At 67.8% G+C, this 57,510-nt stretch carries 50 protein-coding genes and 1 pseudogene; 19 read left to right on the top strand and 32 right to left on the bottom strand.

The window, feature by feature from the left end:
• Positions 1–311 precede the first annotated feature (311 nt).
• A complete protein-coding gene (locus NRB20_RS24535) occupies positions 312–1,085 on the bottom strand; it encodes a TetR/AcrR family transcriptional regulator (protein ID WP_153412972.1) in 774 nt (257 codons plus the stop codon).
• A gap of 112 nt (positions 1,086–1,197) precedes the next feature.
• On the opposite strand from NRB20_RS24535, the gene NRB20_RS24530 reads away from it, so the two are divergent.
• The 3 genes from NRB20_RS24530 to NRB20_RS24520 all read left to right on the top strand — a co-directional run bounded on the left by NRB20_RS24530 (position 1,198) and on the right by NRB20_RS24520 (position 3,915).
• Positions 1,198–2,163: an ATP-binding cassette domain-containing protein gene (locus tag NRB20_RS24530; RefSeq protein ID WP_153412970.1), complete on the top strand. Its 966-nt coding sequence runs from the start codon at positions 1,198–1,200 to the stop codon at positions 2,161–2,163.
• Positions 2,160–2,945 carry an ABC transporter permease gene (locus NRB20_RS24525; RefSeq protein WP_153412968.1) on the top strand — a complete coding sequence of 262 codons (786 nt, stop codon included), beginning with the start codon at positions 2,160–2,162 and terminating at the stop codon, positions 2,943–2,945. The genes NRB20_RS24530 and NRB20_RS24525 overlap by 4 nt, the downstream gene beginning before the upstream one ends.
• A 208-nt stretch (positions 2,946–3,153) precedes the next feature.
• A complete protein-coding gene (locus tag NRB20_RS24520) occupies positions 3,154–3,915 on the top strand; it encodes an MspA family porin (protein WP_194289993.1) in 762 nt (253 codons plus the stop codon).
• Positions 3,916–4,071: 156 nt separating this feature from the next.
• Here NRB20_RS24520 and NRB20_RS24515 read toward each other — a convergent pair whose 3' ends face one another.
• The 11 genes from NRB20_RS24515 to NRB20_RS24465 form a co-directional block, all read right to left on the bottom strand.
• The gene (locus NRB20_RS24515; RefSeq protein WP_319945369.1) at positions 4,072–5,115 is read right to left on the bottom strand and encodes an NUDIX hydrolase; all 1,044 of its coding nucleotides are present in this window, start codon (positions 5,113–5,115) and stop codon (positions 4,072–4,074) included.
• A complete protein-coding gene (locus NRB20_RS24510; RefSeq protein WP_153412963.1) occupies positions 5,115–6,239 on the bottom strand; it encodes a glycosyltransferase family 4 protein in 1,125 nt (374 codons plus the stop codon). Before NRB20_RS24510 ends, NRB20_RS24515 begins: the two co-directional genes overlap by 1 nt.
• Positions 6,236–7,240, bottom strand: a complete 1,005-nt coding sequence (locus tag NRB20_RS24505) for a phosphatidylinositol mannoside acyltransferase (RefSeq protein ID WP_153412961.1) — start codon at positions 7,238–7,240, stop codon at positions 6,236–6,238. Before NRB20_RS24505 ends, NRB20_RS24510 begins: the two co-directional genes overlap by 4 nt.
• A gap of 8 nt (positions 7,241–7,248) precedes the next feature.
• Positions 7,249–7,941 carry a phosphatidylinositol phosphate synthase gene (gene pgsA / locus NRB20_RS24500; protein WP_319945334.1) on the bottom strand — a complete coding sequence of 231 codons (693 nt, stop codon included), beginning with the start codon at positions 7,939–7,941 and terminating at the stop codon, positions 7,249–7,251.
• 1 nt (position 7,942) lies between these two features.
• The gene (locus NRB20_RS24495; RefSeq protein ID WP_153412959.1) at positions 7,943–8,521 is read right to left on the bottom strand and encodes an HIT family protein; all 579 of its coding nucleotides are present in this window, start codon (positions 8,519–8,521) and stop codon (positions 7,943–7,945) included.
• Positions 8,522–8,532: 11 nt separating this feature from the next.
• Positions 8,533–10,590 carry a threonine--tRNA ligase gene (thrS, locus tag NRB20_RS24490; protein ID WP_319945333.1) on the bottom strand — a complete coding sequence of 686 codons (2,058 nt, stop codon included), beginning with the start codon at positions 10,588–10,590 and terminating at the stop codon, positions 8,533–8,535.
• 162 nt (positions 10,591–10,752) lie between these two features.
• A complete protein-coding gene (locus NRB20_RS24485; protein ID WP_153412957.1) occupies positions 10,753–11,481 on the bottom strand; it encodes a (2Fe-2S)-binding protein in 729 nt (242 codons plus the stop codon).
• Between the two features lie 398 nt (positions 11,482–11,879).
• Complete coding sequence (locus tag NRB20_RS24480; RefSeq protein WP_153412955.1) at positions 11,880–14,114, bottom strand: SulP family inorganic anion transporter; 2,235 nt, start codon at positions 14,112–14,114, stop codon at positions 11,880–11,882.
• 214 nt (positions 14,115–14,328) lie between these two features.
• Entirely contained in the window at positions 14,329–16,554 is a 2,226-nt protein-coding gene (locus NRB20_RS24475) for a SulP family inorganic anion transporter (protein WP_153412953.1), read from the bottom strand.
• 384 nt (positions 16,555–16,938) lie between these two features.
• Positions 16,939–18,666, bottom strand: a complete 1,728-nt coding sequence (locus tag NRB20_RS24470) for a DUF3556 domain-containing protein (protein ID WP_153412951.1) — start codon at positions 18,664–18,666, stop codon at positions 16,939–16,941.
• An 80-nt stretch (positions 18,667–18,746) separates the two neighbouring features.
• Positions 18,747–19,775, bottom strand: coding sequence for a LysR family transcriptional regulator (locus tag NRB20_RS24465; RefSeq protein WP_194289992.1), 1,029 nt, complete (start codon positions 19,773–19,775; stop codon positions 18,747–18,749).
• A 277-nt stretch (positions 19,776–20,052) separates the two neighbouring features.
• Between NRB20_RS24465 and NRB20_RS24460 the strand changes: the two genes are divergently transcribed.
• On the top strand, positions 20,053–21,186 hold the full coding sequence (locus NRB20_RS24460; protein WP_153412948.1) for a Rieske 2Fe-2S domain-containing protein: 1,134 nt from the start codon (positions 20,053–20,055) through the stop codon (positions 21,184–21,186).
• Positions 21,187–21,221: 35 nt separating this feature from the next.
• A complete protein-coding gene (locus tag NRB20_RS24455; protein WP_153413168.1) occupies positions 21,222–21,461 on the top strand; it encodes a ferredoxin in 240 nt (79 codons plus the stop codon).
• Between the two features lie 6 nt (positions 21,462–21,467).
• Here the strand turns inward: NRB20_RS24455 and NRB20_RS24450 are convergent, their stop codons facing one another.
• Positions 21,468–21,974, bottom strand: a complete 507-nt coding sequence (locus NRB20_RS24450; RefSeq protein WP_153412946.1) for a DUF6508 domain-containing protein — start codon at positions 21,972–21,974, stop codon at positions 21,468–21,470.
• Between the two features lie 199 nt (positions 21,975–22,173).
• Positions 22,174–23,319, bottom strand: a complete 1,146-nt coding sequence (locus NRB20_RS24445) for an FAD-dependent monooxygenase (RefSeq protein ID WP_406603872.1) — start codon at positions 23,317–23,319, stop codon at positions 22,174–22,176.
• A gap of 31 nt (positions 23,320–23,350) precedes the next feature.
• Here NRB20_RS24445 and NRB20_RS24440 point away from each other — a divergent pair, with 31 nt between their 5' ends.
• On the top strand, positions 23,351–24,262 hold the full coding sequence (locus NRB20_RS24440; RefSeq protein WP_227833820.1) for a LysR family transcriptional regulator: 912 nt from the start codon (positions 23,351–23,353) through the stop codon (positions 24,260–24,262).
• Between the two features lie 258 nt (positions 24,263–24,520).
• Here the strand turns inward: NRB20_RS24440 and proS are convergent, their stop codons facing one another.
• Positions 24,521–25,960, bottom strand: coding sequence for a proline--tRNA ligase (gene proS, locus NRB20_RS24435; RefSeq protein ID WP_153412942.1), 1,440 nt, complete (start codon positions 25,958–25,960; stop codon positions 24,521–24,523).
• Between the two features lie 163 nt (positions 25,961–26,123).
• Between proS and hpnE the strand changes: the two genes are divergently transcribed.
• Positions 26,124–27,470 (top strand): hydroxysqualene dehydroxylase HpnE, encoded by a 1,347-nt coding sequence (gene hpnE / locus NRB20_RS24430; RefSeq protein WP_153412940.1) that lies wholly within the window; start codon positions 26,124–26,126, stop codon positions 27,468–27,470.
• An 83-nt stretch (positions 27,471–27,553) separates the two neighbouring features.
• On the opposite strand, the gene NRB20_RS24425 is transcribed toward hpnE, so the two are convergent.
• From NRB20_RS24425 to NRB20_RS24415, 3 genes are read right to left on the bottom strand one after another with little or no spacing between them, the layout of a single operon-like run.
• Positions 27,554–29,752: a molybdopterin oxidoreductase family protein gene (locus NRB20_RS24425; RefSeq protein WP_153412938.1), complete on the bottom strand. Its 2,199-nt coding sequence runs from the start codon at positions 29,750–29,752 to the stop codon at positions 27,554–27,556.
• A 2-nt stretch (positions 29,753–29,754) separates the two neighbouring features.
• Positions 29,755–31,341 carry a flavin-containing monooxygenase gene (locus NRB20_RS24420; protein WP_319945332.1) on the bottom strand — a complete coding sequence of 529 codons (1,587 nt, stop codon included), beginning with the start codon at positions 31,339–31,341 and terminating at the stop codon, positions 29,755–29,757.
• Positions 31,338–32,237: a PucR family transcriptional regulator gene (locus NRB20_RS24415; RefSeq protein WP_194289991.1), complete on the bottom strand. Its 900-nt coding sequence runs from the start codon at positions 32,235–32,237 to the stop codon at positions 31,338–31,340. The genes NRB20_RS24420 and NRB20_RS24415 overlap by 4 nt, the downstream gene beginning before the upstream one ends.
• 193 nt (positions 32,238–32,430) lie before the next feature.
• On the opposite strand from NRB20_RS24415, the gene NRB20_RS24410 reads away from it, so the two are divergent.
• The 3 genes from NRB20_RS24410 (at position 32,431) to NRB20_RS24400 (ending at position 35,964) form a co-directional block, all read left to right on the top strand.
• Complete coding sequence (locus tag NRB20_RS24410; protein WP_153412935.1) at positions 32,431–33,045, top strand: TetR/AcrR family transcriptional regulator; 615 nt, start codon at positions 32,431–32,433, stop codon at positions 33,043–33,045.
• A complete protein-coding gene (locus NRB20_RS24405) occupies positions 33,042–34,259 on the top strand; it encodes an oxygenase MpaB family protein (protein ID WP_153412933.1) in 1,218 nt (405 codons plus the stop codon). Before NRB20_RS24410 ends, NRB20_RS24405 begins: the two co-directional genes overlap by 4 nt.
• 529 nt (positions 34,260–34,788) lie before the next feature.
• On the top strand, positions 34,789–35,964 hold the full coding sequence (locus NRB20_RS24400; protein ID WP_194289990.1) for a PucR family transcriptional regulator: 1,176 nt from the start codon (positions 34,789–34,791) through the stop codon (positions 35,962–35,964).
• A gap of 665 nt (positions 35,965–36,629) precedes the next feature.
• On the opposite strand, the gene NRB20_RS24395 is transcribed toward NRB20_RS24400, so the two are convergent.
• The 4 genes and pseudogenes from NRB20_RS24395 to tatB form a co-directional block, all read right to left on the bottom strand.
• Positions 36,630–37,643 carry an alpha/beta hydrolase gene (locus NRB20_RS24395; RefSeq protein ID WP_194289989.1) on the bottom strand — a complete coding sequence of 338 codons (1,014 nt, stop codon included), beginning with the start codon at positions 37,641–37,643 and terminating at the stop codon, positions 36,630–36,632.
• A gap of 116 nt (positions 37,644–37,759) precedes the next feature.
• Positions 37,760–38,074: a Sec-independent protein translocase subunit TatA gene (gene tatA / locus NRB20_RS24390; protein WP_153412930.1), complete on the bottom strand. Its 315-nt coding sequence runs from the start codon at positions 38,072–38,074 to the stop codon at positions 37,760–37,762.
• An 89-nt stretch (positions 38,075–38,163) separates the two neighbouring features.
• A complete protein-coding gene (locus NRB20_RS24385) occupies positions 38,164–38,517 on the bottom strand; it encodes a hypothetical protein (protein ID WP_153412928.1) in 354 nt (117 codons plus the stop codon).
• A 417-nt stretch (positions 38,518–38,934) separates the two neighbouring features.
• Positions 38,935–39,297 (bottom strand): annotated as a pseudogene (gene tatB, locus NRB20_RS24380) (Sec-independent protein translocase protein TatB); the annotation flags it as partial.
• 263 nt (positions 39,298–39,560) lie between these two features.
• On the opposite strand from tatB, the gene NRB20_RS24375 reads away from it, so the two are divergent.
• The 4 genes from NRB20_RS24375 to NRB20_RS24360 all read left to right on the top strand — a co-directional run bounded on the left by NRB20_RS24375 (position 39,561) and on the right by NRB20_RS24360 (position 43,077).
• On the top strand, positions 39,561–39,782 hold the full coding sequence (locus NRB20_RS24375; protein ID WP_153412925.1) for a hypothetical protein: 222 nt from the start codon (positions 39,561–39,563) through the stop codon (positions 39,780–39,782).
• Positions 39,783–39,878: 96 nt separating this feature from the next.
• Positions 39,879–40,181 (top strand): hypothetical protein, encoded by a 303-nt coding sequence (locus NRB20_RS24370; RefSeq protein WP_153412923.1) that lies wholly within the window; start codon positions 39,879–39,881, stop codon positions 40,179–40,181.
• A 251-nt stretch (positions 40,182–40,432) separates the two neighbouring features.
• Positions 40,433–42,313, top strand: coding sequence for a hydroxysqualene dehydroxylase (locus NRB20_RS24365; RefSeq protein ID WP_153412921.1), 1,881 nt, complete (start codon positions 40,433–40,435; stop codon positions 42,311–42,313).
• Between the two features lie 113 nt (positions 42,314–42,426).
• Positions 42,427–43,077, top strand: a complete 651-nt coding sequence (locus NRB20_RS24360; protein ID WP_153412919.1) for a TetR/AcrR family transcriptional regulator — start codon at positions 42,427–42,429, stop codon at positions 43,075–43,077.
• An 11-nt stretch (positions 43,078–43,088) separates the two neighbouring features.
• On the opposite strand, the gene NRB20_RS24355 is transcribed toward NRB20_RS24360, so the two are convergent.
• Positions 43,089–43,706, bottom strand: a complete 618-nt coding sequence (locus tag NRB20_RS24355) for a TetR/AcrR family transcriptional regulator (protein ID WP_153412917.1) — start codon at positions 43,704–43,706, stop codon at positions 43,089–43,091.
• 187 nt (positions 43,707–43,893) lie between these two features.
• Between NRB20_RS24355 and NRB20_RS24350 the strand changes: the two genes are divergently transcribed.
• Positions 43,894–44,562: an NAD(P)-binding oxidoreductase gene (locus tag NRB20_RS24350; RefSeq protein WP_153412915.1), complete on the top strand. Its 669-nt coding sequence runs from the start codon at positions 43,894–43,896 to the stop codon at positions 44,560–44,562.
• Positions 44,563–44,638: 76 nt separating this feature from the next.
• A complete protein-coding gene (locus NRB20_RS24345) occupies positions 44,639–45,421 on the top strand; it encodes a tyrosine-protein phosphatase (RefSeq protein ID WP_153412913.1) in 783 nt (260 codons plus the stop codon).
• A 786-nt stretch (positions 45,422–46,207) separates the two neighbouring features.
• Here the strand turns inward: NRB20_RS24345 and NRB20_RS24340 are convergent.
• Both NRB20_RS24340 and NRB20_RS24335 read right to left on the bottom strand, forming a co-directional pair.
• Positions 46,208–46,606 carry a nuclear transport factor 2 family protein gene (locus NRB20_RS24340; protein WP_227833819.1) on the bottom strand — a complete coding sequence of 133 codons (399 nt, stop codon included), beginning with the start codon at positions 46,604–46,606 and terminating at the stop codon, positions 46,208–46,210.
• Positions 46,603–47,166, bottom strand: a complete 564-nt coding sequence (locus NRB20_RS24335; RefSeq protein WP_153412911.1) for a peroxiredoxin-like family protein — start codon at positions 47,164–47,166, stop codon at positions 46,603–46,605. Before NRB20_RS24335 ends, NRB20_RS24340 begins: the two co-directional genes overlap by 4 nt.
• A 71-nt stretch (positions 47,167–47,237) precedes the next feature.
• On the opposite strand from NRB20_RS24335, the gene NRB20_RS24330 reads away from it, so the two are divergent.
• Positions 47,238–47,888, top strand: coding sequence for a TetR/AcrR family transcriptional regulator (locus tag NRB20_RS24330; RefSeq protein ID WP_319945331.1), 651 nt, complete (start codon positions 47,238–47,240; stop codon positions 47,886–47,888).
• Positions 47,889–47,959: 71 nt separating this feature from the next.
• Here NRB20_RS24330 and NRB20_RS24325 read toward each other — a convergent pair whose 3' ends face one another.
• The 5 genes from NRB20_RS24325 to NRB20_RS24305 form a co-directional block, all read right to left on the bottom strand.
• Positions 47,960–49,102, bottom strand: coding sequence for a thiolase family protein (locus tag NRB20_RS24325; RefSeq protein WP_153412910.1), 1,143 nt, complete (start codon positions 49,100–49,102; stop codon positions 47,960–47,962).
• 11 nt (positions 49,103–49,113) lie between these two features.
• Complete coding sequence (locus tag NRB20_RS24320; RefSeq protein ID WP_153412908.1) at positions 49,114–49,530, bottom strand: Zn-ribbon domain-containing OB-fold protein; 417 nt, start codon at positions 49,528–49,530, stop codon at positions 49,114–49,116.
• 86 nt (positions 49,531–49,616) lie between these two features.
• Complete coding sequence (gene meaB, locus NRB20_RS24315) at positions 49,617–50,531, bottom strand: methylmalonyl Co-A mutase-associated GTPase MeaB (protein WP_153412906.1); 915 nt, start codon at positions 50,529–50,531, stop codon at positions 49,617–49,619.
• Positions 50,532–50,545: 14 nt separating this feature from the next.
• Positions 50,546–51,691, bottom strand: a complete 1,146-nt coding sequence (locus NRB20_RS24310; protein ID WP_153412904.1) for a thiolase family protein — start codon at positions 51,689–51,691, stop codon at positions 50,546–50,548.
• Positions 51,684–53,138 carry a class I adenylate-forming enzyme family protein gene (locus NRB20_RS24305; protein WP_153412902.1) on the bottom strand — a complete coding sequence of 485 codons (1,455 nt, stop codon included), beginning with the start codon at positions 53,136–53,138 and terminating at the stop codon, positions 51,684–51,686. Before NRB20_RS24305 ends, NRB20_RS24310 begins: the two co-directional genes overlap by 8 nt.
• 53 nt (positions 53,139–53,191) lie before the next feature.
• Between NRB20_RS24305 and NRB20_RS24300 the strand changes: the two genes are divergently transcribed.
• Both NRB20_RS24300 and NRB20_RS24295 read left to right on the top strand, forming a co-directional pair.
• Positions 53,192–53,956 carry an SDR family NAD(P)-dependent oxidoreductase gene (locus tag NRB20_RS24300; RefSeq protein WP_153412900.1) on the top strand — a complete coding sequence of 255 codons (765 nt, stop codon included), beginning with the start codon at positions 53,192–53,194 and terminating at the stop codon, positions 53,954–53,956.
• Positions 53,953–54,753: an SDR family NAD(P)-dependent oxidoreductase gene (locus NRB20_RS24295; RefSeq protein WP_319945330.1), complete on the top strand. Its 801-nt coding sequence runs from the start codon at positions 53,953–53,955 to the stop codon at positions 54,751–54,753. The genes NRB20_RS24300 and NRB20_RS24295 overlap by 4 nt, the downstream gene beginning before the upstream one ends.
• 163 nt (positions 54,754–54,916) lie before the next feature.
• Here the strand turns inward: NRB20_RS24295 and NRB20_RS24290 are convergent, their stop codons facing one another.
• Both NRB20_RS24290 and NRB20_RS24285 read right to left on the bottom strand, forming a co-directional pair.
• On the bottom strand, positions 54,917–56,353 hold the full coding sequence (locus NRB20_RS24290; RefSeq protein ID WP_153412898.1) for an acyl-CoA synthetase: 1,437 nt from the start codon (positions 56,351–56,353) through the stop codon (positions 54,917–54,919).
• Between the two features lie 82 nt (positions 56,354–56,435).
• The gene (locus tag NRB20_RS24285) at positions 56,436–57,293 is read right to left on the bottom strand and encodes a p-hydroxycinnamoyl CoA hydratase/lyase (RefSeq protein ID WP_153412896.1); all 858 of its coding nucleotides are present in this window, start codon (positions 57,291–57,293) and stop codon (positions 56,436–56,438) included.
• Positions 57,294–57,510 lie beyond the last annotated feature (217 nt).

The raw sequence follows: 57,510 nt of genomic DNA, 5'->3' as shown, positions 1-57,510 counted from the left end.
GCCACTTCATAGCCAGTCGAAGAGCACTGGACTGCACACCCCGAACCCGGGACGGGGAATTCGGCTATCGCGCCGCTATGCGATCACCCCGCGGGTGAGATCACGAACAGCGTCGCCCAGTAGGTCGCCGCCTCTTCGCCGAGGTACGGCAGCAGGAAGTCGTGCAGCAGATAGGACATGGTCACAAGTGTTCACCTCCACACATCCGGTTCACCGTAAGCACGGGTGGTGAACCGCGCCTCGACCATATCGGAAGATGGGATATCTCACGAGGATTCACCGGATGCGGCCGTGCACGAGACGAATGACGTTCACGGACTTGCCATTCCATCATCGGCACCGTCCGCGGCGGCGGTGAACCTGCGCAGGAACTGGTCGTACCCGTCCAGCAGGCGCGCGAGCGCGAAGCCGAAATCCGCTTCCGCCCAATCCACTTCGTCGGAATCGAAGGACTGGTTGCGCAGCGCCGCCGTCAAGGCGGGATAACGGTCGGGATCCAGCACCCGCGCCATGACCTCGGTGTAGTCGCTGTCCCCCGTGGCCGCCTCGGACATGTCCCGCACGTAGCGCATCCGGCCCATCACGTACAGCGACAGATTCAGCAGCAATTGCAGTCTGATCGGTTCGGGAAACGGGGTGTCGGCGAGCGTGCGCAGCCCCGCCTCGAGCCAGGCGGTCTGATTCGGCCCCATCGGCGGGGTGGACAGCGGGATGTCGATCCACCACGGATGCCGCCGGATCGAGCGGAACTGGCCCCACGCCCATTCCTCGAGTCCCGCACGCCAGGGCAGTCCGGGCGCGATAGCGGGCGGTTCGCTCAGCACCCGGTCGAACAGCAGCGCGACCAGAGTGTCCTTGGTGTCCACGTAGCGGTACAGCGACATCGTGGTGAAGCCGAGTTCCTTGGCGATGCGGCTCATCGAGATCGCGCCGAAGCCGTCGGCATCGCCGATCACCACCGCCGCCTCGACGATCTGCTCGAGACTCAGCCCGCGTCGCGGCCCCCTGCCGCCGGGACCGCGCAGACCCCACAGCAGTTCGACCGACGCGGGCAGCGGACCGGTCCGCGGGCCGGGCGTCTCCATCAAGATCTCCGATCGATTGTCATCCTCCCGACCATCTTGCCCTCCCGAAAAAACTGTGTACGCTCTACACATAGTTTATTCCATAAACAGTTTCCAGAACGGGGGGTCCACGATGACCCGAATCCAGTCCGCGATCAGCGTCACCGGACTGACCAAATCCTTCGGCGACCACGTCGTGCTGAACGGCATCGACCTGGAAGTCGCCGCGGGAACGACCTTTTCGCTACTCGGCCCGAACGGGGCCGGGAAGACCACCATGGTCCGCATCCTCGCCACCCTGAGCACCGCGGACGGCGGCGCGGTCCGCGTCGGCGGCCACGACCCGGCCCGCGAACCCGACGCGGTGCGCGCGATCATCGGCGTCACCGGCCAGTACTCCGCCGTCGACGAGGTGCTCAGCGGCGAACAGAATCTGCGATTGGTCGCGCGCCTGCTGCACCTGGGTCGCGCCGAGACCACCGCTCGCACGACCCGGCTGCTCGAACAGTTCGACCTGACCGAGGCCGCCCGCACCCGCGCCGGGGCCTACTCCGGCGGCATGCGCAGGCGGCTGGATCTGGCGATGAGCCTGATGGGCGCGCCCCGGATCCTGTTTCTGGACGAACCCACCACCGGCCTGGATCCGCGCAGCCGCCGCGAGCTGTGGGCGATCATCCGCGGCCTGGTCGCCGACGGCGTCACCATCTTCCTGACCACCCAGTATCTGGAGGAGGCCGATCAGCTCGCGGACCGCATCGCGGTGCTGGACGGCGGCGCGATCGTCGCCGAGGGCACCGCGGCCGAACTGAAACAGCTCGCGCCCGGCGGACATATCCGGCTCGGATTCGCCGACCACCACGGACTCACCGCCGCCACCCGGGCCCTGCCCGGAGCCGAAGCCGATCTCGACGAACTGGCCCTGCAGATTCCCTCGAACGGCAGCGTCGAGGACCTCAAACGCCTGCTCGATCGATTCGACGACCACGCCGTCACCATCGACCGGCTCACCATCCACACCCCCGATCTGGACGACGTGTTCTTCGCCCTGACCGGTCACCCCTCCGTCCGTCCCACCGCAGCAGAGGTCGCCGAACGATGACCACCACCACGGCTCCGCGCAATCCCGTTCGCGCGGCACAGGATTCGGCGACCATGCTGGGCCGCAACCTGCGTCGCACCCTGCACAGCCCCGACACCATGATCATGACGATCGCGGTGCCGGTGCTGATCCTGCTGATGTTCGTCTACGTCTTCGGCGGGGCGATGAAGGTCTCCGGCAACTACGTCGACTACGTGGTGCCCGGAATTCTGCTGATGTGCGCGGGTTTCGGGTCCGCGACCACGGCGGTGAGCGTCTGCACCGATCTGCACAACGGCATCGTGGACCGGTTCCGCACCATGGCCGTGGGCCGCGCGGCGCTGCTGACCGGCCACGTCGCCGAGAGCGTGCTGCGCAATGTCGTCACCACCGCGATCGTGATCCTGGTGGCCGTGGCGCTGGGATTCCGGCCGACGACCGATCCGGTGCGCTGGCTCGGCGTGCTGGGCGTGGTGGTGGTGTTCGTGCTGGCACTGTCCTGGATCGCCGCCGCGCTGGGGGTGCTCGCGCCGAATCCCGAGGCCGCCAACGGATTCACCTTCGCGTTCATGTTCCTGCCGTATGTGAGCAGCGCGTTCGTCCCGCCGGAGACGATGCCCGCCTGGTTGCGCGGATTCGCCCGGTATCAGCCGGTCACACCGGTGAACGAGACGGTGCGCGGATTGCTGATGGGCACGCCGGTCGGGAACAACGCCCTGCTCGCGATCGCCTGGTGCGCGGGGATCGGATTGACCGGATACGCGTGCGCGACCGTGCTGTTCCGGCGACGCACCACGGACTGATCACGGCCGCAACACGATTCACCCCGGACGCGCCCGTGTCCGGGGCTCGTGGTCGTACGACCGGCTCACGACGGTGAATCCGCAGGTCGCGACACGGCCGAGGGTACCGGCGCAGCGGAAATTCGCACCTATGATGGCCGCTGACTGCCGCACGTCCCGCTCTCCGGAAACCGCGTTCCGCACGTCCGCTTCGAGAACAGGATTCGCCATGCGATGCTCGTTCACCCTCATCGCGCCCGTCGCCGCGGCGAGCGTGCTGGCACTCGGGCTGTGGGCGGCTGGCCCCTGGCTCGCGCACGCACAGCACATCAGTACCGCCGACACCGACGGCTCGGGTGTGCACCTGCACGCCTCGGTCGATCGCATCGCGGCGGCGCCGCCGGGCGATCGGACGCCGAACGTGATGATGACGTTCTCGCACGCCACCCAGGTCAGCGGCGACTACTCGGTCACGGTCACCGGCGCGCCGATCACCTCCGGCAGCGCGATCGCGGGCTTCCTGCTGGGCTGCGGGATCAGCGCGGCCGGGGGCGTCTCGGTGGGTATCTCACCGAATCAGGGCCTGGACGCGAGCGTGTCGCCGAGTCTGACGCTCAACACCCCGAGCGCCACGCCCACCCCCACTTCGACCAATCCACCCGCCCCGGGGAATCCGCCCACCCCGGTCACGCCGCCGGGCGCTGGCACCGCCCCCTCGGCGGATCTCGGACCCAGCGTCGGCGGATCGCTCGGCATGAGCCAATCCCTCGGCACGACAATCGAACCCGGCCAGGTCACCACGGCGACCACCGCGACCGCCAACCTGGACAGCAAGACCCGTTTCCCCTACCACCTGACCTTCAACAACGCCGCGCTGAACATCTCCCAGTGCGCCTCACCCGTCGCCGCGATCCCGTTCGTGACCACCACCGTCGCCACCGCCCAGGGCAGCGTGCAGACCACCGCCTACGGCAACCAGTTCACCTTCTGACCTCCCGATCCGATGTCGTCCAGCCCCGTTGCGGCGATCAGCGGATCCTTGTCACCGCGCAGGCACACCGGGATCACCGAGTCCGGTTGCAGCTCATCGCGTTCGGCCGCGTGCTCGGCACGCCGTGAGCAGTTGCCGATCCGGGCGCCGGGCGGCCTAGCGGATCGAGCGGACCTCGGGGTCGGTGAGCGCGGCGGACGCGGTAATCGCTTCGGGCAGTAGCTGATCCAGGTGGTACGGGTAGACCGTTTCGCCCTCGCGGTCCAGTTCGGCGATGTCCTCGGGGGTGCACCATTTGTTCGCGGTAACGCAGTGGCGTTCCCAGGCCGTGGGATCGGCGGCCGAGGGGGTGAAGGTCTTGGTCCGGGCGACGAAGAACAACTCCTCGGAGCGGATCAGCTCGCCATCGAACGGGAACACCGCCACCCGCCGCCACAGCGGGCCGCGCAGCAGCGAGGAGTCCAGCGCGAATCCGGTTTCCTCCCAGAGTTCGCGGACCGCCGCGGTGCGCAGGGTCTCCCCCGGCTCGATGCCGCCGCCGACGGTGAACCAGAACGGCATGTCCGGGGTCTGCGGGTCGTGGCCGCGCAGCAGCAGCACCCGGTCCTGTTCGTCGAGCAGGATCACCCGTGCGGAGGTGCGCACGGTGTCCACGTCCAGGCCGGTGGTGGCGGCGGGCGTGACGCGTTCGGCGATCTCGAAGTAGGTGGGCAGCGGCGCGGTACCGCCCAGGTGCAGCAGCCGCACCGGACGCCTGGTGCGCAGGGCCAGGGTGTCGCGGACGGCGTCGTTGTGGAAACGTCGCGCGATCAGCACTCGTGCCTCGGCGTCGGCCAGTTCGGCGACCAGTTGCGGGCGCAGCTGCGTGATGTCCAGCGCCGAGAGTGCCGCCGCGAGTTGGTTCTCGGCGGTCTCGCGGCTGCGCCAGTCCGCGCGTTCGGCCCGATCCGCCAGTGCGACAAGGCGTTTCGATCGTTCGGCGACGGCCGGATCGGCGGCGGGTCCGGTCATCGAGATGGCCACCGTACGGGCCACCACCGCGCGCCGCGACAACGCCGCCTCCAGCGCGTCACGGGCCTGATCGCCGCGCACGTGCAGCCGGTCCAGCCGATTGGCCGTGGAGTACGCCCACACGCCCGCCGCGACGATCAACGCCGCGATCAGCGCGAGGACGAGGATCGTGGTGGCGGAGAAGGTGATCATCCGGCGGTCCTGACCCGGGTGTCACCGACCGTGACCGTCTCGTACACCCGCAGAATCTGTTCGGCCACGACCGGCCAATCATATTCCCCCACGACCTGATTCGCCGCCCGGATCAACTCCTGCCGGCGGGCGCGATCGGCGAGGAGTTCGTTCAGCGCCTCGGCCAGTGCCGCCGAATCCCCCACCGGCACCAGCATTCCCGCCGCACCGTCCCGCAGCACCCGCCGGAACGCGTCCAATTCGCTTGCCACCACGGCGGTTCCGGCGGCCATCGCCTCCACCAGCACGATGCCGAAACTCTCGCCGCCGAGATTGGGCGCGCAGTACACCTCGGCACTGCGCATCGCCGAAGCCTTGTCCTCGTCCGAGACCTGCCCGAGGAAGCGCAGATGCGCGGCGTGCGCCCCGGCCTCGCGCCGCAATCGCTCCTCGTCACCGCGCCCGACGATCAGGATCTGCACCCCCGGATGCCGCCGCACCAGCGCGGGCAACGCGCCCAGCAGCACCGCCATCCCCTTGCGTGGTTCGTCGTAGCGGCCCAGGAACAGCACGGTCCTGCCCGCACGCGGATAGCCGCCCAGCAGCGGCGCGTGCGCGAACGCGGGCACGTCCACCCCGTTCGGGATCTCCACCGCGTCCCCGCCCAGCGCCTCCACCTGCCAGCGCCGGGCCAGTTCCGAGACCGCGATCCGGCCGCTGATCTTCTCGTGGTACGGCCGCAGCACCCCCTGAAAGGTGCTCAGCACCAGGGACTTCGTGGTCGAGGTGTGGAAGGTCGCGACGATCGGCCCCTCGGCGACCTTCAGCGCGAGCATCGACAGGCTCGGCGCGTTGGGCTCGTGGATGTGCAGCACGTCGAAGTCACCCTCGGCGATCCAGCGCCGCAACCGGCTGTAGGCCGTGGGTCCGAAGGACAATCGCGCCACCGAGCCGTTGTACGGGATCGCGACCGCTTTACCGGCCGAGACCACGAAGTCCGGCAGCGGCGTGTCGTCGGCGGCCGGGGCGAGCACGCTGACCCGGTGCCCGCGTTCGATCAGCACCTGCGCCAACTCCACGACATGGGACTGCACGCCGCCCGGCACGTCGAACGAGTACGGGCAGACCATGCCGATCCTCATGACGCGCCGTCGCCGGGTACCGCGCGAATCTCGCTGTGCGACAACGGATTCACGGTGCGTCCGGCCTGCGCGGCGGCGATGCGGGCCAGCCGGGCCTCGGACAGGTCGGCCTCCCACAGCGGCTGGAGCATGTGCCAGTCGGCGGGATGTGCGGCGATATTGGCCGCGAACCGATCCGCCAGCGCCTGGGTGGTCGCCGCGACACCGACCGAAGTGTCCAGTGCCGCTTCGGTTTTCATACCCCAGGACTCGTGCCCGGCGGCGTCGGTGGTGAACCAGCAGTGCACCGGGATCAGCGCGGCTCCCGTCTCGATGGCGAGTTTGGCCGCGCCCGCGGGCAGCCAGGTGCGCTCGCCGAACATGGTCACCGGAACACCCTTGCCCGTCAGGTCGCGCTCCCCCATCAGGCACACCACCCCGTTGTGCCGCAGGCGATCCGCGAGCTGCGCGAACGGCGGCTGCTCACCGCCGGTGAGCGGGAACACCTCGAATCCCAGGCTCTCCCGATACTCCACGAAACGTTCGAACAGCGACTCCGGTTCGAGCCGCTCGGCCACCGTGGCGAAGGTGCCGTTGTTCTGCACCAGCCACACCCCGGCCATATCCCAGTTGCCCGAATGCGGCAGCGCGAGCACCACACCGCGTCCCAACGCCAGCGCCGCGTGCAGGTTCTCCACCTGCTCCACGTGCAGCGCCCCGATGGCCGCGTGATCCATGCTCGGCAGCCGGAACGCCTCGCGCCAGTACCGGGCGTACGAACGCATACTCGCGCGGATCAACTCGTCGGGAACCGCGGCGGGTGCCACACCGAGCACCCGGGCCAGGTTGCGCCGCAACTGATTCGGATTCCCGGTGCGATGCGCGGCCCGGTTCGCGCGGTTGCCCGCCCAGTCGCCGCCGCGATCGAACCACCGCCGCGCCGTCCCCTCGGGCAGCGCCCGGACCAGCCGCCATCCGGCCGCATACGCCTTGTCGGTGAGCGCGGACTTCAGATCCGTCATGCGGCCCCCTATTTCGTCGGGCCGGGATCGGCCCCGCCGGGCTGGGCGCCACCGGATCCCTTGGACACCAGCAGATCCCGCGCACCCGCGGAATTGCGCACCGCCAGCGCCCGCTGGAACACCGTCACCACGCTCAGCACCGCCAGTATGTACATCGCGACATACACCGCGTAGACCAGCCAGCCGATGCCGAAATACTGTCCGATACCGGTGAATCCGGCGCCGACCAGCACGATCACCAGCCGGTCCGGACGCTCGATGAGACCACCGTCGGCGGTCAGGCCGCTGGCCTCCGCGCGCGCCTTCACATACGAGATGACCTGCGAGGTCACCAGCACCACCAGCGCCGCGCCGAACAGCTGCCTACTGTGCTGGTTGTACACCGCCCACCAGGCCAGCGCGCCGAAGATCGCCCCGTCGGCCACCCGGTCACACGAGGCGTCCAGTACCGCACCGTATTTCGTGCCGCCGCCGCGCGCGCGCGCCATCGCGCCGTCCAGCATGTCGAACATGACGAACAGCCAGATCACCATCGTTCCCCAGAACAGGTGATCGGTCGGGAAGAGCGTCACCGCGGCGATGATCGAGGCCGCGGTGCCGATCACCGTCATGGCATCGGGCGTGAGCCCGGTACTCACCAGCGCTTTGCCCAGCGGCGCGGTCGCTTTGGCGAATGTCTCACGTCCGAAGAAGCTCAGCACGCTACGAGTCTTCCTTCCATGCGCCCGCCAGCAGGGCCCGGGTCTCCCGCAACAACTGCGGCATCACCTTCACCCCGCCGACGACGGTGATGAAATTGGCGTCCCCACCCCAGCGGGGCACGATGTGCTGATGCAGGTGGTCCGCGAGCGACCCGCCCGCGACACCACCCAGATTCAGCCCGACATTGAACCCTTCGGGCCGGGACACCTTCTTCATCACCCGGATCGCCTGCTGTGTGAAGGCCATCAGCTCGGTGCTCTCCTCGAGGGTGAGCGCCTCGAGGTCGGCCACCCGCCGATACGGCACGACCATCATGTGCCCGGGATTGTAGGGATACAGGTTCAACACCGCGTAAACCCATTCCCCACGGGCGATGACCAGACCGTCCTCATCGGACATCTTGGGGATCTCGATGAACGGATGTCCGGGCGCCTTCGGCTCGCCCGGTTCGGTCTCCCGCGCCCGGGCCTTGCGGTCGTCGACGGCACCGGTGATGTAGGACATCCGGTACGGCGTCCACAACCTCTGCAGCCGGTCCGGGTCACCCGCGCCGGTATCCACGATCTGTTCCGCGTCCATGGTCGAATCCGTCACGCCCGGCCGGTGCGGATCTCGAAGCCGTCCGCGGTGGGTGAGGTGTTCTCCCGGCGTTCGATCCAGTCCACGACGGTGGCGACCGCGTCGGCCACCGGGACGCCGTTGACCTGGGTGCCGTCGCGGAAGCGGAAGCTCACCGCGTCGGCCTCCACGTCGCGGGCGCCGGCCAGCAGCATGAACGGGACCTTCTGGGCGGTGTGGTTGAAGATCTTCTTCTGCATGCGGTCGTCGCTCTGGTCGACCTGAGCCCGTACGCCGCTCGAACGCAGTTGTGCGACAACCTTTTCCAGATGCGGCACGAAAGCATCCGCGACCGGTATGCCGACCACCTGCACCGGGGCCAACCAGACCGGGAAGGCGCCGGCGTAGTGCTCGGTCAGCACGCCGAAGAAGCGTTCGATCGAGCCGAACAGCGCGCGGTGGATCATCACCGGACGCTTCTTGGTGCCGTCGGACGCGGTGTACTCGAGTTCGAACAGTTCCGGCTCGAAGAAGTCGAGCTGGATGGTCGACAACTGCCAGGTGCGCCCGAGCGCATCCTTGGCCTGCACCGAGATCTTCGGACCGTAGAACGCGGCCCCACCCGGATCCGGCACCAGATCCAGTCCGGAGGACTCGGCGACCTTGCGCAGCGTCTCGGTGGCTTCCTCCCACACGTCGTCCGAACCCACATACTTCTTCGGGTCCTTGGTCGACAGTTCGAGGTAGAAGTCGTCGAGACCGTAGTCCTTGAGCAGATCGAGCACGAAGTGCAGGATCGTGGTCAATTCCTCCTGCACCTGTTCCTGGGTGCAGTAGATGTGCGAATCGTCCTGGGCGAAACCGCGGGCGCGGGTCAGGCCGTGCACGACACCGGACTTCTCGTACCGATAGACCGAACCGAATTCGAACAGCCGCAGCGGCAACTCCCGGTACGACCGGCCACGCGACCGGTAGATCAGGTTGTGCATCGGGCAGTTCATCGGCTTGACGTAGTAGTCCTGGCCCGGCTTACGAACGGTGCCGTCCTCGTTGTACTCCGCGTCCAGGTGCATGGGGGGGAACATGCCGTCGGCGTACCACTCGAGGTGCTTGGAGGTCTCGAACAGATGCGCCTTGGTCAGGTGCGGAGTGGTGACGAACTCGTAACCACCCTCGACGTGCCGCTGCCGCGAGTAGTCCTCCATCTCCTTGCGGATGATGCCGCCCTTGGGGTGGAACACCGGCAGGCCCGAACCCAGTTCGTCCGGGAAGGAGAACAGATCCAGTTCGAGGCCCAGTTTGCGGTGGTCGCGTCGCTCGGCTTCCTCGAGCATGGTCATGTACGCGTCCAGCGCCTCCTGCGACTCCCAGGCGGTGCCGTACACACGCTGCAAACCCTCGCGCGACTGATCACCCCGCCAATACGCCGCCGAACTCCGGGTCAGCTTGAACGCGGGAATGAACTTGGTGGTCGGAATGTGCGGCCCCCGGCACAGATCCCCCCACACCTTCTCGCCGCTGCGCGGATCCAGGTTGTCGTAGATGGTCAGCTCCTTGCCGCCGACCTCCATGACCTCCGGATCGTCGATCCCGGACTTGTCGCTGATCAGTTCCAGCTTGAACGGCTCGCCCGCGAGTTCGACGCGCGCGTCCTCGACCTCCACCACGCGCCGCGAAAAGCGTTGCGCGCCTTTGACGATCTTCTTCATCCGGGATTCCAGCTTGGCCAGATCCTCGGGGGTGAAGGGACGATCGACCTGGAAGTCGTAGTAGAAGCCGTCCTTGATCGGCGGGCCGATGCCGAGCTTGGCGTCGGGGAACTCCTGCTGCACGGCCTGGGCCAGCACGTGGGCGGCCGAATGCCGGATGACGCTGCGGCCGTCCTCGGTGTCGGCGGCGACGGGCTCGACCTCGACGTCCTCGTCGGGGGTCCAGGACAGATCCTTGAGGTTGCCCTCCGGGTCGCGCACGACCACGACGGTGTCGGGGCCCTTCGTCGGCAGACCCGCCTCACGCACCGCGGCGCCCGCCGTCGTCCCGGCCGGCACCCGAACGAGGGCGGCTGGGGTTATGCGGGCTGAGATGGTCACGGCTGCGCTCTCCTTGTGATGTCGGTTGCGGGGAATTCCCCGAGTGGACCTGGGTCCAGCCGGTACGCGGATGCGGCCCGGCGCGACCATGCTATCGGGAGCCCGCCGCACCCGCGCCGATGGACCGGCGTCGAGCGCCGGATCGCGTGGACGGACTCGGCCTCAGCCTCCGGCGGTCAAGGCGCTCAGTAGTTCCTGTCGCTCGGCGGCGGGCCGCTTCGGGCAACTGGTGCACATCTGGCAGTTGGGCACCTCGAACACCAGGCAGCAGGAGATCCGCCGGACGAACGTGCGTGCGCCGATATCGGCGAAGCGCGGCACCGGCAGTCGTCCCGCGACCTGCCGCGCCAGCCGGGCCCCGGCCTCGGCGTCGCCCGCGTCGATGGCCCGGTTGCCGATGGCGTCGGCGACGATCGCCCACAGCGAGGCCACGCTCGCGCCGGAGACCTCGGCGACGACGGGGATGATCCGCGCGAGTGTCTCGCGCAGATGCACTGCCGAGCTGTCGGCGTTGTCGGAATCGATTCCAGCACAACAGCTTTCAGTGCAATGCCGTGCACCGGCATCATCCGGTTGCTCGACATCGTGCACGTGGGGCCTACCGTCACCGACCGCCGCGGCGTCGGCGAACACCCGCTCCACGCCGCCGTCCGGACGGATCTCGCACCGCAGATGTTCCAGCACCGTGTCCGGTCCGGGCCGCCCGGCCACGGCCGCCACCACGACGGGATCGATCACCGAGGACGCGGCCATGCACCACCACAGCGTCCCGGAGACCCGCGTATCGCCGGTCCCCCAGGAGATCCCCATATCCGAGATCCGCTCCGCCAGCCATTCCGGGCGCGTCAGCACGACGCCGGGCACCACTGTCCCCACCGAAACCGCAACCATGTCCGTTCGACTCCGATCCACCGAATTGTTTGCACTACCAGCCTGGCACGCCCGCGAGCCGAGGTCGATGAGAATCCGCCGGGGCCGGGCCACGGGTCCGGGATGCGCGCACAGACGAGCGCAGGACCTCGCCCAGCCTAGGCCCCGCGACACGCCCTCTCCCGCAGGCACGCTCACCCGCGCGCCGCACGCACACCGGACGTGACGCCGCCCGATACCGGTATCGATCCGCCCGCCATTACCGATCACACGACGCCGCCCCGACAGCCGCGAGGTGGTCTGGCGGAGGTCGGGGCGAACGTCACCCGGTGAACTCTGCAGCGAACTCCGGGGGCATGGAACGGGTGGGGCGTGCCGCGAATCCTGCTGCGACACAACCCGACCCGATATACCGGAACTCAGTCCTGGCCGACGATCGCGGCGCGATCGGTATCGGCGATCTCGGAGATTCCGGTGGTGGTCACCGACAGGACCCGGGCGGTGGCGATGTCGAAGTACAGGCCCGACACCACCAGGCCGCGCTCGCGCACCGCGCGACGCACGAGCGGGTGCGCGGCGAGGGTTTCCAGCTGCACCGCGACGTTCACCATGCTGAGCTGGGCGGTCTCGTCGTATCCGGCCTCGGCCGCGGCGACCGCGACCGGATGTCCGGCACGGTAGCGATCCAGGCTCGGATGCGCGTGCGCCAGCCAGTCGCCCAGGCCGGTGCCGGGCGTCGTCTCGGACTCCGCCAGCAGCGCCTGCATCGCGCCGCAGCTGGAATGCCCGCACACCACCACGGTCCGCACGCCGAGTTTGTCCACCGCGAATTCCAGGGCGGCCTCGGTGGAGTTGTCCGCGCGGTTCGGCGGGATCAGATTGCCGACATTGCGGACGGTGAACAGATCGCCCGGACCGCTGTGTGTGATCACGTTCGGCACGATGCGGGAATCGGAGCAGGTCAGGAACAGCGAGTCGGGATCCTGCCCGTCGCGCAGCTCGTCCAGGTGTGGCCGCACCACGTGGGCGTGGGCGCGGTGGTAGGCCGCCACCCCCGCGGTGATGGCGTGCGCACCGCGGTCACGCCACGGCGAGAGCACCTCCTCCAGCGGTCCGCGCGCCTTGCCCCGGCGCGGCGGCCCGTCCAGCACGTGCGCCATCCGCGCGGTGCCCATTTCGGCGAATTCGACCGTGCCGCCGTTGTTCTCGTGCTGACGGGCCCAGTCCTGCAGGGCTTCGCACGCGGCGTGATCCAGGAAGTCCACGCTCATTTCGACGATGACCTCCGACCCCTCGGGCACCTTCGCCAGCGTCGAGGTCAGTTTGGGCAGCGCCAGGAAGGTGCAGGTGCCGTCGATGCCGACCAGCCAGCGGCCGGAGTCGCCGAGCGGCGCGGCGTGCACGCTCACTCGCACCACGCGCCACAGCAGCAGCGCGAAGGCCAGCACGAGTCCGATCAGCACACCCTCGAGCAGGTTCTCGAACACCACCGCCAGCACCGTCACCACGTACACGGCCAGATCGCCGGTGCGCCGCGCGAGCCGGATGTGCCCGACCTTCACCAGCTGCACACCGACCACGATGAGCAGTCCGGCCAGCACCGATTTCGGAATCTGCTCGACCACGCTGACCAGCAGTACCGCGAACACCAGCACCCAGACGCCGTGCAGGATCGCCGAGGCCCGGGTGCGGGCGCCGGCCTGCACGTTGGTGGCGCTGCGCACGATGACGCCGGTGACCGGCAGGCCGCCCAGCAGACCCGAGAGGAAGTTGGCGCTGCCCTGACCGATCATCTCGCGGTCGAAGTCGGTGCGCGGGCCGGTGTGCATCTTGTCCACGGCCACCGCCGAGAGCAGGCTCTCGACGCTCGCGATCAGCGCGAAGGTCAGCACCATCATCGCTATCGCACCCCAGCTGCCGTGCGGCAGCTGCGGCAGCCCGATCGCGTCGAACAGCGAGCCGTTGATCGCCAGTCGCGCGGGATTCCCCGGAAGCACAAGGGACAGTACGGTTCCCGCGACGACGGCGACCAGCGGTCCAGGGATGATCCGGACCCGCTGCGGCACCCAGCGCCAGGCCACCATGATCGCGATCACGATCGCGCCGACGACGAAATCGTCGCCGTGCAGGTGCAGCAGCTGACCGGGTAGTTCACGCAGATTCTCGCCCGCGGTGCTGTGCGAGGCGCCGCCGAGCAGCACGTGCACCTGCTGCAACGCGATGGTGATACCGATACCGGCCAGCATCGCGTGCACCACCACCGGCGCGATGGCCAGCGCGGCGCGCGCGATTCGGCTGAGGCCGAACACTATCTGTAGCAGACCGGCCGCCAGCGTGATGAAACACGTGGTCTTCCAGCCGAATTGGCTGATACTCCCGGCCACCACCACGGTCAGGCCCGCGGCCGGGCCGCTGACCTGCAATCGGGAGCCGCCGAGCGTACCGGCGACCAGGCCGCCGATCACGGCGGCGATCAGCCCGGCCGCGATGGGCGCACCGGAGGCCACCGCGATGCCGAGCGAAAGAGGCAGGGCGACAAGGAAAACCACGATGGACGCGGGTAGATCGTGACGAAGCAGGGTATTGCGGCGCTCAGAGCGCGAGGGTCCGGGCGGTGCGGACGATCGTGGGGACGTGTCGAGGGTGGTGGACATCATTCTCCTTCATCAGGGGCATGTTCTTCACCAGGGGCAAGTTCTCCGGGCATACCGACGGACTCCTGCGACAGCGTTGTCGGCAGATCGCCGGAAGCTCGGGCCAGACTATTCGTAAAGTCTTAGTAAAGGCTGAGAAAAATAATTCCAGCATGTTAACTCCGTGCCAGAACCGGTGAACTCGTCCCGAACGGACGCACGGCTCATCCGAGATCTAGCGCGCCACAACCGATTCCCGCGAACCGGCGGTGACACCACTTGCGACATCAGCGAATTCGGCAATACCGTCGGTGGTGATCTCGAGCACCCGGGCGGTGGCGATGTCGAAGAACAGTCCGGACAGCACCAGGCCGCGCTCGGCGACCGCCCGCGCGACACGGTCATGTCGCGCAAGGGTTTCCAGTTGTACCGCGACGTTCACCATGCCCAGCCGATCGATCTCCCCGAAGCCCGCCGCGGCGGCGGATTCCGCGACCGGATGTCCGCGCCGGAACCGCTCCAGCGTGCCGCGCCCGTGCGCCAGCCAGTCGTCCAGCCCGGAGCCCGTGGTCCGTTCGTGGTACAGCGCATCCATTGCGCCACAACCGGAATGGCCGCACACCACCACCGACCGGACTCCGAGAACATCCAGTGCGTACACGATAGCGGCCTCCACCGAGCTGTCCCCGGCGCTGGGAACGAGGTTGCCGATATTGCGCACCGTGAAAAGATCACCGGGACCGCTGCTGGTGAAGACGTTGGGCACCAGGCGCGAATCCGAACAGGTGACGAACAGCGCGTCCGGGTTCTGCCGATCGCGCAGCGCGCCCAGGTGCGGCCGCATCACGTGCGCGTGACCGCGATGGTAGGCGGTGATTCCGGCGGCGATCGGATCGCGCGGCGCACCCGGACGCCACGGGCCCAGCATCTCGTCCAGCATGCGACGGGCCTGTCCGCGCGCGGGCGGACCGGCGGCCAGATCCTCGATCCGGGCAGCACCGACCTCCACGAATTCGACTGTCCCGCCCGAGTTCTCGTGTTCGGCGGCCCAGCCGTGCAGGGCCTCGGCGGCGGCGTGGTCGAGGAAGTCGACGGTCATCTCCACGGTGACCGGCGCCCGCTCCGGCACCCGATCGAGTGCGGCGATCAGCCGCGGCAGCGCGAGGAAGGTGCACGCGCCGTCGACGGTGACCAGCCACCGCGCGGATCCGGCCACGGGTTCGGCCGTCACGATCACCCGGGACACCCGCCACAGCAGCAGCCCGAACGCCAGCGCGAGCCCGATCAGCATGCCCGGCACCAGATTCCAGAACACGACCACCAGCACGGTGACCGCGTAGACGATCAGATCGCCACTGCGCCGGGCCAATCGGATGTGCGCCGGTCGCACCAGGCCCAGACCGATGACGATGAGCAGCCCGGCCAGCGCCGCCATCGGAATCTGTTGCACCACATCGACGAACGCCACCGCGAACAGCAGCACCCACACGCCGCTGAGCATCGCCGAGGCCCGCGTGCGCGCCCCCGCCCGCACATTGGTGCTGCCGCGCACCATCACCGCCGCGACCGGCAATCCGCCCAGCAGACCCGAAGTGACGGTGGCCAATCCCTGACCGATCAACTCACGGTCGGGATCGCATCGCAGACCGGGGCGCAACCGGGTCGCCGCGACCGTGGACAGTACCGTTTCCGAACCCGCGATCACCGCGATGGTGAGCATCGTCAGCAGTACCGAACCCCAACCGCCCGACGGCAGCGCGGGCAGCGTGATCTTCTCGAACAGCATGCCGTGCAAGGAGATTCGGGTGACCTCCGCCGGAACAAGCCGCGCGACGAGCGTCGCCGCGACCACGGCCGCCAGCGGCGCGGGTACCCTGCGCAGCGCGGCGGGCGCGAACCGCCACCCCAGCAGGACCACGATCATCGCCAGCCCCACCGCGAGGTCACCACCGCGCACCGCGTGCAGCGCCTGCGGTAGTCGAATCAGGCTCTCCCACGAGGATCCCGGCGCCTGCCCGCCCAGCAGTACGTGCACCTGCTGCACCGCCAACGCGATACCCACACCGGCGAGCATGGCGTGCACGACGACCGGCGCGATGGCCAGCGCACCCCGCCCGATCCGGCCGAGCCCGAACAGAACCAGCAGCACACCCGCTCCGGCGGTGATGAAACAGGTTACCGCCCAGCCGAATTGGTGAACACTCCCGGCCACCGCAACGGTCACCCCGGCGGTCGGCCCGCCCACCTGTAATGCCGAACCGCCGAACGCCCCGGCGACCAGACCGCCGATCACCGCACCGAGCAGACCGGCCGCCACGGGCGCACCCGTGGCGACCGCGAGTCCGATCGAAAGTGGTAGTGCGACAAGGAAAACCACGATCGACGCGGGTAGATCGTGGCGGAGCAGGTCCGAGAGGCCGGGGAACGGAATCCGTCGGGCCGGATCGGTGTCGGTGGACATATTTCTCCTTCGCCGAACCGGGACAACCGGATCGGTTCATCGGCCGAACATGTACTGGCATCGAGGGCAGGGCGGAGCGAGTAGCCGGGGCATGAGCGAATCACCGGTCGGCCGCGAGAAGCCCCGAACACAGGGCCGTCACAATCGTAAAGAATCCGCAAAGATTGCGGAATAGTCAAATAAGGTGACAGGCCGGTCCGCTATCGAATCGTGATCTAGCTCACCGTACCGCATCCACGCCGGTCGAGAATCCGCGTGAACATCTGCGCCGCAACATCTTCGAGTGAACGCTCACATGTCGCACCGGCCCGGCGGCACGCACGCAGGACCGCCACCGCACCGGATATCAGCGCGCCGAACGGGGCCTCACCGCCCGGATCGCCACTACCCCGCCGACGCCCCGCCGGTCACCTGTACCGGCACATCATCGGCCCACGGCTGCCGGGTGACCATATCCGCGACCCGCACGAACCCGGACTCGAACTCCCCGGTCGCCGCGTCCACCAGCCGATAACGCTGGGTCTGGTGCTGGATCGGCTGACCGTCGAGCAACACCACCCGCACCTCGCCGGGTTCGAATCCGCAGCGCTCCTGCAACGCCGCGATCAGCTGTTCGTTGTGCATATGCCCGTCGCCGAAGTTCCAGCCGATCGCGGTGCTACAGATGCGTTCGCCGTCGGTGATGACGTAGTCGTCCTCGTTGCCGTCGGCCATCGCCCGGTGCGCGAGGGTGAACAGCGCCCGGCCGTGGGTGTTCATGGCGCGGAAGGCATAGCCGAGGTACAGCGGGATCTGCGCGCGGTCCTCACCGTAGAACTTCTCCAGTTGGGCCTGGGGCATGCTCGCGATCGCGACGATGTTCGCGCCGATCTTGGCCGAGGCCGAGGGCTTCACACACCACAGCGTGGTGTCCCAGTTGCCCGCGTAGTACCGCATGCCCGGCAGGAAGGAGATGTAGCGCGGGAACAGATTTCCCGCCACGACGACGCCCGCGATCACGAGGAAGAACAGGACCACCGGCACGGGATGCCGAAGATCGCCGAGTCCGCGATCGGCGTGCGCCACGAAGAGCGACAGCACGCCGAAGATCATGAAGACGTTCCATTCCAGCGGCACGCCCATCGGTATCGCGGTCAGGATGCCCAGGTGGAACAGCACCATGACGGCGGCCGCGATCGCGGTCGGCACACCGCCGTGCACGAAGAACAGCACCAGCGGAACACACAGTTCGACCGCGGTGGCGCAGTGCGCGACGATCCGCGAGGCCCGCCCGGGACGCAGGTCGTCCGGGAACTTCTCGAAGAACATCCGCTTGAGTGACCGGTGCCGCAGCAGCGGATTGTTGGACATCATCGTCGAGATGACGAACGGGAAGTGCAGGTTCAGCTTCGAGACCGCCGCACCCATCCAGATGACCAGGAAGACGAGTTTCGCCGCGACGAGCCCGTCCGCGCCGAACAGGAAGGCCAGGGTCAGCGCGCCGTAGACCTCGCCGCGCGCGGCCAGGAAGATCGCCTTGTCGCGCAGGCCGAGCACCGCCAGCAGCACCAGGATCAGCCCGATCTCCCACACCGGCAGCAGCCCGACCGCGGCGTGCGGCGCGGGGATCGGCCCGGTGCCGTCGGAGAACAGCGCCACCACGGTGGCCACCAGCAGCGCCGCGTACAACGCGATGTCCAGCGGGGTGCGCGTGGTTCCGGCGGTGAGCGGGATCCGCGGCCACGGCGGCAGCCGAATCGTCCTGGGCCGCAACCAGTACAGGATCGAACCCAGCGGCGGGAAGTAGCGATTGTTCAACGGCCCGAATCCGCAGCCGAGGCCGATCACCTCGAACAGCATCGTGTAGAGCACGACCTTCTGGAACACGATCGGCTCCGACCACCAGCGCCCGACGTCCAGGAATCCGTCGATTCCCTTGGTGGACAACACGATCAACCAGCCGATCAGGATGTACAGCAGGACCTTGCCGACATACGCCAGGTGCAGCACGACCGGCGTCCCGAATCCGACCTCGGCCCAGTGCCGCGCCATCGGCCGGATCCGCTCGGCGCGCGTGCCCCTACTCCACTCCGCCATGTCGACCACCGGCAGGTCCGGTTCCAGGAACCCCATCGCACACTCCCATCCGCACTCACCCGGACCGTCGAGCCTCGATCCGGGCCCCGCCACGGTGGCATGCCCGCGATGTGCTGTCAATCATGTCCGGACATGTGTCTCGATAAGTGCGTGGGCAGGAACAGCGGCCGGTCCGCGTCGGGTACCCAGCAGTCCGCGCCGATATCGCCGTTGTAGTTCTCCCGGACGTGCGCGATCAGCGGCGGCAGCCCCGGATGCGCGTCGGCGCCCGCCCACAGCAGCGCGTGCGGATAGGCCGGGGTGGGATCGAAGATCGGCAGGCGGCGGACGTGCGGATGCCAGGGGAAGCGATAGCCGTCCCCGGCGAAACTCGCCAGCGTGTCCGAGGCCGCGAGCCGATCCAGCACGGCCTCGAGTCCGAACGGTCCCCGCCCCTTCTCCCGATCGTCCTCCCGTTCGGCCGGACCGCCCGGCACCCGGCCGGTGAGGATCTCGATGCCGCTGAACGCACTCCATTCCCGGTAGTAGTCGCCCCATTCGGACGGCACCCCGGCACCGGGCACCCACACCGGATAGGGCGCGATCTGTGCCGGTGTGACCGCCGAGCGCGCGGCCAGCGGATGGTTGCGGCCGACCAGCAGATGCAACGGTTCCAGATGTGCCGCAATCGATCCCGTGCCGGGCGGCAACGGATGCGGTCCGCCGTGCGCCCGCGCGAAGGTCGCGTCCACACGACCGCAACGCAGCGCCTCGCGACCGGACCGGAACGCGGTGCACAGCACGACCTCCACGTCCGCGTCGGGATTGTGGTCCTGGTAGTACCGCATCGACACCGCCGCGACCTGCCGCTCCCCCTGCACCGCCACCCGCAGCGGCCGCAGTTGCGCCCGCGCCGCGAGCACGGTGTCCCGCGCGACCGCGAGCAGTGCGCGCGCGTGCGGCAGCACCTTCACGCCCGCGGTGGTCAGCGCGGTGCCCGAGGCGAGCCGGTCGAACAGGCTCATCCCGAGCTGACTCTCCAGTTTCGCCACCCGCTTGGACACGCCCTGCTGCGTGATCCCCAGGACCTGCGCCGCATGACCGAACTGCCCCTCGTCCACCACGGTTACGAACGCTCGCACCGCCGCGAGATCGAGATCCGTCACCACACCTCCCGTTACACCGGCCGGTTGTGCAGCATAGCGAGCGCGGCACCGCCTCCGCACCCATGGGAACAACCAGCGGTTGTCGAATTCGCCGCGCCCGCACGGCCTCTCGCACCTCGCCGCACCGCGCGCGCCGGACCCGCGCACATCGCGTCCGGTCAGTGAAACTCTCTGCCCGGCAAGGCAGTTGGCGGTGTTATAACCGAGGTACCGCGGATCGGCCCGGGACGCAGGGCCGCACAGCCCACCTCCGCAGGCACGCACCCCAGGAGTCGCGATGACAACCACGAACGACGAGATCCGGCATATCGAAGCCCAGGCCGCACCCACCAGATTCGCCCGCGGCTGGCACTGCCTGGGCCTGGTCCGGGACTTCTCCGACGGCGAACCCCACGCGATCCACGCGTTCGGCACCCGGCTCGTGGTGTTCCGCGGCGCGGACGGCACGCTCAACGTGCTGGACGCCTACTGCCGGCACATGGGCGGGGATCTGTCCGACGGCGAGATCAAGGGCAACGAGATCGCCTGCCCGTTCCACGACTGGCGCTGGGGCGGGGACGGTCGCTGCAAGCAGATCCCGTATGCCCGGCGGGTGCCGCCACTGGCGCGGACCCGGGCCTGGACCACGCTCGAACAGGACGGACTGCTGTTCGTCTGGAACGATCCGGAAGGCGGCAAACCGCCCGCCGAGGTCACCATTCCGCGGATCGAGGGCGCGGGCGACGACGAGTGGACCGACTGGCACTGGTACACCACGGTCGTCGACACCAACTGCCGCGAGATCATCGACAACATCGTGGACATGGCGCATTTCTTCTACATCCACGGTTCGCTGCCGGTCTACTTCCGCAACGTCTTCGAGGGGCATGTCGCCACCCAGTACTTCAACGGCGGGGCCCGCGAGGACCTGCCCGCGCCCGAGGGCAAACCCAAACCGCTGGGTACCACCTCGGTCGCCGCGTACTACGGGCCCTCGTTCATGATCGACGATCTGGTGTACCACTTCGAGGGCGGCGACTTCCAGACCGTGCTGCTCAACTGCCACTATCCGATCGACGCGAATTCCTTCGTGCTGCAATACGGCATCATCGTGCGCAAATCACAGACGCTGCCCGCCGACGAGGCGATGGCCACCGCGATCGCGCTGGGCGATTCGGTGAAGGCCGGATTCGAACAGGACGTCGCGATCTGGAAACGCAAGGCGCGCATCGACAATCCGCTGCTGTGCGAGGAGGACGGGCCGGTCTATCAGCTGCGCCGCTGGTATCAGCAGTTCTACGTCGACGTGGCCGAGGTGACCCCGGAGATGGTGGACCGCTTCGAATTCGAACTCGACACCACCCGCCCGGTCGAGGCGTGGCAGCGGCAGGTGCGGGAGAACATCGCCCGGCAGGCCGAGGCCGCTTCGTGACCGGACCCGCCGACGAGCGGCTGCGCACCGCACCGATGCTGCCGGTGCGGTGCGAGCAGTGCGGTGCGGGGGTGCTGGCGCGCAAGAGCAGCTGGGCGCAGACCAGCGTGCAGTGGAATGCCGCCGCGACGGCCGCGTGTGTGGAGCGGCACGCCGCGGCGGAACTGTCCCGGGCACCACTGCCGTACTGCACGTCGATGCGTGAATCCATCAGGGCCGCAGCGGAATCCGGCGTACTGCCGGTGCTGGATCCGGATGCGGGCGGGCCCCGCTGAGGCTCGTCAGGAACGTCGGCGCAGCCGCCACCAGCGCCGGTCGGCGGCGCGGACGGCCCGATCGGGCACCAGGACGGGTTCCTCGGGACGATCGGGCTGTTCGCTGTGCCAGGTCCGCAGGCGTTCCAGGGCGACGGCGAGGGTGCCGTCCTCGAGCAGGTGGGCGATGGTGCCGGTGACCGAGCGTTCGGAATTGATCATCGCGCTGAGCACCCGCGCCGATTCCGCGACGGGCGCGTCGGCCAGGCCGTGGCCGGTCTCGTAGCGGATCAGGCCGTCCCACTGCCGCCAGGGGAATTCCACGACCACGCCCGCGCCCTCCAGCGCGGCCAATAAGACGTTCATCTCGTCGCTGTAGCGGATGTAGGGCTGCTGACCGGAATTGAAGATCCACTCCGAATGCGGGCCTTCGGAGGCCAGCACCTTGTCCGCCGCCGACCACAGGGTGCCCCAGCAGTCGGAAGACGTCGCACGCAGCCGAGATTCGATCACCGCGTCATCGAGAACATCCACTACGCCACCGTACCGCGCACCCGCACAGGCGATTTCCGGCCACTGTGAGCACTCCCGTGGCTAATTCGGATATCGCGAGGCCCGGGGACGGAACCGCGGCGATCGGCGCTGGTCAGCTACGGATCGTCGCATCGAACCGCTTGTGCGGGACCGCATTTGGGAAAATAACGGACGGACCGTACGGTCTCGAGTTTCGGGATCAATTCTCGTCGTACGGGGCCGTGGTCAGCATCCAGTGGCTGAACGCCGCGTATCGCCGGGCGAATTGTCCGGCGTCGGCGGCGAATTCGATCTCCGCCGAGAATTCCCGGACGCGGGCGAATCGTTCCCGGCGGCGGCGCTCGTATTCGCGCAGGGCGGTCGGGAGATCCGCGGTGGCGGACAGGCATGCCCGCAGTACGCCGACATCCTCGACGCCGAGGGTGCCGCCGGCGGAGATGTGCGGTGAAAGGCCGTGTGCCGCATCGCCGATCAGCGCCACATGTGCGGAGGTCCAGTGCGGAAGTTCCGGGACGAGCAGGATCGGGTTCTCCAGGATCGCGTCCTCCGGGGTGGCCTCGATCATCCGCAGCAACTCGTCGTGCCAGCCGTTCTCGGCGAGGTTGTGCGCTCGCGCGAGGGCCCGGTCACGCGGTGTGCCGGGTAGTTCGCCGACGTCGAACTGGTTCACCATCCACATCGTTCGGTCGCCGGGCAGGCGGGAGTAGCCACCGCGGGTGCGGTCGCGGCCGACGGTCAGGACGGTGCCCTCGGGACGTTCGGCACCGGCGGGAATCACTGCGCGCCACGCGTAGTGACCGGCGTCGGGTCGCGCGGCGCTGTCGGGCACGAGTGCGGCCCGGACCTTCGAGTGCACGCCGTCCGCGCCGACGAGCAGATCCGCGTCGAGGTGCCGCCCGGACTCGAGCAGTACGCGTACCCCGTCGCCGGTCTCGGTGAATCCGGTGACCCGGTCGCCGAGCCGAATGCGTTGCGGGCCAACCGCATCGGCCAGCAGGACATTCAGTTCCGGTCGTGCGACGAACAGGAACCGGTGCGCGTCGTCGCCGTAGCCGGCCGGACGCACCGGACGACCGGCCGCGTCGAAGAACCACGCGTCGATCTCGTGACCGGCCGATCGCACGTCCGCGCCGATGCCGAGCCGATCGAATTCGCGAAGTGCGTTCTCCCACAGCCCGATTCCCGCACCCGCCGCGCGGATCTCCGATGCCTGTTCCACGACGGTCACCTCGTGGCCCGCCTGACCGAGCGCGGCCGCGGCCGTCAACCCGACCAGTCCACCGCCTGCGACGACTACTCGCATGATCTGCTTCCCTTGTCGAAATCCATTGGTGCCGAAATCAATTCAACGACCGCCACGATATGATTGCAAATGCATGCTTCTGATCTTTACCATGCACCACATGCATGTGGATCTGAACCTGCTCACCGCCCTGGACGTCCTGCTGGCCGAGCGGAGCGTGGGCGCGGCCGCGGATCGCATGCATCTGTCCCAACCGGCCATGAGCCGCACCCTCGCCCGCCTGCGCCGGGTGACCGGCGATCCGATCCTGGTCCGCTCGGGCCGCACCATGCTCCCGACGCCCTACGCCGAGCAGATCCGCGACGAGTTGCGCGCCCTGGTCGAGCAGGCGCACGCGATCCTCACGCCGCCAACGGATTTCGACGCCGCGACGGTGCGGCGCATCTTCACCGTGCAGTGCAACGACGTGCTGGCCAACGCGATGGTCGCGGATCTGCTGACCCGCATCCGCCGCGACGCTCCCGGCGTCCGGCTGCGGATCCTCGGCGAATCCGAGACCGCGTCGAACGAACTCCGCGAGGGCCGCATCGACGTCCGCCTCACCGCCGACGAACCGCACGAACCGGATCTACGCTCCCGGGTCGTCGCCGCCGACCATCTCGTCCTGGTCCGCACCAGCCCCGAAACACCCCGCACCCCAGCGGAATTCGCGGCGTTGGAGCACGTCGCGGTATCCCGCCGCGGCCGTCTGCGCGACCCGATCGACGACATCCTCGAAGAACACGGACTATCCAGGCGCGTAGTACTTTCGGTCCCCACCCTCGACATCGCCCTGCGCGCGGTGGCCACCGGCGACCTCGCCGCGGTCGCCCCGGCGTCCTTCGCTCACCACACCATCCACCCCGGCCTCACCGTCCACCCGCTCCCCTTCCCCCTCCCGCCGATCCGCGCCATCATGTCGTGGCACGCCCGTGTGGACACCGACCCGGCCCACGCCTGGCTCCGCGATCTCATCGCCGCGTCGGCCGCGACGATCGACACGTAGACGATCGACACGTAGTAGAGACTCCGACCCGGCCCAGAGGCGCAGGGCCGGGCACGTCGTGCGGCAACAATTCCCGGCACGCAGTAGAGACTCCTGCCCGAACCAGAGGCGCAGGGCCGGGCACGTCGTGCGGCAACAATTCCCGGCACGCAGTAGAGACTCCTGCCCAGCCCAGGGACGCGGGGCCGGGCACGTTGTGCGGCAACAATTCCCGGATCGATGAAGGCCCGGCCCCAGAGTGCGGGGCCGGGGCGGGGATCAGTAGGCGCGGCCGAAGATGACGCGCTTGCCGTAGGCGGACGGGGCGTCGCAGCGTACGCAGGTGCCGGTGGCGGGGTCGCCGTCAGCCGGGATGCAGCGCGGGGTGGCGGCGGTGGCGGATTTGATCTGTTCCTCGCACTCCCGGGTGCCGCAGTGCAGGGCCACGGCCCAGCCGGTGGATACCGCTTCGGCGAATTCGTCCCAGGTGTCCACGGTTCGGGTGTGCTCGTCGCGGAACGCGGTGGCGCGGGCCAGGAGGTAGGACTGGAATTCCTCCAGGATGGCGGGAATCTCCTTGGGCAGGGAGTCCAGGGCGACGGACTGTTTACCTTCTCCGCCAAGACGTTTCACCATCATCGCGGTGCCGTTCGCCAGGTCGCGGGGGCCGAGTTCCAGGCGGATCGGGACGCCGCGCATCTCCCATTCGTTGTACTTGAATCCAGGGGTGAGTTGCGGGCGGGCGTCGACGTGGACGCGCACACCGGCCGCGCGCAACGCACCGGCCAGCCGATCGGCGGCCGCGAGCACCTCGGTGTCCGCACCCCGGACGATCGGCACGATCACCACCTGGTGCGGCGCGAGGCGCGGCGGGAACACCAGGCCCTTGTCGTCGCCGTGGGTCATCACGATGCCGCCGATCATGCGGGTGCTCATACCCCAGGATGTGGTGTGGCACAACTCTTCCCGGCCCTGCTCGCCGGTGTAGCGGATGCCGAAGGCGGTGGCGAAGTTGGTGCCCATGTAGTGCGAGGTTCCGGCCTGCAGGGCGCGGCCGTCGCGCATCATGCCCTCGATGGTGTGGGTCGCGACCGCACCGGCGAACCGCTCGCCCGGGGTCTTCTCCCCCGGCACCACCGGTATCGCGGCCAGATCCCGGGCGACCTCGTGATAGATGTCCAGCGCGAGCATGGTCTCGCGCAACGCGTCGTCCCGATCCAGATGTGCGGTGTGGCCCTCCTGCCACAGGAATTCGGTGGTGCGCAGGAACATTCGCGGCCGCATCTCCCAGCGCACCACATTGGACCACTGGTTCAGCAGCAGCGGCAGATCCCGGTGCGAGCCGATCCACTTGGCCATCATCTCGCCGATGATGGTCTCCGAGGTCGGCCGCACCACCAGCGGCTCGTCGAGTTCCTTACCGCCCGCGTGGGTGACGATCGCCAGTTCCGGGGAGAAACCCTCGACGTGTTCGGCCTCGCGACTGAGGTAACTCTGCGGAATCAGCAGGGGGAAATAGGCGTTCTCGTGTCCGGTCTCCTTGATCCGCCGGTCGAGTTCGCTCTGGAGCTGCTCCCACAATCTGTAGCCATACGGTCGGATGATCATGGTGCCCTTGGCCGGACCTCGATCCACGAGCCCCGCCTTGAAGACCACCTCGTTGTACCAGGCGGCGAAATCCTCACTCTGCGCTGTCACACCACGTTCATCCCGTGCCATGGTCGCTCAGGATACCTGTGCGGATTCACCATCCCGCGCCGATCCGGTTGGTCACGACCGACATCCGCGCTTGCGGCAATGAAACATGAAACCTATCTTTGACTCATACTCGGACAGGGGTCGCCGTGATCGCTGCCCGCTCTCTCGCACCCGGAGGTCGCAGATGGACAACACCCGCCGATTCGTGGTCGTCGGTGGCGGGCTGGCCGGGCTGGCCTCCGCGGTATGGCTCGCCGAAGCCGGACACCGGGTGACGCTGCTCGAACGCCGGGCCCGGCTGGGCGGGCGCACCCAGGCGATGCGGGTGCCGGAGGTCGATGATCTGGCCGACAACGGCCAGCACGTGCTGGCCACCGGCTACGACAACCTGTTCCGCTATCTGCGCAGCGTGGGCACCGAACATCTGGTGGAGTTCCCGCACGGCGGCGCGCTGCGCTGGCCCGACGGCCGCTCGGTTCTCATGCACACCAAGGGAATTCGCGCCCTGCCCACCCTGTTCGGCGCGCATCCGGACGCGAGCCCGATCGAACGGCTGCGCGCCTTGCGGGCCACCCTGCGGCTGGGGCGCGAGGCATTGTTCCAGCCCGCGGATCTGGCCGACATCACCACCGAACGCTGGTTCCAGCGCATCGGCATGCCTGCCAAAGCCCGTGAGGCACTGTGGGATTGGCTGGCGCTCGGGATCGCGGCCGAGCGGGTGGACCGCGAATCGGCCAAGGTGTTCGCCGATGTGCTGGCCACCGGCATCCGGAAGGGCATCAAGGGCCGTCACGCGGTCGGAATCGGTTATCCGACAGTCGATCTGGATACATTGTTCATCACCGGGGCCGAGCGCGCGTTCGAGCGGTACGGCGTCGAGGTGCGGTTCCGGGCCGTGGCCGACCGCGTCGTCATCGAGAACGGCCGGGCCACGGGTGTGCGGCTGGCCGACGGCAGTGTGGTCGATGCCGACGGCGTCATCGTCGCGGTGCCCAACTCGCGCATCCACGGACTGCTCGACGGACTGCCCGAACACGCCGAATTGTATGCCGCGGCAGACAAATTGGGTTATACGCCGATCGTGAGCACGAACCTCTACCTGGATCGGCCGCTGGGCACCAAGGCCGCGATGGAGGCGATCATCGGCGGCACGGGCGTCATCGACGAGGTCTTCGACCGCCAGCGCATGCACCGCCGCGTCCCCGACGGGGCCTGGCTGTACTGCCTGACCACCAGTGGGGCCTACGAGCAGATCCACAAGAGCAACGAGGAGATCATCACCGAGCAGATCGCGTTGCTGCGCAAGCACTATCCCGCCGCCGCGGCCGCCGAGGTGGTGCACGCGCACGTGGTCAAGATGCCCCGGGCGACCTTCTCCCAGGCCGTCGGCACCGACAATCTGCGCCCCGACCAGCGCACCTCGGTTCCCAACCTGGTCATCGCCGGTGACTGGACCCGCACCGACTGGTCCGCCACCATGGAGAGCGCGGCCCAGAGCGCCGCGAAAGCCGTTGCGGCACTGATGAAATAGTCCCCGCACGCGAACGCATCGGGTTCCGAAGCCGCGGTTCACACCCCGACTTCGGAACCCGCGCGGCCTCTCGGGCTCGAATGTCAGGCGGTCGGCAGCGGAATGTTCTCGGCCGCAGCGGATATGTCCGCCCGCATCCCGGCCGCACTCGTGATATTGACCCACGTGTTGTTCACCGCCGCCGTCCCGGAGATCGGATCGACCAGCGCCGGATCGTGCAGCAGATTCACATTCGAACCCGGCAGCGACGCGGCCAACCGCCACCCGACGCCAGGTTCGCGATGGCCCCAACCATGCGGCACCGCAACGGTTCCCGGCCGGATCTCGTCGCCGACCTCGAGCGTGACGACGATCGAACCGGTGCGCGAGGTGACGGTCACCTGTTCGCCGTCCACGAGACCGCGGTCGGCGGCGTCGGCGGGATGCATCAGCGCGGTGCAGCGGTCGCGGCCCTTCACCATCGCCGGGACGTTGTGCAGCCAGGAGTTGTTGCTGCGCAGGTGACGTCGGCCGATCAGGCGCAGATCGTAACCGTCCGCCCCGGCCTCGCGATCATGCTCGAGCAGGGTGCGCGCGGCGGCCAGGAAATCCGGCGGCGCGAGGTGCACCCGCCGATCCCGGGTCGCGATGATCGAATCCAGCCGCGGCCGCAGTGGTCCGAGATCCGCGCCGCCCGGCATGGCCCGCACCTTCGCGACCGTGAGCCCCTTGCGTCCACGTCGCAGCACACCGTAGGGACCCGCGGCGATGGCGGCCCCGGCGAGGCGAATCGGGTTGAGCTGGGCGAAGATTCGGTCCGCTACCGGCGCGGTGAACCGCCGCACCGGTAGCGGCAGCACCTCGGTGATCAACCGCGCCATGATCTCCCAGTCCTCCTTACCCCCGGCCGGGGGTTCGAAGACCGCGGCGTCGTAGCGCAGGTTGTTGCGCACGCTGAACACCGGGAACAGCAGATTCACATCGGTGCGTTCGAGCGGCGAGACCGGCGGCAGGATGATGTCCGCGTGCCGCGTCGTCTCGGTCACGTACATGTCAACGGCCACATAGAATTCCAGCGAATCCAGCGCCTCCCCCAGCTTCCCGCGCTGCGGTGTGGAAAGCACCGGATTCCCGGCATAGGTGACCATCGCGCGGATCTGCCCCTCGCCCTCGGCGAGGATCTCCTCGGCCATCGCCGCGACCGGCAGCTCGGTGCGGAACGACTTGTACCGCCCCGAACGATCGGTCCACGCACCGTGCTTGACCCGCAGATATTTCGCGTAGGGCGCGGCGTCGGCGGGCGGGGTCGCGAACATCTGCCCACCGGGCCGATCCAGATTCCCGGTGACCGCGTTGATCGTATTCACCAGCCAGTGCGTGAGCGTGCCGGTGACCTGCTGACACACCCCGATCCGCGCGTAGATCAGGGCGGACGTGGCGGCGGCGTGCTCACGCGCCAATCGGCGAATGGTCTCCGCGTCGACACCGGCACGAGGCGCGGCGACCTCCGGATCGCATTGCGCCGCAAGCGCACTCAGCTCCTCCCAGCCGGTGCACCGCGCCCGCACCGCGACGGCGTCGCACAATCCCTCCGAGATCAGCACGTGCAACATCCCCAGCAGCAGATACACATCCCCGCCCGGAATCACCGCCACATGCTCATCGGCCAGCCGCGCGGTCTCGGTCCGCCGCGGATCGATCACCACGACCTTCCCGCCCCGCTGCCGCACATTCTTGATGCGCTGGCGGGCATTGGGCATGGTGGTGACCGATCCGTTGGACACCGCCGGATTCGCACCCAGGATCAGCAGCCGATCGGTGCGGTCGATATCGGCGACCGGCATCAGCACATTGGAGCCGAACATCTGCCAGGCCGCGAACTCCTGCGGGAACTGATCGATCGACGACGCGGAATAGAAGTTCCGGGTCGCCAGCGCGACCCGCAGCAGAATCCCGTACAGCCCCGAAGTGCTGTGTGCCGCAGGGTTTCCCAAATACATCCCGATCGCGCTCGCGCCGTGTTCGGCACGGATCGCACGCAGCCGCCGCCCGATCTCGGCGAACGCCTCGTCCCACCCGATCGGCTCGAAACGATCGCCGACCCGCCGCACCGGGGTGCGCAGCCGATCCGGATCGTGATGCAGCCCGCCCATGGCCGTGGCCTTGGGACAGATGTATCCGTGGGAGAGCACGTCGTCCGGATTGCCCTCGATCCGGGCGACGCGATCGCCCTCGACGGCGACCAGGATCCCGCAGTGCGCCTCACAGAGGGTGCACTGCCGTGCGACGGTGCGAGTATCCATGTCTATTCCTCTCGAGTTGGACCCGCCCCGAGCCTACCGGCCACATCGCGCGCCGTATACGGTCCGGCCGCGGGTTCGGCGCGGCTTTCCACCGGTTCGGGGAGCTCCGGGGTGGTGCGGTAGTCGTTCAGATCCAGTCGCCGGGTGCGCTCGCGGTATTCGCGCATCGACCCGGGCCAGTTGTTGGTGTTGACCGGACCGGTCGCGGTCTGGGCCACGTACCAGCTGTGGCAGCCGCCGGTGTTCCACACCGTGGTCGAGAGCCGATCCTGCGCCCGCTCGTCGAAACGTGCCAGCGACTCCGCGCGCACCTCGAGATACCGGATGCGCGAAAGTTGTTCCACCGCATGCACGATATGGTTCATCTGGCTCTCCAGCATGTGCACGATCGAGCCCGAACCGACATTGGTGTTGGGCCCGTACATCAGGAAGAAGTTCGGGAAGCCCGGCACCGACAACCCCAGGAACGCCCGCGGCCGCTGCTGCCACACCGCGTCCAGATCCCGATCGTGCAGACCGGTGATCCGCATCGGCGAGACGAAGTCGTGGGAGCGGAAACCCGTTGCGAGAACGACGGTGTCGGCGTGATGCGCCCGCCCGTCGGCATCGACCACCGCGCGCGGGCCGATGTGATCGATGGGCCGGGTGACGACCCGGACGTTCGGCCGGTTGAGCGTCTCATAGTACTCGTTGGAGGTCAGGATGCGGTTGCAGCCGACCTCGTAACCGGGCGTCAACGCCGCCCGCAACGCCGGATCGGACACCCGCCGCAGATTCCACCGGCACCACGCCCGCACCGGCGCGGACAGGATGCGCCGCCCGTGCGGGGAGACCAGCATCGGATTCAGGATCATCTCGAACCACAGGAAGATCCCGGCCCGGGAGATCTTCTGTAGCAACGGAATCCGTCGATTGACGAACTTGCGCAACTTCGGATACTCCCGATCCGGCTTGGGACTGATCCAGTACGGCTGCCGCTGGAAGATCGTCACCGACCGCGCCCGCTCGGCGATGTGCGGCACGAATTGCAGTGCGCTGGCGCCGTTTCCGATCACCGCCACATCGCGCCCGGCCAGCTCGTGTTCGTGATCCCAACGCGCCGAATGGAATACCCGTCCGGTGAACTCGTCCAGCCCCGCGATCGCCGGATACGACGGCCGGCTCAGCTGCCCGCAGGCCGCGACGAACAGATCCGCGGTGAACTCCGTCCCGTCCGCGGCGGTCAGCACCCAGTGCACCGCGACCGGATCGAACCGGGCCGCGACGATCTCGGTCCGGAACCGGATGTGCGGCATCAGCGCGTTGTCCTCGGCGCAGTTCTCCAGGTACCGCAGGATCTCGGGCTGTTCGGCGAAACGTCGCGACCAGTCCGGATTCGGTTGGAACGAATAGGAATACAGGTGCGAGGGCGCGTCGCAGGCCGCGCCCGGATAGCTGTTGTCGCGCCAGACCCCGCCGACCCCGTCCGCCTTCTCGAAGATCGTGAAATCGGTGTAGCCCGCGCGCTGGAGCCGGATCGCCAGCCCCAGTCCGCTGAAACCGCTGCCGACGATGGCGACCGACGGCCGGGACTTACTGCTTGTCCTCACATCCGCTCCTGAGTGGCTGATCGGTTACGGATGCGCGGGGCGGCCAGTTCCGCGCAGTGGTAGCCGTAGACGATGAGCGCGGACTGTAGATACCACAGCCCGCTGGGCCAGTTCGGATCCAGACCGGTCAGCTCCCGGATCCGGCGCAACCGGTAATCGACTGTGTTGCAATGGATCTTGAGCAGTCGCGCGGTGGTCTGGCGCTGGAATCCGTTGTCGATGTGCAGGCGCAGCGTCTCGAGCAGATCCGGATGCGCCGCGATCCGCTCGATCACGGTCTGGAGATATTCGGTCGCCGGGCCGGGCCGGGTGAGCTGGTATTCGAGGGACAGCTCCCGGAACCGGTACAGCCGCGGCGGGTAGTGCAGCCGGTGGATGATCTCCAGCAGCTCGTGCGCGACCACGGTGGCCCGCGGAATTCCGGGCGCCTCGGCGGGCACCGCGACCGCGACGACCGGCGCGTGCGCCGCGCGCGAGAGCTGCGGCGCGAGTTCCGGGGGCAGATCGCCGTGCTCGCCCACCGGCACCAGCACCGTGCCGCCGTGCACGCCCAGCAGCGGTAATGCCTGTTCACCGCACACCGCGTACACCGCGTCCTGCACCCGGGCCAGCCGCGCGGCGCCGCTCTCGGACTCGGCCTGCACCGGAATCCGGCGTAGCGATTCCCCGGCGATACCCAGGGCGACGACGGTGTACGACTCGGCGACGGGGATTCCGGCGGCGCGGGCGACCGCGCCGACGCTCTCCCCGCTCATCAAGGCCGCACTCATCGTCGCCACGGCGCCGACTCGGTCGCCGGCCGCGGCCCGCAGCCGCTGCAGATGGGTCATCACCGCCACCATGGATTGTGGGACGCCGTCCTGATCCGGATCGTCCCGAGATAGCTTCTGCCGCATGCGGTTCGGTCCACCGCGCGCCTCTCCGACGGCTTCGGCATGGGATGTGTTGCGTAGCACTGACGGCCCCCGTCCTCTGGTTGCCCTGTGTCGGATGCCGACCAGATTAACGCCGATGCAACAAAGCATCAATAGTTGATTCAACGTCGGGTCATTTTTTGACACAATGTAACAATCTCAGTATCGTTGGTGCATGCCGAAGTGTCGCGACGAGGTCGACCAGCGCATCCTGGACGCGGCCCTGGCCAGAATCCTGCAGGTGGGCATCCGACGGAGCAGTCTCGACGACATCGCCCGCCGGTCCGGCATCAATCGCGTCACCATCTACCGGCGCTTCTCCGGCAAGGACAAGCTGATCGAGGCCGTGCTCGAACGCGAGACCGAACGCATGCTCACCGAGGTCGGCTCGATCCTCACCGACGCCGAGGACATCGACGAACGCATCGAACAGACCGTGCTGTACGTGCTGCGCCAGACCCGCATGCACCGGCTGGTCCGGCAGTTGCTGGACGTCGCGCCCGAAGAGGCGCTGACCTTCTACACGGTGCACGGCGGCGAGATGGTCGCCCTGGGCATCGGCTATATCGCCGATCTGCTCGACCGCGCCCAGCACGCCCGCCTGATCGCCCGCTACGACAGTGAGCCGATCGCGGAAATGATTGCCCGACTGGCACATTCGCTCATGCTGACCCCGAAGGGCGGGGTCGACTTCACCGTCGACGAGGCCACCCATCATTTCGTCCGCACCACCATCGTGCCGATGGTCAAGTACGGGATAGCCACGAGTTCGAAGGAGATCACCCGATGAATCAGACCGTTCCCCTCCGGCACCCCGCCGGACCCCGTCCCGTCCCCGGTCTGCGACCGTTCGCCCTGATGCTGGGCCTGGCCAAACCCTCCCCCGCGCGCTGGAGCGAACTCGGCGCGGGCCTGACCGTCGGCGATCAGCGGATGGACGAACTCGTCGACTGGATGTACCGGGAGGGCATGGACCGCACCCGGCCGCAGTTCGAGCAGGCGCTGCGCGAGGGTATCGACGCGGTGCCCGACGCGCCGGAACCGTTGCGCGCGTTCTTCGTTCACATCGAGACCCCGCCGCCGTGGCTGGATCGGGACAAGGTCGCGCGCGGCGAACTGGTCTTCCGCCTGGGCAGCGCGGACGGGCTCTACATCGCCCGCGACGTGTCGTTCCTCGGCGGCTATCTGGCCTCGGGCTTCAACAAGACGCTGCTGCGCACCGGCGCGCTGGAAAAGGGGCCGTCCAAGCGATTCGCCGAAACCCTCCAGTGGGCACTGGACGTCACCAGCGAGGGCGGGATGTCCCCGCTGGGCCCGGGTTACCGCTCCACGATCCACGTGCGGTTCATCCACGCCCTGGTGCGCCGCCACGTCGCGGCCATGCCCGACTGGCAGGGCGAGGAGTGGGGGCTGCCGATCAATCAGACCGATATGGCCGCCACGCTCGTGGGCGCGTTGATCGCGCCCTTCGTCGGCGCGATGGCGATGGGATTGCTGGCACCGCCGCGCGACCTCGAGGCCGCGGCCCATCTGACCCGCTACGTGGGCTGGCTGATCGGCGTGGATGATCAATTGCTGCCCAACAGCTTTCGCGACTCGGTCCGCGTTCTCTACCACTGCCTCACCGCCATCACCAATCCCGACGAGACCTCGCCGCAGCTCGCGGTGCCGATGGCCGACGATCCGCTGGGCTGGCACTATCCCAATCTGCCGGGACTGCGCGGGCGCATCGCCCGGCTCCAGCATCTGTCGGTCTCGAGCCTGTTCCTGGGCCCCTCGGCCATGCGGAAACTGGGGCTGCCCGGATATGTGCTGCCCTGGTATCCGCTGCTGCGCATTCCGATCAACCTGTTCCGCTCGATCACCGCGCGGATCGTGCCGGGCGGTGTGGCGCGCGCGGCCGTGCGCGGACGCCGCGCCCAGGAGAGATTCCTGCGCACCCTGATCGGTTCGGACGCCGCGGTCATCGGCGATTCGGCGCACCACATCGGGCACGCCGCCTGAGGCGGAACTCGCCCGGCGGCCCCGACCGTGGGCCTGCTGCTGAAATGGTGGGGTACCGCCGGGCGAGAGTGTGGCACCGGCCGCGCAGTGCGGTGCCACACGGATAAGTTACGTCGGGCCGACCGGGCCGCGGAATGCCGTGGCGGCAACGCTGGAATTGTTACGACGATTACCGGCCCCGGCTCGGAAAGCTCGACACCCTCACTTGCACAACGAGATTCGCACTCCCCCTCGACGCTGCCGGGCATCCGTCACGATCGCGGCGCATGGTACGCACCGCCGAGATCTCGGGAGGGACGATCGAGCCCTATTGGGGCATCGTGACAACACGAACTGTGACCGGATCCAAATATTCGGTGCCGCGCTCAGCACGAATCACTCGATTCTCTCGTGGCCGAAATAGCCGATGCATCAGGTATTGATGCATTGTTTCATTCGGGGCTATTCTGTCCTTCACTCCGAGAGAACATCCGGGACTACCGACCGGCCCCGGCCCTCGCGGCCGAGCCGAGCGTCGAATGGAGTACACATGTTCGTCACCGCTGACGTCCGCTATCCGCTCCCATCCATCGGTGATCAGCGCGCACCGCGCCGTGATCACCTCGTCCCCGCCGAACAGGCGGAGATCCTCCGGATCTGCCGGACGGTACTCACCGATCTGCTCCGCGCGCCGGACGAGCCCGAACGGGTCGCCGGCATCCTCGACCGCCTGCGCGAAGCGGTCGGAGCCGCTGCGGCACAAGGACTTTCCACCGAGCACTGCGCGGCGGCGATGCAGCGGGCGGCCCGCGAGAGCTTCGAGCAGCTCTCCCGGACGGCCGTCTCCGACGACGACCGGCTCGTCACGGCGACCAAGCGGTTCATCGAGATTCGCGAACTGGTCACCTCGACGATCGCCGAGACCGGCGTCACCGCGCTGCGCCCGGCCGCGATGGCGCCCGCGGTGCCCTTCCACGTCATCGCGGCCACCCTCGGGAATCTGCCCGTCGACTCGCCCCAGCAGGCCGAGGAGACCTACGCAGTCCTCGCGATAACCATTGCCGCACAGCAGGATTCCGGCCTCCCCGGCGATCGGGCGCATATGCGACACCGCGCCATGTGGGGCATCCGCACGGCCCTGGCCAACGGGTGCGAACTGCCGATGCTCTCGACGCTCGGGGACTGCGGCGGAACCATCCTGATCCCGTCCCGCGCGGCCGACGACGCCGCGCTGGAGGAGTTGATCGCGCAGTTGTCCGTCGCGGCGCACGTGCCGGTGACCGCGACGGTGTCCTTCGCGCCACGCACCGCCCTGGCCGACTTCGCCGACCACGCGCACGATCTGCTGGATCTCGTTGGGCGACTGGACTATCCGGCCGGTCTCTACCGCTTCGCGGACGTGGCGCTGGAGTACCAGATCACCCGTCCCGGCCCCGCACGCGACCGGCTGGCGACCATTCTGGACCCACTGGACGATCATCCGCACCTGCTCCAGACGCTGCTCACTCACTTGCAGACCAATCTGAACCGCCGCGATACCGCCAGACTGATGAACCTGCACCGCAATACGATCGATTACCGGCTGCGCCGCATCGAGGAATTCACCGGATACGATCCGCTCACCCAGCCCGGACTGTGGAATCTCCAGGCGGCGTTGATCGTTCGCGCCTACTGCCGGGGCGCGACGTCACCGGTTCCGGCGATCACCGCGTCCGCAGGAGCCTGAGGCTCCGCAACGAGCATCCGAGAAGCCCACGGCAACAACGGCTGCGGGCTCGCAGATTGCCACGACGTAGTCTCGATGCGACCCTCGAATCACGCGGCCCGCGAATCCGATGGATCGAGCGCACATCACCTCCGGCGCACATCACCTCGGGCGGGCACCACCTTGGCGCACATCACCTCCGGCGCACATCACCTCGGGCGGGCACCACCTTGGCGCACATCACCTCCGGCGCACATCACCTCGGGCGGGCACCACCTTGGCGCACATCACCTCCGGCGCGCACCACCTCCGGCGGGCACCACCTTGGCGCACATCACCTCCAGCGCGCACCACCTCCGGCGCGCACCACCTCCGGCGCGCACCACCTCCGGCGCGCACCACCTCCGGCGCGCACCACCTCCGGCGCGCACCACCTCCGGCGCGCACCACCTCCGGCGCGCACCACCTCCGGCGCGCACCACCTCCGGCGCGCACCACCTCCGGCGCGCACCACCTCCGGCGCGCACCACCTCCGGCGTACATCACCTCCGGCGTACATCACCTTGGGGGCGCATCACCTTGGACGTACATCGGCTGGGGCGCACATCGGCTGGGGCACAAGCCATCTCGAGCATCAGCAACCGGATTCGAAGGCCGCCCGCGACTACGGACGACCTCCACGTCCACTACCCTTTCAGACCCATCCCCTGGGCGAGCAGCGGCCACGAATTATGCAGTGCCTCTTCCCAATACGGCCAATAGTGCGTGCCGGTCGGGGTGAATTGGAATGTCGCCGGGATACGCAATGTATCGAGCCGGGTCTGGAGATTGTGGGTGCACTGATCGGCTGCGGCCTCGATGATCATGCCTAGGCCGAGGTTGACGTCACCGGCGGGCCCGCCGCGGGCCTGTTTCTGATAGTTCTGAATGTCAACCGGCGTGGGCAGCCCGTTCCCACTGGAGATGTAGAGCAGCGTGCCGCGCAGCTTCTCCGCGTTGACGAGCGGATCGTTCTGCACCCATTCCGGGCTGTCAGCGGGGCCGTACATGTTCTGCGGGTTGCCGCCCGCCCACAGGCCGATGACCAGGTTCACGAACATCCGCCCCATCGGATCGGCGATCTGCGCGCACCCGCTGTAGGCCGCGACGGACTTCCACAGTCCGGGCTTGGCCTCGGCCAGTTGCAGCACCGAGATTCCGGACATCGACAGACCGGTCAGGGCATTCAACCCCGTCGAGTGCAGGGTCCGGTCCAGCAGCGGCGGCAGTTCCGTGGTCAGGAACGTCTTCCATTTGTTCACGCCCAGACGGGGATCCGGCTTGTCCCAGTCGGTGTAGTAGCTGCCGCGACCACCGATCGGCTGCACGACGTTGATCGGCTTGCTACCGAGCCACTGGATCGCCGTGGTCTGCTTCTGCCAGTTCATCGGCCCCTCACCGGCGTCCAGGCCGTTGAGCATGTAGAGATCCGGCGCGGGCCGCGAGGTGTCGACCGGACGGAGCACGTCGACGGCGACCTCTTTCCCCATCGCCGCCGAATACACCTTCAGATGCCAGGTCCGCCCGTCCTTGACGATCGAGCTGACCGCCGACGGTTTCGGCGGCGCGGCCCCGCCGGGAATCGGCATCAGGAACAGCAGCATGGCCAGCGCTATCGCGACGGCACGCCGAGCGGCAACCTTGCACGGGTCGAAAACCATTGCATCCCTCGATAGTCGAACGGCCGGGGCGTCGGCGTCGGTCGCGCGATATCGCGCCGACGGACCCGACCACCCCGGCCGAAGTCGTTCTGTAGTCGATGACGGGCCGAGAGAGATCACTTCTCGGACAAGACTTTTCCTGGTTCCGGTACCGCCGGATGCGGTTCCGGCCGCGCACCGGCCTCGAAGGCCGACACCGTCGCGGCCGGCATCGGGCGCGCGATCGCGGTCGCCGCTCGCTCCGGCTCCGGACCGGATTCCTGCGCATGCGGCGGTTCGCTGTTCTCCGACTGCATCTCTCGCACCTCGCTCTTGAAGATGCGCAGCGAACGACCGGCGCCGCGGGCGGCCTCGGGCAAGCGTTTCGCCCCGAACAGCACGACGAGTACGCCGACGACGATCAACAGATGTGTGGGGCTCAGTGCACCCATGATCAACCTCCTGTCCCGAAGGCCGAGCGGCCCGGTGAACCTCACCGGGCCGCTCGGTTCCTCAGTTGTCGAAAATATTGCGGCAGCCCTCAGCAGCCCGGCAGGGTGGTGCCCGAGGAACCGGCGGAACCGGCCGCGGAGCCGGTGAGCGAGCACAGCATGCCGAGGCTGGAGTCGATCAACGCCGAGCCGGTGCTGAAAGCGACCGAATTCGCCGACGGGGCGGACGGCGTGGGGGCGGTCGTGGTGGTGGACGGCGACGGCGTGGTGCCGCCGCCGAGCCCCGGCAGGGACGACGAGCCGCCGTCGAGCCCGGGAATCGAGGAGCCGGAGCTGTCGTCCACGGGGGTCACCGCCAGTACCGCGGCGCTGGCCGGCCCGGCCGACAACGCCAATCCACCGGCGAGTGCTGCCGCCGCCATCAACTTTCCGAACTTGTTCATAGCCTGTTCAACCCTCTGCCTGCGCGGCTGATTTACATTGCACAGAACACATTATCCGGTATTTCATCGAGAACAAGACCGCTCGTGACAATGCACAACGGTATCGTGCGAGCGATGGTATCGAACGAACCGCATTTCATTATCCCATTCGCCGGTGCCGTAATTACCGATCGCGCCGATCACAAAGGCATACCGGCGCACGAAAACGAACCCGCCGACCACGGCCTCGTCGGGCCGAAAGGTATGACGGGTTCGTGGCGGCGCGGCGGGGTCGGCGCGGCCGGAATCCTGCTACGTGGCTTCCAGATCGAATCGGGGCAGCTCGTCCACGACAGGTCGCGGCTCGACCGGATACGTCCAGGTGGCGGCGTCGACAACACCGCCGTTGGCGGGATCGATCCACTCCTTGAACTCGACGGTCGCACCGCCGTCGACAGGCGCGCCCGGCGGTTCGGGAGCAGGTCCGGCCGAATTTCCCGGAGCCGGTTCGAATTCGCCGGTCAGAATCGAATCGTCACCGTCCAGCAGATATTTGGTGGCGATATCACGCGGGGACATACCGCGCAGTTCGCGCAACTGCGCCAGCGGCTCGCGAAACTCGTCCATCTCGGGACCGATTTCCGAGCGCAGCTGGTCCGCCGCACCCCCGACATAATCGCGAGCCTGCCGGAATGCGTCCATACTCCACTGGATGGCACCGGGCAGTCGTTCCGGACCGAGAATGACGAGGGCCGCGACGAGCAGAATCATGAATTCGGGCCAGCCGATTCCACCGAACATGTGTCGAGGGTAAAGGTCCACCGCCGAATCACGGGCCGCGATCGGGGAGATTGTGCCGATGCACAGCGTTCTGCCGGAATGTTTTGTACGCCCCGTCGACCGTCGTTTTCCGTCGATAACCGCTCAGCTGGGGCGATGCGGGCGCGAACGCATCGCCTCTTGTGCATAGTCACGATGATATTGCGATGCAGTGGAACTTGGTTAGTCTTTCTCTCGACCACTTAAGTTCGCCGCGCAGAGAGTTGCCAGAGGTTATGAGTGCAATGAAGAAGACATGTGCCGCAGTTGCGATCGCCGGTGGACTGGTGCTTGCCGCCGGCCCCGCGAATGCCGATATCCTCGGCGGCGGTTCGTCGACGCCGTCCACCGGATCGGCCGTGGTCGACAACGGGGTGCAGTTGGTTTGCGCTCTCGTCACCGGCATCACCGGTTCGGGGGCCTCGGTGATCGGATCCTCGGTTCCGGCCATCCCCGGCTGTAGCTGACCGAATCGAACACGAGCGCCGCAATCGCCGAGCGGGCCTCGGGCGGTGCGGCGCTCGTTCTCATCAATTCAGCCGCGCAGAAGGTTGAAGTGCATCATGAGTATCATCGAAAAGCTTTGCGTAGCAGCCGTTGTCGCGGGCGGCCTGACCATGGGCGCGGGCGCCGCGAACGCCGCCGCGACCCCGGCGCCGGTCTCCGCGGCGCCGGTGGCCGACGACGGCAGCGAGTTGTACGGCTCGACCGCGGGCGTGCCCAATTTCCTCAGTTCCGGACTGCCGGACCTGGGCTCGAGCGCCGGGTCCGTCGGTTCGCTCCCGGCGCTGGGCGGTTTCGCCCTCAATGCCGGATCGTGCGGCCTGGCCACACTTTCCAGCATTCCGTTCTGCGTCCCGGGATAAGTCTCGGACAATTCCCGGAATAATTCGAACCACCGCGGTTCGCGTGCCGCGGTCGTCGCATGAAATGTGGTGCCCATCCTCGATCGATACGAGGATGGGCACCACAGCTGTTTCCGGGCAGGAATGGCTGCTCCACCACGTCATATTGTAACAATGCACCAAATTTCGACACATTATTGACCAGCAGGATTACTCGTGCATATAGTTGGCGGGACTCGACCGCTGGCCTGCTGTCGATGAGGACGGATTCAATGGCCGACTCCGAAGTAAACCGCCGAAAGGTATTGAAGGGCGCAGCTGCCGGCTCACTGGCCGTGGCTGCCGCCGCGACGGCGGGAGTTGCGCAAGCGCAGCCCACGACCACGACGACCCCGTCAGGTACTCCGACACCCACCACGACCACGCCCGCGACCACCACCCCGTCGCAGACGCCGACCTCCGCGCCGTCGGCGGCGATGAACACCACCGCGGCGGCGCCCGGCAGCAACCGGGTCGTCGTGCTGGGCGGCGGCGTGGCCGGGATGACCGCCGCGCACGAATTGTCCGAGCGCGGCTTCCACGTCACCATCTACGAGCCGCGCGCCTGGGGCGGCAAGGCCCGCAGTATGGACAGCTCGATGCCGGTGTCCGGTGGCCGCAAGCCCGTGCCCGGTGAGCACGGATACCGCTTCTTCCCCGGGTACTACCAGGTCACCTGGGACACCATGGCTCGAATTCCGTTCCCGGGCAACAAGAACGGCGTCATGGACAACCTCGTCACGGTCCCGAGCGTCGGGATCGAGGAGCGGGGCGGCAACCTCACCATCCCCGGCGGGTTCTGGACCGGGGATGTGCTCGAGGCGGTGAACATCAACTGGATTCTGGACACGCTGCTGGGCGGTATGACCTGGATTCCCAAGATCCCCTACGGCGAGATGTACAACATCATCCGCAAGTGGGTGGTGTACCTCGGCAGTTCCGACGAGCGCCGCATCGGGCAATGGGAGAAGGTGCCGTTCGACAAATACTGCGGCATCGGACCGGGTTCCAATCCGACCGCGAAACTCATCGTCTCGAGCATCTGCCGGGATTTCGTCGCCGCGAAGGAGAACCTCGCCAGCGCGAAGACGATCTGCGGTGAGATCGAGTGCATCCTGCTGTCCTTCCTGGGTCGCAACGAGCACGTCAAGGGCAAGACCTTCGACAACTGCCTCTGCGGGCCGACCAACGAGGTGTGGATCGATCCGTGGGTCGAGCAGCTCGAGAAGCTCAATGTCGACATGCAGTTGGGTTCGGCCTGTCAGTCGCTGACGGTGAAGGACGGCAAGATCACCTCGGCCGTCATCAAGGACGCCTCGGGGGCGACCAAGGAGGTGGACGCGGACTGGTTCGTCGTCGCGTTGCCGCCGGACAAGGTCAGCACGCTGTTCAGCCCGGAGATCCTGGCCATCGATCCCTCGCTGGGCCGGATCAAGGAGCTGTTCTGCGACTGGATGACCGGCATCCAGTTCTACCTCAACACCGACACCATCGAATCGCCCGGACACATGCTCTTCATCGAGTCGCCCTGGCGGATGTCGGGCATCCACCAGACCCACCACTGGAAGCGGCTGCACCCGGACTTCTCGAAGGACTACGGCGACGGCAGCGTGAAAAGCATTCTGTCGGTTGACATTTCGGACTGGCGCACACCCGGCGTGCAGAACAAGAAGCGGGCCGACCAGTGCAGCCCGCAGGAGGTCGCCAAGGAGGCCTGGTACCAGATCACCTCGACGGCCGACAAGATCCACTCCAACAACCTGGTGGGCTGGAACCTGGATCCCGGCATGAAGTGGAACGGTTCGAGTTACACGAACGAGGACCCGCTGCTGATCAATACCGCGGGCTCCTGGGAGATCCGCCCCACCGGGCCGACCAAGATCCCGAACATGTTCCTGGCGGGTGACTACAACCAGAGCCAGATCGACCTCGCCACCATGGAGGGCGCGAACGAGGGTGGCCGGATGGCGGCCAACGCCATCCTGTCCGCGTCCGGGTCGACCTCCAAGAAGGCCACGATCTGGCCGCACAAGACCATCAAGGAGTTCGACGGCATCCGGCAGCAGGACGCCGGGCTCTACCGACAGGGCAAGAAGCAGATCTGGGACTCCTAGTCCTCGTGCGCTACCGATCCGAGCGGCCCGGAACTGTTTCCGGGTCGTTCGGCATTCGGTAGTCGTGACTTCTCCGTTACGCAGCGAAGAAACCGATTATGTACCTTTGATGCATGGCAGCAGCACGGGACGATATGGACGAACGAATTCTCGACGCGGCATTGACCCGGGTGTTGCAGGTCGGCATCCGGCGGGCGAGTCTGGACGACATCGCGCGACGTGCCGGAGTCAACCGGGTGACGATCTACCGGCGGTTCACCACCAAGGAGAACCTGATCGACGCCATGCTCGCCCGCGAGATCCAGCGCACGCTGGCCGAGGTCACCACGATCGCCACCGCCACCAAGGGCGTGGACCAGCAGATCGAGGAGACCATCGTCTACGTGCTGACCCGGACCCACACCCACCCGCTGGTCACCCAACTGCTGGACGTGGCCCCGGAGGAGATCCTCGACTTCTACACCGTGCGCGGTCAACAGTCGGTCAAGAGCGGCATCCGCTATATCGTGCACGTCCTGGAGAGCACCCAGAAGAGCGGCGCCATCGATCAGTACGACATCCGTCCGGTCGCGGAACTGCTTGCCCGCCTGGCACATTCGGTGCTGCTGACCCCGGTCGGGGATCTGGACTTCCGGGACGAGGACCAGGTCCGCGCGTTCGTGGCGACCAGTATCGTACCGTTGGTCAAACACGGCCTACCGACGCGCGCGACGGCCGACGGGCAGGGCCGCTCGCAACGCGCAAAATCCGCCCGTAGCAGCTGATTTCGGAATATTCACTCCGCACGATCACTGACGTGGTCGATCTCCAGGGTCGGCAGACCGTGTTTGATCAGCGGCACGATGGTGTCCAGCACGAACGCGTGCACGCGGTCGGTATCCCGGAAATCGGTCTCGCCCTCCGGCACGAACAGTAGCGAATGTGCCAGGCGGGCAAGCATTTCCGCCGTCGGTTGCGGATCGTAGCGATCGACCAGACCGGCGGCCTGCGCGTGCTCCAGAATGGCCACGATGTAGCGGCTGCCCAGGGAGACCAGTTGTCCACCGCGCACGGTGTAGTACCCCAGGCTCTCGCTGGGTGTCACCTCCAGCAGCCGGGTCACCAGCGGATGCGAGCGGATGCTCGCGAGGATGTGCAGCGAGACCGATTCGATCTGGGCGTCTATGCCCTCGGTCGTCACGCTCACCGCGGTGAGTTCGGCCAGCATGCGCCGCACCTCGCGGGACAGCACCGCGTCCACCAGATCCTCGGGTGTCGGGAAGCGGGCGAGCACATCGGGTTCGGCCAGGCCCGCGCAGCGCGCGACCTCTTCGATACTGGCCTCGCGAATGCCGGTGCACAGCATCCGGTCCAGCGCCACGTCCAGTATCCGCTCGTCGAGTCCACCCACCATGTATCAATGATACGGAACCGATCACATCGATTCATCGGGTTGTGCGGGAAATTCATCGGTGAGCCGGGCGGTTCGAGGGCGTCCCGGGGCCGACTAGCCTGAAGATCGAATTGCCGGTGCCCGCAGGATGTTCGGGCCATCCGGATCATTCGGACTATTGGGACATTCGGACGAGGAGGGTGTGTCGATGAAGGTGTTCCAGATCGGTGCCGCCGGGGGTGTCGGGCGGCCGCTGGCCGCGCTGCTGCACGCACGTGGCGACGAGGTGACCGGGATGCATCGCCGTCCCGAGCAGGCCGCGGTGATCGCGGAGACCGGGGCGACGCCACTGACCGGTGATCTGATCGCCGACAGTGTCGACGAACTCGCCGAGAAGTTCCGCGGGCACGACGCGGTGGTGTTCTCCGCGGGCGCGCACGGCACCGGGCGGGACCAGACCACCGCGATCGACGGCACCGGGCTCGAGAAGGCCGCCGAGGCCGCGCGCCGCGCCGGGATCTCGCGGTTCGTGCTGGTCTCGGTCTTTCCCGACGCCGGACGCGGTCGGCCGATCAGTGAAGGGTTCGAGCACTACATGCGGGTGAAGAAGACCGCGGATGTGTACCTGAGCCGTACCGATCTGGACTGGGTGATCGTGCGGCCGGGGACGTTGCGGGACGAGCCCGGGAACGGTTGTGTCACAGCGGGTCTCGCGATCGAGTACGGCGATGTGCATCGGGACGGGGTGGCGGCGTTCATCGATGCGGCGCTGCACCGGCCGGAGTTGAGCCGGGTCATCGTCGAACTCACCGACGGCCCGACACCCGCCGCCGAGGCCGTGGATCAGGTGATCGCGTCGACCGGGCCCGCTTCCTGACGGGCCGTTTTCGCTGGACCTGCCACTGAACGGAAACCGGTCGGCGCGCTCGACGCGCCCCGGCTACCGTGACGGTATGGGTCTCATCGAACTGGAGGGCGCGGTCAACGTCCGGGATCTCGGCGGTTTCGTCACCGCCGAGGGCCGGAGGTTGGCCGCCGGACGCCTGTTCCGCGCCGACGCGCTGCACAAACTCACCGACGGCGACGTGGCGGTGCTGGCCGGGCTCGGCCTGCGCACGGTGGTCGATTTCCGGAGTTCCCGGGAGATCACCGGGGCCGGGCCGGATCGCCTGCCGCCCGGTGTCGAACGGTTCGAGCTGCCGATCTCCGGCGGCAACATCACCGCCACCCTGAGTTCGGTCTCCGACGAATCTGCCACTGCCGCACCGGATCTCGGTGAGGGCCGGGCCGCGGAGGTGATGCGCCGGATCAACCGCCAGTTCATCACCGAACCCGACTACCGCGCCGCCTTCGCCCGCACCCTGCACCTGATCGCCACCCCCGACCGCGCCCCCCTGCTGTTCCACTGCACCGCGGGCAAGGACCGCACCGGCTGGATGGCCGCGATCGTCCTGACCGCCCTCGGCGTCCCCCACGACCAGGTCGTAGCCGACTACCTGGCCACCAACGACTACGTCTGGCCCTCCTACCAGGCCTGGATCACCCGCGCCGCCGAATCCGGCAAGATCCGCGACCCCGCCGCCATGCGCGAACTCCTCTACCAGGACCCGTCCTACCTGTCCGCCGCCTTCACCACCCTCGAATCCACCTACGGCACCTTCGACAACTACCTCACCAACGGCCTCGACTTCGGCCCCGAGGACCTGGAGCGCCTGCGCGCGGCGTTACTCGAGTAGCACACCACCGTCGACCCCGGGCCACAAACAACGTTGCTACCCAACCAGTTTGGGCCGACACCGTTGCGGCGAGTCGGGCAGACCACCACCGTCCTGCCGAAAACGGGCCATCGATCGCCGCACCCGAATGCCGCGCAACGTTGCGCCGACTTACCCGGCCGCTCGCGAACAACGTTGTCGACCAAGCAGTTCAGGCCGACAGCGTTGCGGCGGATCAGGCAGGCCACCACTGCCCCACCGAGACCGGCCATCGATCGCCGCACCCGAATGCCGCGCAACGTTGCGCCGACTTACCCCGCCGCTCGCGAACAACGTTGTCGACCAAGCACTTCAGGCCGACAGCGTTGCGGCGGATCAGGCAGGCCACCACTGCCCCACCGAGACCGGCCATCGATCGCCGCACCCGAATGCCGCGCAACGTTGCGCCGACTTACCCGGCCGCTCGCGAACAACGTTGTCGACCAATCGGTTCGGGTCGACAATGATGCGGCGAGTCGGTCAGGCCACCACCGTCCTGCCGAGAACGGGCCAGCGGTCGCCACACCCTCCCGAATGCCGCGCGACATTGCGATAACTCACCCGAACGCTCGCGAACAGCATGTCGCCCAACCAGTTCAGACCGACACCGGTGCGGCGAGTCGGGCAGGCCACCATCGTCTCACCGGGAACGGGCTATCGGTCGCGGCAGCTCCCGAATGCTGCGCAATATTGCAGTGGTTCACCCGGATGCCGGTGAACAGTGTTGTCGCCCAATTGGTTCGGGTATTCGGGGCGGGCAACGCAGTCTTATTCGGTGGGTAGGATGCGGGTGCATTGGTCGATGGTGGTGATGCGGCCGTCCGGGGCGAGTCTGCCGGTGAGGTAGATTTCGGTGGCGAGTAGGTTGCCGGTGCGCATGGTGGCTGCCAGGGTGTAATGGGCGGCTATTCCTTTGTCCGACAACATCATCGAATGGGGTTCGACGTGTAGTCGGCGGACGTTGCGGCGGGCGGGGCGCGCGTGGTCGATGAGGCGTTGGCGGTCCAGGGTGATGCCGTCGTTGCGGAACTCGAAGTCGGGGGCGAACCAGCGGTCGAGGATGTCGCCGGGGGCTTCGTCGCCGAATGCCATCCGTTCGGGGTAGTGGGTCAGGAATTCGGTCAGGTCGGCTTCGGTGTGGATGCCTGCGATGTCGGGGGGCGTCATCGTGTCACGCCCGTCGTGCGGGCGGCGTGGGCGAGGAGTTCGTCCACGGACCACTGGTCGTCGAGGTGGACGCCGCGTTTGGCGGCCAGGACCGTGCCGTCGGGGGCGATGAGGAAGTCGGCGGGCAGGCCCAGGCGTCCGCCGTCGGCGTGGGCGGGGGTGGGCGGCTTCTCGTGGCGGCGTACCGCCCGGATCTCGTTGGCGACGCTGCGGATGATGGCGGGCCAGCCGCGCGGGTCGAGCAGGGCGCGGGGGCTGGATTCGACGCCGAATTCGCGGTACAGCGCGCGGGCGGGGTCGGCGATCAGGTCCAGCGGGACGGCGGCGGTTTGGGCGCGCAATTCGGTTGCGCTGGAATGGAATACCACCACCTCGTGGATTCCGGCGGCGGTGATCTCATGGTGGCGTAGGACGAACGAGCGCAGGTGCAGACTGCACACCGGACATCCGGCGAAGCGGCGGAACTGCAAGTGCACCAGGCGATTCGGGTCGGGGACGGAGACTTCGGTTCCGGCGATGGTGATCAGCGTCCGGGCGGGCACCGATGACGACAATGACATGGCAACTCCCTTCGTAAGCGTACGAGATACGCTTATCTCCAGTATGCGCGTATCCCGTACGCTGTCAATCCGTGCCCCGCCCCCGCTCCCTCACCCCCGACGATCTCGCCACCGCCGCCCTGACGGTGATCGATCGCGACGGCCTGTCCGCCCTGACCATGCGGGCGGTGGCGCGCGAGCTGCGGATGGCGACGATGGCCCTGTACCGCTACGTCTCGGACCGCGACGAACTCGAAATCCTGGTCGTCAACCGCATTCTCGCCCCCGTCGACGTATCCCTCCCCCCGGACACCGACTGGTGTGAACGCGCCGCCCTGCTGCTCGACCGCCTGCGCACCGTCGCCTCCGCACACCCCGCAGCCATCCCGCTGACCCTGCGCCACCGCCAGTCCGCCCCCGCCGTCATGCGCTGGATCGAAACCATGCTCACCGTCCTGACCGACGCCGGTTTCACCGGCCCCGACCGCGTCATAGCCCAACGCACGATCGTCGGCTTCCTCCTCGGCCACCTCCAGAACGAGCACTACGCCTCCCTCGGCGGCCCCGGCACCACCCACCTGACCCACGCCCCCGCAGAAGAATTCCCCCTCCTCGCCGAAACCGCCACCCAAGCCAGCACCATGTCCCCCACCGACGAATTCCGCGGCGGCACAGCAATACTCCTCGAGGGCCTCACCGCCCACCTCGAACGGCTCCAGCCCGGCGAAGCCACGCTCGAGTAGCCCGACTTCACAGCACAACGGCCGGGGTGGGGACGATCGGATCGTCCCCACCCCGGCCGTGTCGAAAAGAACTACAGGCTCAGGACCGTGGCGGCGGCGGTGCCGGGGGCGCCGTAGACCTGGGCGTAGCCGACGCGGGGGTTGCCCGGGACCTGGCGGTCGCCGGCGGCACCGCGCAGCTGCTGGACCAGCTCGTAGACCTGGCGGATGCCGGAAGCCCCGATCGGTTCGCCGTTGGCGATCAGGCCGCCGTCGGTGTTGATCGGCAGGCGTCCGCCGATCTCGGTTGCCCCCTCGGCGAGCAGCTTCTCCTGGTCGCCGTCGGCGCAGAATCCGTTCTCCGCCATGTGGATCAGCTCCGCGCCGGCGTCGGTGTCCTGGAGCTGGATGACGTCCACGTCCTCGGGGCCGATACCGGCGGTCTCGAATGCCGCGCGCGAGGCGTACACCGTCGGCGACACGTCCTCATCGATGGCCGCCCACGTGCTGTGCACCTCGTACGCGCCGTACCGCCGCGTGCGAATCGCGGTGGAGCGCAAGTAGATCGGGTTCGAGGTGTACTTCTTGGCCAGATCACCGCGACACATGATCACCGCCGCCGCGCCCTCGTCGGGTGAGCAGAACATGTACTGGGTCAGCGGATAGTTCAGCATCGTCGAGTTCAGGATCTCGTCTTCCGGAATCGGCTTGCGCCGGAAGGCGTTCGGGTTCAACGCGCCGTTGCGGAAGTTCTTCGCGGCGATCTTGGCCAGCGTGCGCTGCGAGATGTTGTGGTCCTGGATGTAGCGATTGGCCTTGATACCGAAGAACTTCGTGGTGACGAACTGGCCGTTCTCCGCGTACCAGCCGGGCAGCCCGAGCTTGGCCGGATCGTCGGTGAACGCGCCGCGCGGATGCTTGTCCATCCCGACCGCGATACCGATGTCGTACCGGCCCGAGCGGATCGCCTCGGCGGTCTGCTCGATCGAACTCGCCGCTGTGGCACAGGCATTGAACACATTGGTGAACGGAATCCCGGTCAGCCCGACCAGCCGGGTGACCGCGTCCGGATTGCTCACCTCGTAGCTGCCGCCGAAGCCGAACTGGATGTCCTTCCATTCGGCTCCGGCGTCGGTGAGCGCGAGTTGGATTGCGTCCGCGCCCATTTCGATGGCGGTCTTGCTGAATCGGCCGAACGGGTGCAGGCCGACGCCGATGATGGCAACGTCGTTCATGTCAGGCTCCTTCAGGCCGGTTGGAATGCGATGGTCACGACCTCTTCGCCGTTCTCGTCCACATACAGCGGGACGAAGGTCAGCTCGAGTTCCATACCGGGTTTCAATGCGTCCGGATCGGCGGTGGTCAGCCGGGATTCCACGCGGACCTGATCACCGAGCTGCACCAGGCCGACGCCGAACGGTTCGAAGGTGTCGGCGGTCTCCTTGCCCGCGTAGGGCAGTTTTGGGACGAAACCCTGTGTCGTCCAAGCGATCAGCGTGCCGCGGGTGGGCAGCAGCACCTCGGACATGTCCGGGCCGCTGCACCGCGGGCAGCGGGCCTGCCGCGGCCACGTCACCGCACTGCACGAACCGCACCGGGTGCCGACGAGCTGTGGATTGTCCGCGGGCCACGTGGATGCTTCGGGCGCGAGCGCCTTGGCCATGTGCCGTCCTCCATCTGTCTTGTCACCCGCGACGGCACGTCGACCCGAGGGTCAGGTGTCCGAAACCGCGGATGGAAATCTAATTCTCATTTAATGTATACGTCATTTCCGTTCGTGTGAACATCCGGGCGATCACGGGCCGACAGCAGACGGTCCGCGGCGGTGTACACATCGCACGTACCGGCAGCGACCTCGGCCGCGAGCCGGTCCAACGCGGCGTCGTCACGCAACCGGCTCTGCGCCAGCGACAGGATCTGCGCCCGCGCCCGAGCACCGCGACGCGCACCGGTATCCGCGCGATGATGCGCGTCGATGGCCTCGGCCAACTCCGCGATGCCGGTGTTCTGCGACGCGACCGCGGTCAGGATCGGCACCGAAACCTCTTGGCGCAGATCACGAACCGTCTGTTTCGCCCCGTCCCGATCGGCCTTGTTCACCACCAGGATGTCCGCGACCTCGAGCAGACCCGCCTTGGCGGCCTGCACCGCGTCTCCCGCACCGGGATTCAGGATCACCAGCGTCGGATCGGCCACCGCCGCGATCTCGATCTCGGACTGCCCGACCCCGACCGTCTCCAGCAGGATCAGGTCGTACCCCAGCGCGCCCAGCAGCGCGATGGCCGCCGGGACCGCCGCGGCCAGCCCACCCAGATGACCGCGCGTGGCCACCGAACGGATCAGCACATCCGGGTCGTCGATGTGCTGCGCCATGCGGATCCGGTCCCCCAGCAGCGCACCACCGCTGTACGGGGAGGACGGATCCACCGCGAGCACCGCCACCCGCAGACCACGTTCGCGATAGGCCGCGACCAGCGCCGCGATCGTGGTCGACTTGCCCGCGCCGGGCGGCCCGGTCACCCCGGCCACCCGCACCGGCACACGCTCCCCCAAATGCGCGAGAACCTCTGCCCGCCGGTCACTTTCGACCAGACTCAGCAGCCTCCCCGCGGCCCGCAACGATCCCGTGCGGGCCGCATCGATGAGTTCGGCAACGCTCTGCATGTACTACCGCTGCCTCACGGCGCGGGTACCTCGATCACCGTCGCCGAACCCATACCGCCGCCCGCGCACATCGCGGCGATGCCGAATCCGCCTCCGCGACGGCGCAATTCGTGCACCAGCGTGACGATCATGCGAGCGCCCGAGGCCGCCACCGGGTGCCCCAGCGAGCAGCCGCTGCCGCTGAAGTTCACCGCGTCCGGATCCAGATCCAGCGCCCGGATCGCCGCGACCGGCACCGAGGCGAACGCCTCGTTGATCTCGAACAGCTTCACATCCGACAGCGAAATCCGGGCCTTGGCAACGGCTTTGGTGATCGCCTCGATCGGGGCCAGCCCGGTGACGGCCGGATCGACGCCGACCGACGCCCAGGACCGGATGTACCCGAGCACGGGCAGCCCGAGGCTCTCACTCGCCACCGCGAGGGCCGCGGCACCGTCGTTGGAACCCGACGCGTTACCGGCGGTGATGCTGAAACCCTCGATCTCCGGGTGCAGCACCTTGAGCCCGCCCAGCTTCTCGAGGCTGGTCTCCCGGCGCGGGTGCTCGTCGACCTCGAACAGCCCGTGCGGGGTCTGGATCGGGACGATCTCCTCCTTGAACCGGCCCTCGTCGATGGCCGCGATGGCGTTGCGATGCGAGCGCAACGCCCACTCGTCCATATCCGCGCGGGTGAGCCCGGCCTTGACCGCGGTGTTCCAGCCGACCGTGATCGACATGTCCAGCGTCGGGGCGTCGGGCCGTTCGGGATGCGACGGCGAGACCCACCGCTCGTTCCACTCGTCCTCGCCGACCTTCCACTTGACCTGCGGCGCAGTCGATTCCGAGTTCACCCCACCGGCGATGACCAGATCGTTCATCCCGGCCCGGATCCCGGCCGCGGCGGTCTGCACCGCGGACATCCCGGCCGCGCAGTGCCGGTTCAGCGCCATACCCGAGGCCGGGGTCAGCCCGGCGGTGATGGCCGCGTGCCGGGCGATGACGCCGCCACCGTAGCGGCCCTCACCGAGGATCACGTCCTCGACGCGGCTCGCGTCGACCTCCCCGGCCACCGCGGACACCACATGGTGGGCGAGGTCGAAGGCGTTGGTGTCGCGCAGGGTGCCCTTGCGGGCGGTCCCGATCGGGGCGCGCAGCGCGGACACGATGACGGCTTCAGGCATGAGTGTTCTCCAATTCGGCGACCAGGGTGCGGCGCACCAGTTTTCCGGTTTCTGTCTTGGGCAGTTCGGTCCGGAACACGACGGTGTCCGGGGTCTTGGACGAGCGCAGCCGCGACCGCACCCATCCCTTGATCTCCTCGGGATCGCCCTCGCCGACCAGCACGGCGACCAGGCGCTGACCCCATTCCGGATCGGGCACGCCGATCACCGCGGCCTCGCGGATGCCCGGATGATCCAGCAGTACGTCCTCGATCTCGGCGGGTGCGATGTTCTCGCCGCCGCGGATGATGGTGTCGTCGGCGCGGCCCTCGATGAACAGGTAGCCGTCGGCGTCCAGGCGGCCCAGATCCCTTGTCGGGAACCAGCCTTCGGCGTCCAGGGCGCTGCGGCCGCCGTACTCGCCGGAGATCTGTTCGCCGCGCACGAACACCAGGCCCGATTCGCCCGCGGGCACGGGTTCGTCGGTCTCACTGCGGATTTCGACCTCGATGCCGGGCAGCGCGCGCCCGACCGAGCCGAGGCGTTCGCGCACGGCCGGGTCCTGGGAGGCGAATGCCTCGCGGTGGTCGTCGGGGCCAAGGACCGCGACCGAGGACGCGGTTTCGGTGAGGCCGTAGGCGTTGACGAATCCGGTGTCGGGGAACACCTTCAGCGCGCGTTCGAGCACCGGACGCGGGGTGCGCGAACCGCCGTAGGCCAGGCTGGCCAGTCCGGGGGTGGCCGCGTCGTCACCGTCGACGGCCGAGACGATGCGGGCGAGCATGGTCGGCACGAGCATCGCGTGCGTGATCTTCTCCTCGCGCACCGTGGCGAGCCAGCGTTCGGCGTCGAAAGCGGGCAGGTAGACCACCCGGCGGCCGGAGTAGAGGTTGGACAGCAGATTGGTCAGACCCGCGATGTGGTACGGCGGTACCGATACCAGCGACGCGTGCCCGGGTTCGGAGCCGCCGAACTCCATGGTGTTGAACAGATACGCCATCAGGTGCCGATGACGCAGCAGCGCGGCTTTGGGTTCGGAGGTGGTGCCGCTGGTGTAGATGATCGCGGCAACGGCGTTCTCGTCCCAGGGCGGGTCGATCTCGTTCTCGTCGGCCGGAAGTTCGTCCGCGACCAGCGCGTCCAGATCCTCCGGCCGCAGCACCAGCGCACCCTGATGCTTGTCCAGCAGCGCCGTGAGCTGCTGTTCGCCGAGTCGGTAGTTGAGCGGGACGAACGGCACCCCGGCCAGGGCCGCGCCGAACAGCGCGACCGGATAGGCCAGATGACTCGAACCCAGGTAGAGCACCGCGGGGCGGTCCCGGATCCGGTCGGCGAGGAGCCGGGCATAGGCGCGCAGTTCGCGCGCGCTCAGTGAGCGGTCCCCGACCGTGATGACCGGTCGGGGCCCCGGTTCTGTGGCTTCCGTCTCCGCCGAGACGGCCATGTCTAGGATCATGCTGATGTTCATGAGAACATTATTCTCTCAGTCAGAGAGTAGTGATTTCAAGAGAGGGTAACGACATGCAGATCAGTGGAAGCTCGGCGATCGTGGTCGGCGGCACCGGCGGCCTGGGTGAGGCGACCGTCCGGCGGTTACACGCGGCCGGCGCGAAGGTCGTCGTCGCGGACGTCGCCGACGACAAGGGCAAGGAGCTGGCCACCGAGCTCGGCATCCGTTACGTGCACACCGACGCCACCGACGAGGACTCGGTGCTCGCGGCCATCGCCGAGGCGGAATCGCTGGGGCCGCTTCGCATTTCGGTCGACACCCACGGCGGCCCGGCCAGCGGCGGACGGCTCGTCGGCAAGGACGGCTCGCCGCTGGCGCTCGACGGTTTCCGCACCACCATCGAGTTCTATCTGACCGCGGTGTTCAACGTGCTGCGGCTGTCCGCGGCCGCGATGGCGAAGACCGAACCGCTCGAGGAGGGTGGTCGCGGTGTGATCGTGAACACTGCCTCGATCGCCGGGTACGAGGGCCAGATCGGCCAGTTGCCGTACTCCGCGGCCAAGGGTGGCGTGCTCGGTATGACCCTGGTCGCCGCGCGTGACCTGTCGCCGCTGGGCATCCGCGTGGTGACCATCGCCCCGGGCACGGTCAACACCCCCGCCTACGGCAAGTCCGCCGACAAGCTCGAGCAGTACTGGGGCCCGCAGGTGCCGTTCCCCAAGCGGATGGGCCGTTCCACCGAATACGCCCAGCTGGCGCAGTCGATCATCGAGAACGACTACCTCAACGGGGAGACCATCCGGCTCGACGGCGCGCTGCGCTTCCCGCCGAAGTGAGCGTCGGCGAATCGGGCACCCGCGGCCCCGGCAACGGCCGGGGCCCGGGTGGGCCGCTCGCGGGGAAGGTCGCGTTCGTCGCGGGTGCGAGCCGGGGTATCGGGGCGGCCATCGCACAGGGGCTCGCGGATGCGGGTGCGGCCGTGGCGGTCGCCGCGCGGTCGGAGACCGAGGGCCGGGTGCCCGGCACGATCGGCGCGGTCGCGGCGCGGATCGAGGCGTCCGGTGGGCGGGCGCTGCCGGTACCGTGTGACGTGTCCGACGAGGAATCGGTCGAACAGGCCGTTGCCGCAACGGTTTCCGCTTTCGGTGGGATCGATGTCCTGATCGCCAATGCCGGGGTGCTGTGGATGGGGCCGGTCGAGACGACGCCGTTGAAGCGATGGCAGCGTTGTATCGATGTGAACCTGACCGGGGTTTTTCTGGTGACCAAGGCCGTGCTCCCGCAGCTGAAGGCGCGCGGGGGTGGATCGATGATCGCGATCACCACGACCGGTGTGGACATGATCGATCGGGGCGCGAATGCCTATTGGGTGTCCAAGGCCGCGGCCGAGCGGCTCTATCTGGGGCTGGCCTCGGATCTGCGGGGCGACAACATCGCGGTGAACTGCCTGAGTCCGTCGCGGGTGGTGCTGACCGAGGGGTGGCAGGCCGCGGGTGGCGGCCGGGAGATTCCGGAGGAGATGGTCGAACCGCCGGAAACGATCGCCCGTGCGGCGGTGCTGCTGGCCGGGCAGGACGCGTCGGGGATCACCGGGACCGTGCAGCGCTCGGAAATACTTGTGCCGCAGGGTTGATCGGCGCAGCGGCCGCCGCAGATGAGGATCGGGCGGCCGCGGCTGGGCCGAACAGCGTTCCGCCCCAGGCGGTTCGGCGGCATCCACTCGTTCGGGGCGACCGTCGATTACGCGGCTGATCGGGTAGCTCGGTCCGGTTCGAAGCCGGACCGATCACCGTGGATCAGCCGTAGAGGTCGCGCACGACGGACTTCAGGATTTTCCCGGAGCCACCTCTCGGCAGTTCGTCGACGAAATGTACAGATCCGGGCACCTTGTATCCGGCCAGGCGTTCGCGGGCGAAGGTGAGTAGCGCCTGCGGGTCGATGTCCTGTCCGTCCGCGAGCACGACGACCGCGCGGCCGACCTCACCCCAGCGCTCGTCCGGGACGCCGATCACCGCGCACGCCGCCACCGCCGGATGGGCGGTCAAGACGTTCTCGACCTCGGCGGGGTAGATGTTCTCGCCGCCGGAGATGATGACGTCCTTCATCCGGTCCACGATGTAGACGTAGCCGTCCGGATCGACGGTGGCGACATCGCCGGAGTGGAACCAGCCCTCCCGCAACACTTCCGCGGTGTCGGCGGGGCGGTTCCAGTAGCCGGACATCACATTGGGGCCGCTGACGATCACCTCGCCGCGTTGTCCGTCCGCGACCGGCTCGCCCTGTGCGTCGACCACGCGCACATCACTGAAAAACGAAGGCACACCGGCGGATCCGACCTTGGTCTCCGCGTGTGCGGGGTCCAGCAGCAACGCGCCCGGTGACGCCTCGGTCATGCCGTATCCCTGCACGAAGGTGAGCCCGCGCGTCAGGTAACGCCGAATGGTGTTGTGCGGCACCGGCGCTCCGCCACACAACAGCACCCGGATACTGGACAGATCCGCGGTCTCCCAGCGGTCGAGCGCGGCCAGCGCGTCGTACATGGCGGGCACACCGAACATGCGCGTCACCCGATGATGCTCGATCGAATCGAAAACCACTGCGGGATCGAACTTCTCGAGCAGGACGACGCAGCCGCCCTTGAGCAGGACGGGCAGACACAGCATGCCCAGCGCGGCCGCGTGGAACAGCGGTGCGGAGACCAGCGCGACCTCGTCCGTGGCGACATCCGATTCGACCAGGACGTTGAGGCAGTTCCAGGTGAGATTGCCGTGGGTGAGCACCGCGCCCTTGGGACGTCCGGTGGTGCCCGAGGTGTACAGGATGACGCAGGGATCCTCGAGGCTCACCGGCTCGTCGGGAATTTCGCCGGCACCGTCGTCCGCGTCGTTCGCGTCGCCCACGAGCACGGTCGGCACATCGATGCTCAGCTCCCCCACGACATCTCGGTACACCTCGGTGTGGAACAGCACCCGCGCACCGCAATCGCCGAGGATGTAGTCGATTTCCGCTGCGGCACTGCGGAAATTCACGGGCACGAACACCGCGCCGATCGCACCGGCCGCGAACAGCAATTCCAGATACGCGGGATGATTGGGTCCCAGATAGGCGATCCGATCACCCGCGCGCACACCCGCGCCCCGCAACTCGCCGCAGACGCACGCCACCCGGCGAGACAACCGCGCGAAGGTGATCGACCGTCCCGCGCCGATCACCGCCACCGCGTCTGGTGTCATCCGAGCCCGCCTCGCGGGCCACGAGCCGAGTCCCCGATTCCGCACGATTCATCCTCCCTCGCGACCGTTCCGGTTGTGGCCGTTATCGTTTCGCCGGATCCTTCGACGGGTCGAAGGCGCCGAGTCCCGGGCGGTAGCTCTTGTCGTCCAGGAACTGGGACAAACCCTTCTCCCGGCCGTGATCGGTGTCCAGGGCCCGGGTCTGATCCAGTTTCGCGTACAGATAGTCCTCGGACTGCGACCAGCTCATCTCCGCCGCGAACCGGTAACCCACCTTGGCACTGTGCAGCACAACGGGATTCAGCCCGGCCAGGCGCGTGGCCAGCTCCCGCGTGCGCTCGCGCAGCCGCTCGGCCGGAACCGCCTCGTTGACCAGCCGCATCTGGGCGGCACGCGCACCGTCGAAGGTCTCACCGGTCATGATGAAGTACAGCGCGTCACGCTGCGGCACCGTGGCGGCCAGCGCCTTGGTCACCACGCTCCCCGGCGGAATGCCCCAGTTCACCTCGGACAGACCGAATTTCGCGGTCTCGTCGGCGATCGCCAGATCACAGGCCACCAGCGGGGTGAAGGCCCCGCCGAAGCACCAGCCGTTCACCATCGCGATGGTCGGCTTGGGGAAGTAGGCCAGCCGCCGCCACTGCCATTCGTTGCTCTCCCGGCGCACCTTGTACTGCAACGCGAGATCCCCCGTCGCCTCGACGTCGCGGAAGTACTCCTTCAAATCCATTCCGGCGGAAAAGGATTCACCCGCACCCGTGAGCACCAGCACCCGGCAGCGCGGATCTGCCTCCAGATGATCCAGCACCCGGCACATCTCGGTGTTCAGGGTCGGATTCATCGCATTGCGCTTGTCCGGGCGATTCAACGTCACCCAGGCGATGCCCTCCTCGAACTCCACGCTCACGGTCTCGCCCCAGGGCTCGGTCGCTGTCGTCATCGGCGCTCCATTATCAGTATTGCTGATGATTGCGTTCCCATGGTGCCGCCAGATCCCTTCGCCGTCAACAGCTACGGGCCACCGTTCGCCGCCGGACGATGTCGCCTACCGCTGATGGCCATGTCACGCGACAGGCCGCCTCGAGCACTCGCGGCAGGCAAGGTCACCGACCACCCAACCCAACCCCGACGAGCGCAGTCGCCTACCGCGCGAACAG

It is taken from the genome of Nocardia macrotermitis (assembly GCF_009604405.1).
Lineage (GTDB): Bacteria > Actinomycetota > Actinomycetes > Mycobacteriales > Mycobacteriaceae > Nocardia > Nocardia macrotermitis.
Note: the sequence above shows the minus strand (reverse complement) of the source record. Positions and strands in the feature narration are given on the sequence as shown.

Excerpts from the sequence above, each read along its gene's own strand:
- NRB20_RS24535 (WP_153412972.1), bottom strand. The coding sequence starts at position 1,085 with ATGGAGACGCCCGGCCCGCGGACCGGTCCGCTGCCCGCGTCGGTCGAA.
- NRB20_RS24530 (WP_153412970.1), top strand. The coding sequence starts at position 1,198 with ATGACCCGAATCCAGTCCGCGATCAGCGTCACCGGACTGACCAAATCC.
- NRB20_RS24525 (WP_153412968.1), top strand. The coding sequence starts at position 2,160 with ATGACCACCACCACGGCTCCGCGCAATCCCGTTCGCGCGGCACAGGAT.
- NRB20_RS24520 (WP_194289993.1), top strand. The coding sequence starts at position 3,154 with ATGCGATGCTCGTTCACCCTCATCGCGCCCGTCGCCGCGGCGAGCGTG.
- NRB20_RS24510 (WP_153412963.1), bottom strand. The coding sequence starts at position 6,239 with ATGAGGATCGGCATGGTCTGCCCGTACTCGTTCGACGTGCCGGGCGGC.
- NRB20_RS24505 (WP_153412961.1), bottom strand. The coding sequence starts at position 7,240 with ATGACGGATCTGAAGTCCGCGCTCACCGACAAGGCGTATGCGGCCGGA.
- NRB20_RS24495 (WP_153412959.1), bottom strand. The coding sequence starts at position 8,521 with ATGGACGCGGAACAGATCGTGGATACCGGCGCGGGTGACCCGGACCGG.
- NRB20_RS24485 (WP_153412957.1), bottom strand. The coding sequence starts at position 11,481 with ATGGTTGCGGTTTCGGTGGGGACAGTGGTGCCCGGCGTCGTGCTGACG.
- NRB20_RS24480 (WP_153412955.1), bottom strand. The coding sequence starts at position 14,114 with ATGTCCACCACCCTCGACACGTCCCCACGATCGTCCGCACCGCCCGGA.
- NRB20_RS24475 (WP_153412953.1), bottom strand. The coding sequence starts at position 16,554 with ATGTCCACCGACACCGATCCGGCCCGACGGATTCCGTTCCCCGGCCTC.
- NRB20_RS24470 (WP_153412951.1), bottom strand. The coding sequence starts at position 18,666 with ATGGGGTTCCTGGAACCGGACCTGCCGGTGGTCGACATGGCGGAGTGG.
- NRB20_RS24460 (WP_153412948.1), top strand. The coding sequence starts at position 20,053 with ATGACAACCACGAACGACGAGATCCGGCATATCGAAGCCCAGGCCGCA.
- NRB20_RS24455 (WP_153413168.1), top strand. The coding sequence starts at position 21,222 with ATGCTGCCGGTGCGGTGCGAGCAGTGCGGTGCGGGGGTGCTGGCGCGC.
- NRB20_RS24440 (WP_227833820.1), top strand. The coding sequence starts at position 23,351 with ATGCTTCTGATCTTTACCATGCACCACATGCATGTGGATCTGAACCTG.
- proS (WP_153412942.1), bottom strand. The coding sequence starts at position 25,960 with ATGGCACGGGATGAACGTGGTGTGACAGCGCAGAGTGAGGATTTCGCC.
- hpnE (WP_153412940.1), top strand. The coding sequence starts at position 26,124 with ATGGACAACACCCGCCGATTCGTGGTCGTCGGTGGCGGGCTGGCCGGG.
- NRB20_RS24425 (WP_153412938.1), bottom strand. The coding sequence starts at position 29,752 with ATGGATACTCGCACCGTCGCACGGCAGTGCACCCTCTGTGAGGCGCAC.
- NRB20_RS24415 (WP_194289991.1), bottom strand. The coding sequence starts at position 32,237 with ATGCGGCAGAAGCTATCTCGGGACGATCCGGATCAGGACGGCGTCCCA.
- NRB20_RS24410 (WP_153412935.1), top strand. The coding sequence starts at position 32,431 with ATGCCGAAGTGTCGCGACGAGGTCGACCAGCGCATCCTGGACGCGGCC.
- NRB20_RS24405 (WP_153412933.1), top strand. The coding sequence starts at position 33,042 with ATGAATCAGACCGTTCCCCTCCGGCACCCCGCCGGACCCCGTCCCGTC.
- NRB20_RS24400 (WP_194289990.1), top strand. The coding sequence starts at position 34,789 with ATGTTCGTCACCGCTGACGTCCGCTATCCGCTCCCATCCATCGGTGAT.
- NRB20_RS24395 (WP_194289989.1), bottom strand. The coding sequence starts at position 37,643 with ATGGTTTTCGACCCGTGCAAGGTTGCCGCTCGGCGTGCCGTCGCGATA.
- tatA (WP_153412930.1), bottom strand. The coding sequence starts at position 38,074 with ATGGGTGCACTGAGCCCCACACATCTGTTGATCGTCGTCGGCGTACTC.
- NRB20_RS24385 (WP_153412928.1), bottom strand. The coding sequence starts at position 38,517 with ATGAACAAGTTCGGAAAGTTGATGGCGGCGGCAGCACTCGCCGGTGGA.
- NRB20_RS24375 (WP_153412925.1), top strand. The coding sequence starts at position 39,561 with ATGAAGAAGACATGTGCCGCAGTTGCGATCGCCGGTGGACTGGTGCTT.
- NRB20_RS24370 (WP_153412923.1), top strand. The coding sequence starts at position 39,879 with ATGAGTATCATCGAAAAGCTTTGCGTAGCAGCCGTTGTCGCGGGCGGC.
- NRB20_RS24365 (WP_153412921.1), top strand. The coding sequence starts at position 40,433 with ATGGCCGACTCCGAAGTAAACCGCCGAAAGGTATTGAAGGGCGCAGCT.
- NRB20_RS24360 (WP_153412919.1), top strand. The coding sequence starts at position 42,427 with ATGGCAGCAGCACGGGACGATATGGACGAACGAATTCTCGACGCGGCA.
- NRB20_RS24355 (WP_153412917.1), bottom strand. The coding sequence starts at position 43,706 with ATGGTGGGTGGACTCGACGAGCGGATACTGGACGTGGCGCTGGACCGG.
- NRB20_RS24350 (WP_153412915.1), top strand. The coding sequence starts at position 43,894 with ATGAAGGTGTTCCAGATCGGTGCCGCCGGGGGTGTCGGGCGGCCGCTG.
- NRB20_RS24345 (WP_153412913.1), top strand. The coding sequence starts at position 44,639 with ATGGGTCTCATCGAACTGGAGGGCGCGGTCAACGTCCGGGATCTCGGC.
- NRB20_RS24340 (WP_227833819.1), bottom strand. The coding sequence starts at position 46,606 with ATGACGCCCCCCGACATCGCAGGCATCCACACCGAAGCCGACCTGACC.
- NRB20_RS24335 (WP_153412911.1), bottom strand. The coding sequence starts at position 47,166 with ATGTCATTGTCGTCATCGGTGCCCGCCCGGACGCTGATCACCATCGCC.
- NRB20_RS24325 (WP_153412910.1), bottom strand. The coding sequence starts at position 49,102 with ATGAACGACGTTGCCATCATCGGCGTCGGCCTGCACCCGTTCGGCCGA.
- NRB20_RS24320 (WP_153412908.1), bottom strand. The coding sequence starts at position 49,530 with ATGGCCAAGGCGCTCGCGCCCGAAGCATCCACGTGGCCCGCGGACAAT.
- meaB (WP_153412906.1), bottom strand. The coding sequence starts at position 50,531 with ATGCAGAGCGTTGCCGAACTCATCGATGCGGCCCGCACGGGATCGTTG.
- NRB20_RS24310 (WP_153412904.1), bottom strand. The coding sequence starts at position 51,691 with ATGCCTGAAGCCGTCATCGTGTCCGCGCTGCGCGCCCCGATCGGGACC.
- NRB20_RS24305 (WP_153412902.1), bottom strand. The coding sequence starts at position 53,138 with ATGAACATCAGCATGATCCTAGACATGGCCGTCTCGGCGGAGACGGAA.
- NRB20_RS24300 (WP_153412900.1), top strand. The coding sequence starts at position 53,192 with ATGCAGATCAGTGGAAGCTCGGCGATCGTGGTCGGCGGCACCGGCGGC.
- NRB20_RS24290 (WP_153412898.1), bottom strand. The coding sequence starts at position 56,353 with ATGACACCAGACGCGGTGGCGGTGATCGGCGCGGGACGGTCGATCACC.
- NRB20_RS24285 (WP_153412896.1), bottom strand. The coding sequence starts at position 57,293 with ATGACGACAGCGACCGAGCCCTGGGGCGAGACCGTGAGCGTGGAGTTC.